We start from the raw sequence: 53,880 nt of genomic DNA on the forward strand, positions 1-53,880 counted from the left end.
AAACGAAAGAACCCGGTCCCGACAATGCGGGACCGGGTTCCTACCGGCGGAGAATGGGGGATTTGAACCCCCGAGGGCGTTAACCCAACACGCGTTCCAGGCGTGCGCCATAGGCCGCTAGGCGAATTCTCCAACTGCTTCTGAATCAAAAGCAGGTACTAGACTACCTGATGTTTTCCGCTTCGCCCAATTGACGGTCCCGGGCCTGATTTCCCGGCTGGCCGGGCCGCTCCCGGAAGCTTGCCACCCGGGGCTTAACCCAGAAATGGACGCCCCCAACGCGCCCATTCCATCGGAACCCCGTTGAGCTGCCGGGTCCGGCTCCGTTCAGCCAGGCCTCGCAGCTCACAATCTTGAGATTGCCCCAATCGGTGTACATACCCATGATCGTGGGTGGCGGCCGGATAAGCAATGGATTTCCCGGCCTTTGCGGTGACGGATGGGGAACTATGGGAGGCATGAGCGAACTGCACGCCCTGGTGTTTTACGTTCCGGTCACGCACACGGAACGGGTCCTGAAGGCAATTGGTGACGCTGGCGCCGGCCGGATCGGAAACTACTCGCACTGCTCCTTCACGTCCCGGGGAACAGGCCGTTTTACTCCAAGGGACGGCGCGAACCCCTACCAGGGACAGCCGGGCATACCGGAGGAAGCTGCCGAGGACCGGGTTGAATGCGTGGTTGAAGGGCCGTTGCTGCAAACCGTAGTGGCTGCCTTGCGGGCCGCGCATCCGTATGAGGAACCGGCCCTGATGAGCTGGGAGGTCAATGGCTGGCGCCCGCCGGAGGCCGATTCGAGTCGTGCCTGAACTTCGGGTAAAGTAACTGGCGGCCCCTCATGTGGCGTCATCCTGTTGAACTCCCCCAGGACCGGAAGGTAGCAAGGGTAAATGGGCTCTGGCGGGTGCATGGGGGGTCTTTACTATTCCCCCACAGGGCGGCAGACTGTCAGCCCGGATTGGTAGGGTTTTCTCTGTGACAGTTACTACCGCCCTGTACCGCAGATACCGTCCAGACTCGTTCGCTGACGTTATCGGGCAGGAGCATGTCACCGAGCCGCTGATGACGGCTTTGCGGAAGAACCGCGTCAATCATGCTTACCTGTTCTCCGGCCCCAGGGGCTGCGGCAAAACCACATCCGCCCGCATTTTGGCCCGTTGCCTGAACTGCGCCAAGGGCCCCACGGACACCCCCTGCGGCACCTGCCCCAGCTGCGTTGAGCTTGCACGCGGCGGGTCCGGGTCGCTGGATGTCATCGAGATTGACGCCGCCAGCCATGGTGGCGTGGATGACGCGCGGGACCTGCGCGAGCGGGCAACGTACGCCCCGGTGCGGGACCGCTACAAAATCTTCATCATCGACGAAGCCCACATGGTCACGTCGGCAGGGTTCAACGCGCTGCTGAAGATCGTTGAAGAGCCACCGGAACACATCAAGTTCATCTTTGCCACCACGGAGCCGGACAAGGTCATCGGTACCATCCGCTCCCGGACGCACCACTACCCGTTCCGGCTGGTGCCGCCGGAGCCGCTGATGGCTTACCTGGAACTCCTGTGCAACCAGGAGAACGTTCCGGTGGCGCCCGGAGTGCTGTCACTGGTGATCCGTGCCGGCGGGGGTTCCGTCCGTGATTCCCTTTCTGTCCTGGACCAGCTGATGGCCGGCGCCGGGCCCAACGGGCTGGACTACGAGCTTGCCGTTGCCCTCCTTGGCTACACCCACGCATCGCTGCTGGATGATGTTGTGGAGGCTGTGGCCGCCTCGGACTCCGCCACCGTTTTCCGCGCCGTTGACCGGGTCATCCAGACCGGCCATGACCCCCGCCGGTTTGTCGAGGACCTGCTGGAGCGCTTCCGCGACCTCATCATCGTCCAGGCCATGCCGGAAAGCGCGCAGACCATTCTTCGCGGCATGCCGGCGGACCAGATCGCGCGGCTGAAGAACCAGGCCCACAACCTGGGCGCCGCCGAGCTGTCCCGCGCCGCGGACGTCACCAACACGGCCTTGACCGAGATGACCGGCGCCACCTCTCCGCGGCTGCACCTGGAGCTCTTGTGTGCCCGCATCCTGCTGCCCAGCTCCGAGCAGAACGAGCGCGGCATGGCGGCGCGGATTGACCGTGTGGAACGCCGGCTCAACTACGCCGGAAACGACGTCGGTGCCCCCGCCGTTGACTCGGGTCACCAGCCTGTCCCAACGGGTCACGTCGTACCCGCTGGGAACACCGCACCAGCCGCCGCACCCGTCCACGCGCCAGCCCCCGTGTCTGTCCCCGGCGCTGTCCGGCTGGAAGCCGCCAGCCCTGCGCCAGCAGTGCAAGAACCGGCACGGACGGAACCCTCGAGTTCCGCGCCTGCCGCGGCCGGACCGGCTGCCGCACATGCTCCACAGGATGCGCGTCCTGCGGGAGCAACGGGTCCGGGCGGCACGCCTGCGGCCGCCGCTGCACCGGCTGACGCTGAGACCCGTGCGCCGCTGACCCCGCCCCGCGTGAGCACCAGCGACTGGCCGGTCGAGGGTTCCGCCGGAACCTCGCCCGCCCCTGCTGGTTCGCGCCCGGCTCCCGCTGACCCGCGCTCCGACGAGCGCAACACACCTGACCCACGGCCCGAGCCCGTCCAGGCCGCTCAGCCGGCTCAGCCCGTCCAACCCGCTCAGCCCGTCCAACCCGCTGAGCCGGTCCAACCCGCTCAGCCGGTTCAGCCGGCCACCGTTCATGCCGGGCACGGGCAACCCGGCCCGCCTTCCGCGGGGCCCGCTGCCTCCGCTCCCCCGGCCGCCATGGGCGACGTGGAAGTGCTGCGCCGCGCGTGGCCGGACGTCCTGCAGACCCTGACGAAAATCAAGCGCAGCACCTGGGCGCTCGTTGAGCCGAACGCCCAAGTGAGCGCGTTCGACGGACACACGCTTACCCTTTCGTTCACCACGTCCGGACTTGCGGGCGCCTTTGGCCGTGCAGACCATTCGGAAAACCTGCGGCAGGCAATCCACAAGACAGTGGGCATTGACTGCCAGATCACCGCAGTTGCCGGCAGCGGCGGCCGGACGAGCTCTGAACCAAACCCAAAAGCACCCGCTAGCCGGCCTGCCCCGGCAACGTCCGCCGATGTTGCCTGGGGACTGGCTCCCGCTGCCGCGGCGCCAGAGGCACCAGCACCATCCGGTGCTGCTACGGCTCCCGGCCAGGGGCAAGCTCCTGGAAGCGTTGGCCAGCCTCGGACCAATACCCCAGGGGACCGCCCTGCAGTGTCGGACTCTGGACTTCACCAAGGGGTGAACGTCCAGGGCGCCTCCGCCACCGGTGACATCGCAGCCCGGACGCCAGCCACCCACCCTGCCCAACCGGCGGCCGCAGCTCCGGCAGCCCCTTCGACTCCGACCCCTTCGATTCCCGCCCCGTCACCCCAACCGGCGCCCGCAGCTCCGGCAGTCCCTTCGACTCCGACCCCGGCCCCTTCAGCCGAACGGTCGGTGGGAAATGCCGCAGCACCTTCGGCCCCCGCCGACCCGTACAGCGGCGCCGCCGGCGACTACTCGTACTCCGACGACGACTGGGGACCGCCCCGGGACGAGGACGCTCCCCCGCTGGATGAAGAGCCTCCCCTGGACTGGGACCCTTCGGCGCGCCCGCAGCCCCGCTCCACCCGGGGCGGTTCGGCGGGCCAGACCAGCGGAGATTCCGGGGCAACTGTTCCACCGGTCGCTTCAGCCGTTGTTCCACCGGGCGCGTCAGCCGTGGGAAACCTGCCGGCCAGCCGACCCGGAGCCCGGCCAGACTCCGGTACCCCCGCAGGCCCCGGAACCATGCCGGCGACGCGCTCCACCGGAGGGGATGCACCGCACGATCCCTGGACCCGCGCTGTGGAGCAGGCACCGGGTGTCTGGGTGGTTGGGGAAGAAAGCAACATCGGCAAACTGGCCGGTGCGGGCGTCCCGGAAAAGGAACCTGCCGCCTCCGTTCCAGCCCACCATTATGAGCCCGCGGCTGCGCAGATTCCCCCGTCCATCCCGGTCACCAGCACTCCGTCAGCAGTAGACGCCGAGTGGGGCCTGGCAGCACCGGCCCCATCGACGCCCCAAGCAGCAGGCCACGGCAGCGAACCCTCCGGGCCTGCCCCGGAACATGCTCGAGAGTTCGCCATGGCCTCAGCCGCTCCCGCGGCAGCGCCAGTTACAGCAGCACGGCAAGTTACCGTTGCCCCGCCTGCACCTGCGGCGCGGCAAGCCCCCGGTGCCGTGGCGGCACCTGCTGTCCCGCAGGCACCCGCCGCCCCTGCCGCGGCCGGCACGCGGCAGAGCCTTTACCAGCGACTGTCCAACAGTCCGGAGGCAGAGGCAGGCCGGGCAAAAGCCCCTGCCCGGGTGGTCCCGGCCGAAGCCACCTATGTCCAGGACATCCCGAGCCCCGACGATGAGACTATTGAGGCATCCGGCGTCTTCGGCCGTGCCGCGGTAGAACGTATCCTCGGCGGGAAGCTGATCGAAGAACGCTCACCCGACGGCAGCCCCGTCCCGCCCCGCTACTGATCCAACCACTATCCACCCCTAGCTAAAGAGGAAAACGTGTACGAAGGTGCTGTCCAAGAGCTGATAGACGAGCTCGGACGCCTTCCCGGCGTGGGCCCCAAATCCGCACAGCGGCTGGCGTTCCACATCCTTGAAGCGGACCCCCAGGACATGAAGCGGCTGGTGGAAGCCATCACCACCGTGAAGGAACGGGTCAAGTTCTGCACCGTCTGCGGCAACGTGACCGAGCAGGAACTTTGCAACATCTGCCGCGACCCCCGGCGCGATCCCGCAGTGATCTGCGTGGTGGAGGAATCCAAGGATGTACTGGCCGTGGAACGTACCCGGTCCTTCCGGGGCAGGTACCACGTACTCGGCGGCGCTATTAATCCCATCGCCGGCATCGGTCCGGAACAGCTGCGGATCCGCGAGCTCCTCACCCGGTTGAACGACGGCGCCATCCAGGAAGTCATCATCGCAACCGATCCCAACCTGGAGGGAGAGGCAACGGCCACCTACCTGGCCAGGATGCTGAAAACCATCGGGATCACCGTGACCCGGCTGGCGTCCGGGCTGCCCGTTGGCGGCGACCTCGAATACGCGGACGAGGTCACGCTGGGCCGTGCCTTCGAGGGCCGCCGCAACGCCCTCACCTGAGCCTGGGTACGAAAATGGCCCGGAGTGGAATCACGCCGCTGGTCACTGATCGGCTCGTCCTGCGGCTGGTCGAGGGCTCGGACGAGTCCGCCATCCACAGTTACCGCAGCAACCCCGCCGCCACCCGGTACCTCTCCCACGAACCGCTCTCAGTCGAGGCCAACCGGGAAAGGCTCACAGAGCTTTTGGCCCTTGCCGAGGCATCCACCAGCACTTGGTTCAACTACTGCTGGGCCATCACACTTCGGCAGTCCGGAGAGGTGATCGGGGATGCGCGCACCTGGAACAGCACAGCGGTCTCAGTTCCGGGTGTACTCGCCCCGGGAGAACATCCGGCCGGACATGCTGCCCTGGCCTACGTGCTGCATCCCGATTACCAGCACCAGGGTTACGGGCGTGAGGCTGCAGCCGCCCTCGTGACATGGCTCTTCACCCGGCGCGGGATCAACGCCGTGGCAGCTGCGGTCCATGAACCAAACAGCCCGTCCATCCGGCTCCTGCGGAGTCTTGGTTTCCAGAGTGACCCGGTTCTTCCTGCTGGCCGGGATCGAGCCGGCAAGGGACTCCCCTTGCTGATGTTCCGGCTGGACCGTCCGGATTCATCCCCCTGAGGCGGACTTGTTCCCGGCGGCCCTGGAACCGCCGGCGAGGAACAGCCCGCCCATGGACATTTGCAATGCGATACCTACCGCTGCCAGCGGCAATTCCATTGCAGTGCGGTCGCGTTCCTGGCCCTCCACGCAGGGGACCTGGGAGCCGTCCGCCGCGTTTTGCGTCTCCCCCGGCAACCACACCAGCGCGTCATCCTCCGAACCGGACCCGGCCGCAAGCAACCCGAAAAGGACCAGCGGATTGCTCGCAGCTATCCAGACGATCCGCTCGGTGTGATCGACCTCGGTAAATCCCCGCAACTCAGGCAGGCATTGCCACGACACCAAGCGGCCGGAGTCGTCGCGTTCGATGTTTACCGCCACAAGGACGCGTTCGGTGGTCCGCACGGTGGGAAGAAGCGCCGCGACGGCAAGGACATTTCCCACCAGGAGCAGGAAGGCCGCACCCCACGCCACAACCCGGCTGGTGGTCTTGCTGAACCACCACAGTGTCCCCGCCCCGACCGCAGCGAAGACCAGGACCTCCAGAAAGACCAGGGCGGCCGCGACTCCGGCGACCGCGGGCGATGACTTCGTTGCGTAAGCAAGGGTAAACAGGAACAGTGCAACCAGCACGGCAAATACCGCACCGCGGCCGCAAGCCACGGCCCAGTTCAGGAACGGTCCGGCAGCTGGATGCTCCCGGATTGCCTCCGCCATGCCCGGCCGGCGAGCCCAGGTAAGGGCCAGCACGCAGGAAGCCACAACCAGTATGGCCGCCGTGAGAATGCAGCCACCTCGGGCCGCATCAGTCGGAACGGCGCCGCCGTTCACCACCATCAGCACTAACAGCGCAGTACCCAGCGAGGCCAGGAGCATCGCGGCCGACTGCAACCAGAACCGCCCCGACCTGACAGACCGGGCGATCTCCCCCAAGGCATGGCCCAGGAGTACCCTGGCAGCACCCGGTCCCGGGGGCAGATCGCCGTCGTCCCCGGCAGCCTCAGGGTTCAGCCTGCCCGCCCCAATGACCTCGTACACAGGTTCTTCGACGCGCGGGCCGTCGTCCTGCCGTTCGTCACCAACCACAGTTCAGCCCCACCTCCAACAACAGGCCCGGCCCGGCAGCCACGGGCTAATCCCATGGTGGTCTGCCCGGCCGGGCCTGTCCACATGAGCAGCTAAGCGATGCGGGTTCCCCGCGCCAGCCTGTGGGCGGGCGTGCGCAGCGCACGCCAACCCAGCCACATCAGGAGTGCGGCGACCACCAGCTGCAGGCCCAGTCCCAGGGGCCACAGCGGGGTGGACTGCGCCAGGTACCGCGGCTTGACCTCACCGTTCGCGCACGGGTAGGTCCCCTCCGGACCGGCCATGGCGTAACGTGCTCCCTGGCTGATGTTCTCTATTGCCCCCACGGATGTGTAGTTGCGCTCCTGCGAACGGTCCTTGTAGGGGATCGCGTCGGCCACCACCACGTAGGGATTCATCGCCAGCAACCAGGCCACCCGTTCGGTCCGCATCGCGGGCTGTTCCTGCAGCGGCCCTGAGCAGGTGTACTCCGGCTCGACGGGCCCTTGCTGGACTGCCTCCTGGGAGAGCGGCTCATAGGCGCGGTACTGCGCCTGGTTGGCCATGATGGTGCCCTGGGTCAGCCCGGTTCCCAGGCCAAAGGCGATCAGGGTGCCCACGGCGAGGCCTGCAACCGCCAAGTAGGTGACCACGATTGAAAACAGCGGCCGTCCGGCGAGCGCCGAGATGCCAACACCGATGGCGCAGACAATTCCCACCTCGACGGCAAGCATCAGCAGCGCCACCAGCACATGGCCTGGAGTCATGCCGCCCAGCGCCACCCCGATCACCAGGAAGGGTGTGCTGGCTACAAGGAAGGCCAAGGCTGCTGCCCATGCCGCCACGAATTTGCCCCACAGGATCTGGCCGGGCTGCAGCAGCGTCACCTGGAGGATGGCCAGAGTCCCGCCGGCCCTGTCACCGTTAACGGCGTTGGCGGACAGCGCCGGGGCTACCAGCAGCGCAAAGAGCAGGACAAAGGCCAGGACCACCTCGAAGATCATGGACCCCGGACCGGTGTCCGGCGGTGCCACGTAGCCGGGGTAACCGCGCTGCGCCTCCTGGGTGGCATTCCAGCTGGCCCAGGTCAGCCAGGTCACCAGGCCGGTGAGGACAAACCAAATGGCCAGCATGATGTACCAGCCGCGGGAGCGCAACCGCTGCTTGAGCTCAAGCACCACCACATCCCGGATGCCGGGCAGGTAGCCGCCCGTTGTCCTGCCGCCGGTGTCCTGCCGGTCCTTTGTTGCGTTGCTCATTGCAGCTCCCCCTCAAGGCTCATGTAGGTCTCTTCAAGGGCGCCCGTTGCCGGGGCAAAGGAAGTTACCCCGACGCCGGCAAGCACCAGATCGCGCAGCAGCCGCTCGGCGTCGCTATCACCGCCCAGCATCAGGCTGACCGCGGGACGGCGTCCGTCCTCCCGGCGGAACGCCAGGCCCAGCTCCCCAAGTTTGGCGGTGAGCACCTCCGTGTCGGAAGCAGTGATGGCATACCGGCGTCCTGACGCCGCAGCCTCCTCAGTGGTTTGTTGCCTGACGGTACGGCCCTTGTTAACGAACACCGCGCCGTCGGCAATTTCATCAAGTTCGCTGAGCACGTGGGACGAAACCACCACTGCCTTGCCCTCAGCCGCCAGTTGCCGCAGCATCAGCCGAAGCTCCACCCGGGAACCGGGGTCCAGGCCGGACGCAGGTTCGTCGAGCAAAAGGACGGAAGGGTCATGGATCAGGGCCCGCGCAAGGCTGAGCCGCTGCTGCTGCCCGCGCGAGAGCACCCGCGCCGGCTGATCTGCAAGGTCATCAAGCCGGACCCGTTCCAGCAGCCCAGCAACCCGCCGCCCGATACCCTCGGCCGGAAGCCGGTAAAAGCGTGCCATCTGGGTGAGGATTTCACGGGCGGTCAGCGACTCCCACACGCCCAGGGTGTCCGGCATCCAGCCCACCCGGCTGCGTACTTCCGCCCGGTCGCGGCGCGGATCGAGGCCGCCCACACTGATGCTGCCTTCATCGGGCGCCAGCAACGATGCCAGCATGAGCAACAGCGTGGTTTTGCCGGCCCCGTTCGGCCCGATCAGCGCGGTCACCTTGCCCGCCGGGGCATGGAAGTCCATATGTTCGACGGCGTGGACCGCGCCGAAGCTGCGGCTCACCGCACGCGCCGTGATGCCGCCGTCGGGCTCCTGCCCTGCCGTGCTGTCCGGTAATTCAGAAATCATTGCCATATTGTGCGCACCTGTCCCCCCACAGTTTTTGATGCATGCTGACACTTTTGAGCGTACGCCCGCGGACGGTGCCGGCACGCCTGCGAAGGGCCAGGATTCGGTCACAATTCAACCTCTGGCCGCGGGCGGCGATAAACTGGTGCGAAGAAGTCGCGCCAATCATGGCGTTAGTTCCCCCGGGTCAGGGCCAACACAGCGTTACTGCTGCCTGGCCGGACTCCAATCGATCCAGTGAAGGTTCGCGCATGAGTACGCCCACTACCGAAGTGCACAACGCAACGCAGCCGCAGGAGCTGCCCGCCGGCGGCGCCGTGACCAAACAGCTCATCGTGCAGAAGTTTGGCGGCTCCTCCGTGGCGGATGCCGATGGCATCAAGCGGGTGGCAAAGCGCGTGGTGGACGCCCAGATTGCCGGCAATGAAGTGGTCGTAGTGGTCTCGGCCATGGGCGATACTACTGACGAACTCCTGGACCTTGCCGCCCAGGTAACGGACTCCGCCCCCGCCCGCGAAATGGACATGCTGCTGTCCGCCGGCGAGCGCATCTCCATGGCACTGCTCGCCATGGCCATTAACAAACTCGGCGCCTCGGCCCAGTCCTTCACCGGATCCCAGGCCGGCATGATCACCGACGGCATCCACGGCAAGGCCCGGATCATCGACGTCGACCCCCACCGCATCCGTACCGCGCTGGACAAGGGAAACATCGCCATCGTTGCCGGGTTCCAGGGCATGAGCCGCGCCACGAACGAGATCACCACGCTTGGCCGCGGCGGCTCGGACACTACTGCGGTGGCCCTGGCAGCGGCTCTTGAGGCCGACGTCTGCGAAATCTATACGGACGTGGACGGTATCTACACGGCCGACCCGCGCGTGGTTCCCTCCGCGCAGAAGATCGACAGGATTTCCAGCGAGGAAATGCTTGAACTCGCAGCCTCCGGGGCCAAGATCCTGCACCTTCGCTGCGTCGAGTACGCGCGCAGGTTCGGCGTGCCGCTGCACGTCCGCTCGTCATTCAGCCAGCACGAAGGCACCTGGGTCATCCCCAGCGCCGAAGACAAGATCACCACACAAGAGGGAGTTGCCTTGGAGCAGCCAATCATCTCCGGCGTCGCGCACGACCGTTCCGAAGCCAAGGTCACCGTTGTTGGTGTTCCGGATATCCCCGGCAAGGCTGCCGCCATCTTCCAGGTCATCGCCGACGCCCACTCGAACATCGACATGATTGTGCAGAACGTGTCCACGCACGGCACCGGCCGGACGGATATTTCGTTCACGCTGCCCATCGTGGAAGGCGCCGACGCACTGGCGGCCCTGCACGCAGCGCAGGACCAGATCGGCTTCGAAACCATCGAATACAACGAGCAGATCGGCAAGCTGTCCCTGATCGGCGCTGGCATGCGCTCTCACCCGGGCGTGTCCGCCACATTCTTCAAGGCACTCTCGGACGCGGGCATCAACATCAATATGATCTCCACCTCGGAGATCCGCATCTCCGTGGTCACCCACGCTGACCTCCTGGACGAGGCCGTGCGGGTCATCCACCGGGCCTTCGAACTGGACAGCGAGAACGAAGCCACGGTGTACGGCGGCACGGGCCGCTAGCCACTCCCTGCACCAGAGGAACCTGCAAACAAAAATGCGCTGGTGGCGGACTCAGTCCGTCACCAGCGCATTTTTAGTCTGACCGCAGCAGCGCTGCCGGGTCAGGCCTCCTTATCGAGGTCTTCGCGGCGTACCGCGTAGTGGTGACCTGACGTATCGGTTTCCACCACAAAGTGCGTCAGTTCCTCCTCCGAGGCCTGTTCGAACTCGTCATGCCTGTGCACCACGGGCGAACCGGAGTCCAACCGGGCGGCGGGGCCAAAGAAGAAGCGGAGCCTGTCCGTCAGGCTCATGAACCCATCGACGAAATGTGCCACTGTTTTCCACCCCCTTCCCGCGTGCCGGGGAAAGAGCATTCCAAGGAGAAATCCTGGCGGTGCCAGTGCCCTTATTTTACGCCCGGCACCTCGAAAAGGACCTCAGCGAAGCGACTGGTCCCCGGGATTCCGGGGCACCACATAGGTGCTGCCGTCGGCACGCGTGACCGTCTCCCACTGCAGGGTCTCGGCCTCGCGCTGGGCCAGGAGCCGCCGGTTTTCTTCCGTCATGTCGTGGACCAGGGACGACCGGTTGGCGGGACCAAAGACGGCCCGCAGCTTGCCGGTTGCCCGCATGAAGCGCTGCGAAGCGTTTCCCTTGCTTCCCGAGCTTGCCTTACCCATGAACCAATCCCTTCCACTATCCTCGTACTGATCACAGTGTACGCTAATGATTAGTGCACTAACAATTGGAGGCCTGATGAATCCTGCAGCCAGAACCGCCACTGAAGCCGGCACTGCGACCCGCGCCGGGACAGCCGGCGCGGACACCCCGCAGGAGGATGACCTGCTGCTGGAGCACCAGCTGTGCTTCGCCCTGACGGTTGCCGCGCGCAGTGTGGTGGGAGCCTACAAGCCGGTGCTGGAGAGAATGAATCTCACCCACCCTCAGTACCTGGTGATGCTCTGCCTTTGGGAAGCCAGTCCCCGGACCGTGCGGAACATCAGTGATGCGCTCGCGCAGGAACCGGCCACCATCTCGCCCCTCCTGCGGCGCCTTGAGGCATCCGGCCTGATTTCCCGACGGCGGGTGGATGGCAACGAGCGGGCCCTCGCCGTTGACCTGACCCCGGCAGGTGCAGCGCTGCGGCAGGAGGCGCTCAATGTTCCCGGAACGATGATGGAGCGCCTGGGCCTGACGCGGGACCAGGTGGGCGAGCTGCACGCGTCCATGATGGGACTCATTGCGGCAACCTCCCAGGCCCCGCGGTCTTAGCCGGGCGCAAGGGATACGGCAGTAGAATGGCACCATGACGGACAGGCCCCGGTGCAGACAGCACGTGCCTTCAGGCACGGGTCAAACAGCGGCGCTGATACTGGCGGCGCTCCTGCTGTTGCCTGCCTGCTCCCCCGGCCAGGGCGGCGGCACTCCGTCCGGTGGTACCCCGGCGGGCCCCACAGTTTCCGCTTCATCTGCTTCGCCCACCCCCACCGGCAGCAAGGCCCCGGACGACGAATCAACCGTCCCGGCTCCCGCACCGGAGCCACCCGCAGGGCCATCGTCCGGTCCGGGACAGGGTAATGCCGAGCTGGCGATCACCCTCAAACCATCAGCCGGCGAACCGGAAGTCCACTACACACTGGTCTGCGTCAACGGCGTACCCGACGCAGAAAGCAAGCACCCCACCGCCGATGCCGCCTGCGCGGCACTGAAAAACAACGCGGGTCTGCTGGCCTCCCCGGCCCTCCGGACTGACCAGGCGTGCACTGAGCAGTACGGCGGCCCCCAGGAAGCCACTGTCACCGGCGTGGTGGACGGCGTACCTGTCGACGACGCCTTCAAACGCACCAACGGTTGCGAGATCAGCTCCTGGAATGCCGCAAAGGACGTCATCGGTGCCACTGGTGGAGCAGCTTAGCGTCCTGGCGGCGGACGAGTGGCGGGCAAGGGAGGAAGCCCACCAGCAGCGCGTCAGCCGCTACGCGGACCCCTACCTTGCCCGGCGTTCCGCCGGGCAAAAGCATCCGGTGGAAGATTTTCTTTTCACCTACTACACCCAGAAACCAGGCCAGCTCCGGCGCTGGCACCCGGGTGCCGGCGTCGTCCTCACGGGTGGTGAGGCGGCCGCCCGCAGCGGCTGGAAACACTACCGGACGCTCGACGACGGCGAACTCGCCGCCCTGGGGCTGCCGGCAGAAAGTACCGCGGTCACCATGGACCTGGACAGCTTTCTTGCCGACCGCAAGGACGCCGTCTCCTTTGCCGGCATCATTCTCCGCGGCACGGCTGCGCGGCCGGCCCAGTTTGGCTGCTTCGGCCTGCACGAGTGGGCCATGGTCTACCACCAGGACCGGTTTGACCTCCGCCACGAGTACCTCCAGCTGCGCCTTGGTCCAGCGGGGACGGACAAGGTGGTGGAGGACAACAGGATACGCTGCACCCACTTTGACGCCTTCCGCTTCTACACACCGGACGCCATCCCGCTCAACGAACTGGCCCCCAGCCGGGAGTCACAGCGGCACCTGGAGCAGCCGGGGTGCCTGCACGCCAACATGGACCTGTACAAATGGGCCTACAAGCTGCTGCCGGCCCTGCCCAGTGAACTCGTGATGGACTGCTTTGAACTGTCCTGGCGCATCCGGGCCATGGACATGCAGGCTTCCCCTTACGACCTCGCCGAGTGGGGTTACCCGGCCATTCCCATTGAAACCCCGCAAGGCAAGGCCGCCTACGTGGAACACCAGCGTTCGTTCGCCGCCGAGGCAGCCGGGCTTCGGGAAATGCTTGCCCTCAAGCTTGCCGTACTCTCCGGGAGCCGTGCGGCATGATCGACCTGACCATCAGGCTGCGGGAGGACCCCGAAGCAGCCGAATACCTCTTCAGGCTGGTGGCCGATGACGACGGCCCTTCCGCTGAAAGCACCCTGCCGGACCCGGAAGCTGCACTGAGCGCAGTGCGGAAGCACGGGGAGGACGTTTTCTTCCCGAAACCCGGGCCACCCAAACTGTGCACCCAGCAGTACGGCGGGCCGCAGGTTGCCGTGGTGACGGGGACGTTCCGGGGCCGCACTGTGGAGTCGGTTTTCACGCGGACCGACGGCTGCGAAATCGCCCGCTGGAGGGCAATGGCACCGCTGCTGGGCAGCGCGGGTGGCGCCTGGGGCAACACCTAGGCCTACAAGCAAAAAGCAGGGTCCCGGGTGGTTCAACCACCCGGGACCCTGTTTTGTCAGACGGCCGGCTGCTAGGCGGCAGGCACGCCGTTCGCGAAGGTTACCTGCGGAGCTCCGGCCGGGGCAGCGGAGGCTGCGCCCACCTGTACGTTGACCCAGGTCCTGATGCCGTTATCGCCCAGGCTCAGGCGCGACAGGTAGGTCCCTTCGGACAGGCCTGTCCAGGACAGGGTGGCCGAGGTGGCAGTGCCGTTGGGAGCCACGATCGGATTCGGGTCCACCGTCAGATTGCCGGCATCCCCAGCGAAGGAAACCGCCTGGACCGATGCGCTGGCCGGTCCGTTGTCCGGAGTTGAATAAAGGTTGGCCACGATGTAGTAGGTGCCGGCCCGTGGTGCCTCCAGATCCAGGAATTCGCTGGCAGAAGCGGTGGCCACCTGGGTGGCGGTCAGCCCTCCCAGTGCATTCGGCGCGAATACCACCATGTCCCAGTCGACGTCGTTGGATTGGGCCTGGACGCCCAGCCGGGCGAAGGACGCCCCTTCCGGCACCGTCACCTGGACCAGCGCGTTGTGCTCATCGTTGGCGGGTGCGTACGCGCCGGGGGTCTTGGAGACGGCCGTCCGGCTCAGCGGAGCGAGGCCTTCCACCCTTACCTTGATGGGGGTATCCGACCCGGAGACCAGCTCCATGGTTCCGCTGCCCGTTCCCGTGGGTGAACTGAAGGAGAACGACGGCGCGATCTGCGCGTCTACCGGCCTGACGGCGATCGGCGAACTCACCGTGCGCGGGCCTTTCCAGGTGAGGCTTCCGGTGCTGAACTTGCCCATCGGGGCACTCACGTTCCTGATGGTCAAGGTAACTTCACGTGACTGGCCCGCCTTGGCGAAGTTGAGCGCCTTGGGCTCGACGTCGACATTGAAACCAGGAAGGTTGACCTCGGGCCGGTACATGCCGGGGACCAGGGCGGTCAGCTGGCGCTTAACCTGGACTTCGCCCACCAGGCTGCCGAGCGCGATGGACGGCAGGTTCAGGTCCCGGGCGGCGATGGTGCCGGCTTGTGGCGCCCCGGTATCCACCCCTTGGCCGTTAAGGAAGGCCAGCCAGTCCTTGATGCCGGATTCGTACACCAGGCCGGGATCCAGGACACGGGTTGAGTCGATGTGCCCGGCCCCGCCCTGGAATGGATCCGTGTTGGGTGAGCCGTCGGCGTTGACCAGCGGGTAGGCGGTGGTCATCATGGCCGATTTGACCACGGATGGGGTCCACAGAGGCTGTTTGCCCAGTACCAGTGCGCCGAAACCGGCGATGTGCGGTGCTGCCATGGAGGTGCCGGACATAAAGCCGAACTGCGCGCCGTGGTTGCCGATGGTGGAGACGCCGGCCAGGACATTGACGCCCGGGGCCGCGATGTCCGGCTTCAGCAGGTCACCGCCGGAAGCAAGGCTGGGCCCGCGGGACGAGAAGCCGCCGATCTGCGGCGCGGGGGCCGGCGGTTCACCGGTCAGGTCTCCCTTGACCAGGCTGACAGTCAGTGCGGGATTGGCCTCCAGCTTGGACTTCAGTTCCAAGCTCTTCGGGGCGTTCACATGGACGGTGGGCAGCACGTGGTTGTCCGCGTCCTCGGAACTGCTGGTGAGGTTCACCAGGATCATTCCGACGCCGCCCTTGTCCTTGACCTCCTGGCTCTTGGCCGTCCTGTCCACGACGCCGCGGTCGCAAACAACCACTTTGCCCGCCACCTTGGCAGCATCAAGCGAGCCGGGACCGCAGAGGTTTGGATTGGCGGCACCTGCTGCTGCCGCGGCGGCCGCGACAACAACCGGTTTGTCTGCCACTTCAGATTTCATGATCGACGCTCCCCGGTAGAGCGAACCGTCCGAGACCTTGACGGTTCCCAGCAGCTCACTGGGGAAGGTGGAGGCAGCCACCGTGGTCAGCCATGGGGCTGCGTGGTTGACGGTGGACACAGTGGGCCCGGAGTTGCCGGCGGAGGCAGAGACAAACACGCCGGCGGAGGCAGCATTCAGGAAGGCCAGCGCCACAGGATCGGTGGTGCTGTTGTTGTTTCCTGAGATGGAGTAGTTCAGGACATCCACGCCGTCCTTGACCGCCGCATCCACTGCCTCCACCGCAGCGGAGGAGTAGCAGCCGCCGGTATCCGGGTTGGTGTCCTCCCAGCAGATTTTGTAGACGGAGACCTTTGCAGCGGGGGCGACGCCGGAGCTCTTGCCGAAGCTGGTGCCGTCGATGACCTGCTCCACGTTCGCGTTGCCGGCTGCTGTTGTGGCGGTGTGCGTGCCATGGCTGCCGACGTCCACCGGCGAAATAAGTTCCTGCGGGGCCCGGTTCGCCTGTGGCACGTACTGCAGGAAGGAATCGGCGAAGTACCTGGCGCCGATGACCTTGGAGTTGCACAAGGAACCGTCGAAGGACGCGCCCGTTCCCTGGCCTTTCTGGCATTCACCCTCGAAGGTGGAGCCGTCGGCCTTGAGCATGGCGATCTTCCCCTCCGGCGTGCGGTAGGGGGCGCCCACCTGCGCCGGGCCGCTCAGCGGCTGCACGGGTTCGCCCTGGAGGAAGGGGTTGTCGGGAGCGTAGCCGGAGTCGATGACACCCACCACAACGCCCTTGCCGGCGTTGGCTTCGCCGCCGAACTGAGTGGCCCACATGCCGTCCGGCCCGGTCAGCTTGAGGAAATCCGACGTGGTGTAATCCGGGGCATTTTCCGCGTCCGGCATCACTGCCAGGACCTTGTTGTTCCTGGACAACTCCATGGCCTGAGCCGCAGTCAGCTGGGCGCTGAAGCCGTTGAGGGCAGCGGTGAACTGCTTTTGCGGCGTAACCCCCTGGCTGGCGGCGATGTCCTGCTGCTCCTTGCGGAGGTGCGCATCGTAGGCCTTGTAGTTGGCGCTTCCCGTATCCAGCTTGCGGCCGTTCTGCGGTTTGGTGGGCGCGAGTCCCGGCGTTTCGCCCTCATACGCGGCGGCTGCCGCGCCCGCGAGCACAACGATATAGCGGCCGTCCGTAAACTCGGCCGGCGCTGCATTTTTTGCAGCAACCGCCAGGTCCTGGCCTACGGGCGCCGCGATAGCGGGGCTTCCGGCCATCGGGGTGAGGAGAAGCGGCAATCCCACGGCCAATGCCGCAGCCTTCCGGAATCCCCCGCCCCGCAAGGAGCTCTTTCCAGTAGATCTCACGTGCAACCCTTTCACGAGGAACCGGCCCAGCCGTGGTTGGGGGGCCGGAAACGACAGGCTCGGCACACGAAGTTACAGGTTTTGTCATTCCGTGACACCGGCTGACTCAAAGGCTACAGACTGATAGCCGAATATGACATAGGACACAAAGCGAATTTTGTTCCTGTCACTGCCGTCCCCCAACAGGGCGGAGGGAACGAAGAAGTGGCGCCCGGGCGGTTACTCCGGAAACGTCACGCAGGGTGCGGACCGGCTATTCCCGGGGCGTCCTGACGACGTCGCTGATCCACTGCCTGGTCTTTTCATCCATCGGGCCGGCAACCCGGTTCTCCCGGGCGAACCGGTCGGCCTTGATCTTCTGCAGGACCATTCGTCCGAGGCCGGCAAACACTGCGGCGGCCATCACCGGCAACAGCACGGATCTCGATTTCTCAGCCATTCCGCAATCCTAGTGACACCACCAGAACAACTCCAGAACCCAGGCAAAAGCGCCCCGGCCCACTCCTCAAAATGCCCTCACCTCACCTGGCTTCAAGCCGGAATGAGGGCGGGAACAGGCCGAATACAGGGTGTGGCGCTCCGGCCGGTAGAATGGACTAGCAAGCTCGCGGAGCGCCCGTCCACCATGTCTTTCAATGTGTCCCCCAACACCTCGGTACGGCGTGAGACGGCACCAGTGAGCTGCGCCCTTACCCAAGCTCACGCACAGGAGTTACCGGATGCCCCGGATCGTTGTTGACGTCATGCCCAAGCCCGAGATTCTGGACCCGCAGGGGAAGGCTATCGTCGGCGCCCTGCCCCGGCTGGGCTTCACCAGCTTCAGCTCTGTCCGCCAGGGCAAGCGTTTCGAACTGACTGTCGACGGCGAGGTGACCGAGGACATCCTGGCCCAGGCACGCGATGCCGCAGAGACCCTCCTGTCCAACCCCGTGATCGAAGACGTCGTCAACGTCGAGGTCGTCGAGGCCTGACATGACTGAACTTCCCCTGATCGGCGAGGCAATCGCCGTCGCCGCGGAACCGCGCCTCGCCGGTGCCCGCATCGGCGTCGTCACCTTCCCGGGCACCCTCGATGACCGCGACGCCGCCCGTGCCGTCCGCCTCGCCGGCGGCACCGCCGTCGAACTCTGGCACGCGGACACGGAACTCGGCGACGTGGACGCCGTTGTTATTCCCGGCGGTTTCTCCTACGGTGACTACCTGCGCGCCGGAGCCATCGCCCGCTTCGCACCGCTGATGTCCAAAATCATTGACGCAGCCAACAGCGACGCCAAGCTGCCCGTGCTCGGCATCTGCAACGGCTTCCAGATCCTCACCGAGTCGCACCTGCTGCCCGGTTCAATGATCAAGAACGACCACCTGAAATTCATGTGCCGCGACCAGGTGCTGCGCGTCGAGAACAGCAACACCGCCTGGACGCTGGACTACCAGGCGGGCCAGGAAATCACTGTGCCGCTGAAGAACCAGGACGGCCAGTACATCGCCGACGAGAAGACCCTTGACGCGCTCGAGGCCGAGGGCCGCGTGGTGTTCCGCTACGTCGGGTTCAACCCGAACGGCTCGCGCAGGGACATCGCCGGCATCTCCAACGCCGCGGGCAACGTGGTGGGCCTGATGCCGCACCCCGAGCATGCCGTGGAAGCCGGATTCGGCCCGGAGTCGCTGGACGGCATCGGCGGGTCCGATACCGACGGGCTGGGCTTCTTCACCTCCGTTTTGACCAAGATTGTGGGAGGCGACAAGTGAGCATCGAAACCACCAAGAAGTTCAATATCGACACTGTCGAGAACGCCGCGAAGACCCCGGACACCGAGCTGCCCTGGGCCGAGCTGGGCCTGAAGCAGAACGAGTTCGACGAGATCGTCAAGGTCCTGGGCCGCCGCCCCACCGGCGCCGAGCTCGCCATGTACTCCGTGATGTGGAGCGAGCACTGCTCCTACAAGTCCTCCAAGAACCACCTGCGCCAGTTCGGCGAAAAGGTGACCCCGGAGATGAAGAAGGACATGCTGGTGGGCATCGGCGAAAACGCCGGCGTGACCAACCTCGGGGACGGCTGGGCCGTGACTTTCAAGATCGAGTCGCACAACTCGCCGTCGTTCGTTGAGCCCTACCAGGGTGCCGCGACCGGCATCGGCGGCATTGTCCGCGACATCATCTCCATGGGCGCCCGCCCTGTTGCCGTGATGGACCCGCTGCGCTTCGGCGCGATCGACCACCCGGACACCGCCCGCGTGATGCACGGTGCCGTGGCCGGCATCGGCGGCTACGGCAACTCGCTGGGCCTGCCGAACATCGGCGGCGAAATGGTCTTCGACTCGGTGTACCAGGGCAACCCGCTGGTCAACGCCCTCGCAGTTGGCGTCATGCGCCACGAGGACATCCGCCTCGCCAACGCCTCCGGCAAGGGCAACAAGGTGGTCCTGTTCGGTGCGCGCACCGGCGGTGACGGCATCGGCGGCGCCTCCGTGCTCGCCTCGGAGTCCTTCGACGACACGAAGCCCTCCAAACGTCCCGCGGTGCAGGTGGGCGACCCCTTCGCCGAAAAGGTCCTCATCGAGTGCTGCCTGGAGCTGTTCAAGGGCTCCCTGGTGGAAGGCATCCAGGACCTCGGCGCCGCCGGCATCTCCTGCGCCACCTCCGAACTGGCTTCCAACGGCGACGGCGGCATGCAGGTTGAGCTGACCTCCGTGCTGCTGCGCGACCCCACGCTGACCCCGGGCGAGATCCTGATGTCCGAGTCGCAGGAACGCATGATGGCCGTTGTCACTCCGGAGAACGTTGCGGCGTTCGAAGCCGTGATGGACAAGTGGGCTGTTGAATATGCCTGGCTGGGCGAGGTGACCGATACCGGCCGCCTCATCATCACCTGGGAAGGCGAGGTGATTGTCGACGTCGATCCCCGCACCGTGGCGCACGACGGTCCGGTCTACGACCGTCCGTTCGCCCGTCCCGAGTGGCAGGACGCCGTGCAGGCAGACACCTTCACCGGCTCCGTTCAGGACGCCGGCCGGCCCTCCGCCCCGGCTGAGCTCGCTGCCGCTGTGACTGAACTCGTGGCATCGCCGAACATGTGCTCCAAGTCCTGGATCACCAACCAGTACGACCGGTACGTGGGCGGCAACACCTCCATGGCGTTCCCCGACGACGCCGGCGTGGTCCGCGTGGACGAGGAAACGGGCCTGGGCGTTGCCCTGGCCACCGACGCCAACGGCCGTTACACCTACCTCGATCCGTACCACGGCGCGCAGCTGGCACTGGCCGAGGCCTACCGGAACGTTGCCACCTCCGGCGCCGTTCCCATGGCTGTCAGCGACTGCCTGAACTTCGGCTCCCCCGAGGACCCGGACGTGATGTGGCAGCTGGCCGAGGCCATCCGCGGCCTGTCCGACGCCTGCCAGGTGCTCGGCGTCCCGGTCACCGGCGGCAACGTCTCGCTCTACAACCAGACCGGCACCACGCCGATCCACCCCTCCCCCGTGGTGGCAGTGCTGGGCAAGCTCGACGACGTCGCCCGGCGCACGCCGTCGGGCTGGCGTGAGGACGGCCAGGCAATTTACCTGCTGGGCACCACGGCTGCCGAGCTGGACGGCTCCGAGTGGGCCAACATGCGCGGCCACCTGGGCGGCCAGCCGCCGAAGGTGGACCTCGACGCCGAACGTGCCCTGGGCGAGATCCTGATCAACGCGTCCCGTGACGGCATGATCGACTCCGCCCACGACCTCTCCGAAGGCGGCCTCGCGGCTGCCCTGGTGGAGTCCTCGCTGCGCTACGGCGTCGGTGCCCGGGTTGCACTGCAGGATGTCCTGGACCGGGACGGCGTGGACCTGTTCACGGCGCTCTTCTCGGAATCCCAGGGCCGCGCCGTTGTGGGCGTTCCCCGTTCCGAAGAAGTCCGCTTCACGGATATGTGCACCGCACGCGGCTTCGCCCACACCCGTATCGGTGTGGTGGACGCGGCCAGCGGAACCCTGGACATCAACGGAGTGGAGAGCCTGTCCCTGGACGCCCTCCGCGAAGCCCACGAGGGGACCCTGCCGAAGTACTTCGGCTGATCCCACCCTCCCGGCTTATGGAAATCCGCGCCCCTCTTAGGGACGCGGATTTCCCCCTTTAACAAACAGGGGTGGCAATCCCCTAATGGCCCCCATCGACAGTCCCGACCACCGGGCGTAGTTTTTGCGTACATCTTCAGCGAGGCGGCCTCCAAGAGGCGCGGCAGGCCCGAGGAGGCTGACATGCGCAAAATTCGGCGCATCCTGCTGTTTTCCCTTTTGTTCTTCCTGGTCATGGCCGGCGCCCAGCCGGCAACTGCCGGATACTATCCCAGGAGCATGGCTGCCCTCGGCGACTCCATCACGCAGGCCACCAATGTGTGCTGCGTTCCGGGCGACTACCCGGCGCAGTCCTGGTCCACCGGGGACGGCGGGGCTGATGGCATCAGGACCCACTACGAGCGGCTCCTTCGACTGCAGCCTGCACTCCGCGGCAACGCTTTCAATAATTCTGTCAGCGGTGCAAGAGTATCCGACCTTCCCCGCCAGGCTGCCGTTGCCGCCAGTCAGCACGCGGGGTACGTCACCATCCTGATGGGCGCCAACGATCTCTGCACGCCCTCCCTGCAAACCATGACGCCGGTGGCTGACTTCCGGGCGAAGGTGTACGAATCTTTGGCCGTCCTCAACCAGATGCGGCCCCGCCCACAGGTGTTCATCAGCAGCATCCCGAACATCTACCAGCTATGGAGCGTCCTGCACACTGATCCAGCCGCCCAACAAGTCTGGTCCTCCTTCGCGATCTGCCAGTCGATGCTGTCCCCCGCCAACACGGACGCGATGCGGCAGGAGGTGGCCCAACGTGAAGTGGCCTTCAACGCCATCCTGGCCAGGGCCTGCGACCACTTTGGCCGCATCTGCCGGCACGATGACGGGGCCGTCTACAACCATTCCTTCACGGCGGCCGACGTGGGCACGCTGGACTACTTCCACCCCAGTGCCCGAGGCCAGGCGAAGCTGGCAGACATCACCTGGAGAGCCGCCTGGTAGGTTCGACAGGCCGGATCCGACAGGCTCAACCACCGTCAGTCCTCGCTGTGCAGCTCCCGCTGCCGCGCGCTGAGCAGTTCGATTTCGGGCCGCGCAGCCACGAGGCGTTCGACAGCGGCCAGCACCTCCACGAGGTGGGCGCGGTCCGCTGCCACCAGGCCGACGCCCAGCCGGGTGCGCCGGTACTGGTCGTGATCGCCTACCTCGGCGACGGAGACGTCGAACCGGCGCTTGACCTCGGCAATCAATGGCCTGACAACGGACCGCTTTTCCTTGAGGCTCTGAACGTCACCGAGCAGGATGTCGAATTCGATCCAGCCGATCCACATCAGATGGTGAGCTCCCCCATGCGGTCCCAGGCGTCGCCGTCGAGCTGGCGGCTGATGATCCGGGGCGTTTCGGCGAGTGCCTGGGGCATGTCCGCCATGGCCTGCTTGAAGTGTTCGCTGTTGACGTGGTCGCCGGCGGCATCGTCCTTGAAGGCTTCCACCAGGACGTACTCATTCGGGTCATCAAGGCTGCGGGACCAGTCAAACCAGAGGTTCCCCGGCTCCTGCCGCGTAGCTTCAGTGAAGCCGGCCACCAGGCCGGGCCAGCGCTCGGACCATTCCGGCTTGACCTTGAACTTGACGACGATAAAAATCACGGGCGTAGTCCTTCCGCGGCGAGTTGGCGTGCCCCTTCAATGTACCGGGAAGTAACGTGCCGCTGCGCCGCCCGGGTCACCAGTCCGCCGGCCGCGTAAAACCAGTTGCCCGGCTTGCTGAAGGCGCGGATCCGCACGTGGACATCGGCGTCGCTGTTGATCTCCACTTCGAAGGATTCCTCACCGCGGGCCGGGTGGCCCGGCAGGGCTCCGTACCCAAATCCCGCTGACTGCGGCACATCTTCCGGCAGCGGCTCATGGACCCACACCACCTCGCAGGGTGCATTCAAGCGAAAGGGCCCGACGCCGAAGCCGCTCACCACCCGCGCTCCCGGCGCCACCCCTGGCGAATCCGTACGCACCCGGAGGCCGGCCCGACGCTGCAGCTCCCAGGAAAGGATGCCGGCGGCCACCCGCCTGTACACAACAAAGCCGGTACCCAGCTGCACCTCTTCCAGGATGCCGGCGTACCCCTCCGGCGTAAGCCCGTGTTCGGTGCCCCCGATTCCGGGGTAACCAAGGTGGTGCACCCTGCCCTGGGGCGACCTGTTGGCCTTCACTGCTTGCCGCCCCGGGAGCCGGCCAGGCGCGCCCAGCCAAGCTGTTCCTGCTGCTTCCTGGTCAGGCCTGCCACCACAAGATCGTAGGAATCCTCCACCATGTCCCGGATCATGTCGTCCGGCAGGGTCCCGTCCAGGCGGACGCCGTTCCAGTGTGTCTTGTTCATGTGCCAAGCGCCGGCAATTTCCGGGTGCGCGGCGCGCAGCTGTACAGCGAGGGTCGGCTCGCATTTGAGGTTGACGTACAAGTCCCGGGGATCCATGCTGCTCAGCGCGAAGAGCTTGGCCTCATGCCTCGCTCCCCCGGCAATGTTGGCGCGGACCTTAAATACGGCGGTCTCCGGACCGAACGGATAATCCTCGTAGGCGCCGGGAAACGAGAGGCAGATATTCCTCAATGCAGCAGGGTCCATGCAGGAAGCCTATAAAGCCGGCTGCCGCGGTGCTAGTCTGCGAGGATGTCACACGATCAGGGGCCCATTCCTGTTCTGGATCTGGGCACGGCACGGCAGGACGACGGTTCATTCAGCCCCGACTTCATCGAGCAGCTGCGCCACGCGACGCACCATGTGGGTTTCTTCCAAATCACCGGCTACGGCGCCTCCCCCGGCCAGCCTGAACGGCTGCTGGACCTGATCAGGCGGTTCTTTGCACTGCCGCTGGAAGAGAGGATGAAGCTGGACAACCGGCTTTCCCCCCATTTCCGCGGCTACACGCGGATGGGCACCGAGGTGACCCAGGGACGTGCGGATGCGCGGGAACAGATCGACTATTCGCCCGAACGCGAGCCGGTCACGGACTATCCTGAGGACCAGCCGTATTGGCTGCTCCAGGGCCCGAATTTATGGCCGGAGGACTCCTTCCCGGAGCTCAAACCGGCCGCCATGGAGTGGGCGGAACTGATGTCGCGGGTGGGAATGGAACTGCTCCGGGCCATCGCGGTCGCACTGAAACTGCCGGAAGACTACTTCGACGAGCCTTTCCAGGGTTCCCCCGCCTGGATGGGAAAACTGGTTCATTACGTGGGCGGCGTGGTGGAAGCGGCCGGCGACCAGGGCGTGGGCTCGCATGCGGACTACGGGTTCGTCACCCTCCTGCTGCAGGACGACATCGGCGGGCTGGAGGTTCTTCCGCCCGGCGCAACTGACTGGGCGCCCGTAGAGCCCATCCCCGGAGCCCTGGTGGTGAACCTGGGCGAGATGCTCGAAGTCGCTACCGAAGGCTACCTGGTGGCCACCATTCACCGGGTCCAGGCGCCTCCTCCGGGCGTGGACAGGTATTCGGTCCCGTTCTTCTGGTCGCCCCGGCTCGACGCGGTCATCGACCCCGTCCCGCTGCCGCCCGAACTCAAGGCCGACGCGCGGGGCATCTCGGATGACCCCGCCAATCCGCTGTTGGCCTCCTACGGGATGAATATGCTCAAGGGGAGGATGCGGGCCCACCCGGACGTGACGGAGCGCCATTATCCGGAGCTCCTGACGCGCTAAATCTGCGGGAACGTCAGAGGTTGTATTTCCAGGCCTGCTGGGCGGGGCAGGAATCCATCACAACGTCCAGCCCGGCGGCCTTGGCCCGTTCCGCCGCGGCCTCATCGATGACGCCCAGCTGAAGCCACACCGCTTTCGCCCCCACCGCGATGGCCTGGTCCACCACGTCCCCCACCTTTTGCGAGTTCACAAAGCAGTCCACGACGTCGATGGGATGCTTTTCGGGAGGAATGTCACCAAGGCTGCGGAAGCCCGTTTCCCCGTGCACAGGTTCGCCCGGAAGGTTGATGGGGATGATCTCCATCCCCATCCGGTCCCGGATAAAAAGCGAGGTGTCGTAGGCTGCACGCCACTCGTTCGTGGTGAGGCCAACGATGGCCCAGCGGCCTTTGGTCCGCATCAGGCGTTCAACAACGGCAGGATCGTTTTTGTGGCCCATGGGATTAGCCTACGTTGCCCGCCTGCTACCGGTTGAACTTCTGCAGCCAGCTGTTGCCGGGGACAGCCGCCGGGGCACTTCCGGTGGCGTCCGCCGTCGATTGCAGCGTTTCACCGGCCACGCCTGCAAGGACACCGGGAACGGTACCAACCACCGTGCTTGGCGCATCGAAACCACCGGGGGTGCCCTGTCCGGCGGCATGCTCCGGCTGCCCCGCAGCGCCCTCCTTTGCGGGGGCGGCAGCCCCGGCGTCGGCCTTTCCGGCACCCTCTGCGATACTCTGCCCCATGCGGACATGTCCGTTTGCCTTTCCGCCGGCACCGGGCACAGCCAGGATTTCCGCGGGCTCCGGGTTACTGCGGGAGACTGCGGGGTTGTCCGCCGCGCCGGCACTGGCGGGCGGGCTGCCGGCTGCTTCGCGGACGTCCGGTCCGGAATCTGCAGGCTGACCTGCTTCCCCTGGGTTGCCGGGCACGGCTTCCGGCCTGCCGGGCATGGCTTCCGGCCGCACCGAACCGGCGGCCTGCGGCACGGGAAGGCTCCAGCCGGGCGCCCAGTTGCTGAGCAGATGCTGGATGGAAAGACTCCCAGGCTGTCCGGGAGGAGGCGAGCTGGCAGCGACTCCGCCCGCGCCCATTCCCATCCCGGCGATCAGGGCGATGCCCACCACCGTTGGGCGGCGGGCGCGCAGCCAGCGGCGACGGGCCAGCTCGTCGCCGGCAGATCCTCCGCCGTCTTCTGCCAGCAGCGCGGCAAGGTCGCCGGATGGAGCCGGTGCGGGCAGCGATGCCAGGGCTCCCAGCGACAGGAGGGCGGAACGAAGCCTGTCCTCCTGCCCCAATCCGGCATCGAGAAGCATCTCGTCCACGAGGTCCGGCAACACGTTGGCGTGCGGTGTCATGGCCCCAGATACTCCTTCACGGCCGAAAGTTCGCGGAGCTTGCCCAGTGCCCGCCGTTGGAGCTGCTTCACCGCCCCCGGGCTTTTGCCCAGGGTCTGCGCTGCCTGCTCCACTGTGAGTCCCGCCACGAGACGCAAGGACAGAACCTCGCGCTGGTCCCCGGGCAACCCGTCCAGCAGGGCCAGGACCTCTTGCGGGGAAATGCGTTCGAGCGCTTCGGCTTCGGCAGAGGAGTCTTCCCGCAAGTCCAGCCCGGGCTCGAAGGGCAGCCTGGCGGGCATCCGGCTTTGGCGGCGGTGGTCGTCAACCATCCGGGCATGGGCCACCGAGAAGATCAAGGTACGGAGCCCGGCGGAACCGCCGTGGATGGAGCCAAGGCGCGGCAGGACGGCCAGGAACACTTCCTGCATGGCCGCCTCCGGATCCTCGACGCCCCGGGCAGTGAGATAGCCGAGGACTTGTGACGCATACGTGCGGTAGACAGCGCTGAATCCGGATGATCCGGCGTCCTGGTCCCCTGGGGCCAGGTCAGTCAGTGCGTCAGTCACGGACGTAGTGCTTTCAGTCAAAGAGAGGTGGCGTGAAGGATCAGGCTCCACTGCTTGGAATGCCTTTTCCCCGGATCACTTTACCCCTCGGTAACCACCGTCCGGGTGCGCCACGCGTTGTTGCGGCAGCAGGTGCCTTCCGGACCAAAAATGAAAGAGCCGGCCTGGAACGTGATGGGGGACAAGTTCCAGACCGGCGCTACATAGGGGTAATCGCTTGGGGCACGCCAAGGGTTACGCCCGGAGGCAGAAAACTTTAAGGAATTTTCCCGCCCGCTTCAGCGGGCGGCTGCGGTGATCCAGCGGGGCCGGCTTACCTGCCGGCGTGGGCCTGTGGCCAGGCTGAAAGTGTGGGCGTTCGCGGCTGCCCGCCGGTCGTCGCAGTCATCCTGGACGGCTGAGGCGGCCTGAACGGTTGCAGCGGCCTGAACGGTTGCGGCGGCCGACGACTGAACTGCAGCAGGGGCCTGGCGTGCCACAGCGCCGGCGGGGCAGAGATCCGTTACCAGTCCTGTGCCTGCGCATTCCCTGACGGCGGCGATGCCGGCTGCGAGGGAGGACTTGCTGTCGAAGGGGCCGGAAACGGCCATGATGGTGCCGTCCGGAGCAAGGAGGCGGAACCTGAAAAAGGAATCGTGGTCAACAAACGCTTCGAACTTTCCGGCCATAACTAATCCTTCCGTTCTGCGGGTCCTTGTCCGGAGGCGCCGTTGCCACCGGCCGGTCCGGGCGCATCACTGCCCGTTATTCCCGCGGGTCTGGTCGAACGATTGGTGATCTGGTCACCGGGTGTACCTAAGAGTCTCGCCCGTAGGCCAGCGGCGCCGCAAGACCTGGGGCGTTAACCCTGTGTAAATTGCTGTCATTTTCCTGCCCAACGCAAGCGGCGGGCCACCTTTGAAGGTGGCCCGCCGTCGTCGTCCCCCACCCGCTCCCTAGCCGGCGTGGGCCCATGTCAGTCGTTGATGAGGTCGTTCACCACGATGGTCTGGTCCCTGTCCGGGCCGACGCCGATGGCGGAAAACCGCGTACCGGACAGCTTTTCGAGGGCCAGTACGTAGTTGCGGGCATTCTCCGGCAGGTCCGCCAGTGTGCGAGCCCCGGTAATGTCCTCGGTCCAGCCCTCGAAGTACTCGAAGATGGGTACGGCGTGGTGGAACTCGGTCTGCGTCATGGGCATCTCGTCGTGGCGGACGCCGTCCACGTCGTAGGCCACGCAAACGGGGATCTGCTCGATGCCGGTGAGCACGTCCAGCTTGGTGACGAAGTAGTCCGTGAAGCCGTTGACGCGGGAGGCGTGGCGGGCCAGGACGGCGTCGTACCAGCCGCAGCGGCGCGGCCGGCCGGTGTTGACGCCGAATTCGCCGCCGGTCTTTTGCAGGTACACGCCCATCTCGTCGAACAGTTCGGTGGGGAACGGCCCGGCGCCAACGCGCGTGGTGTACGCCTTGATGATGCCGATGGAGCGGGAGATGCGGGTGGGACCGATGCCCGAGCCCACCGAGGCGCCGCCGGCGGTGGGGTTGGAAGAGGTGACGAAGGGGTAGGTGCCGTGGTCAACGTCCAGGAAGGTGGCCTGGCCGCCTTCCATCAGCACTACCTTGCCCTCGTCCAGCGCGGTGTTCAGGACCAGCGTGCTGTCGATGACCAGCGGGCGGAGCCGTTCGGCGAAGGACAGGAAGTACTCCACGATCTCGTCCACCACCACGCCGCGCCGGTTGTAAATCTTGACCAGGAGTTCGTTCTTCTGACGCAGCGATCCTTCCACCTTCTGGCGCAGGATCGATTCGTCAAAGACGTCCTGGACGCGGATGCCCAGGCGGGCCACCTTGTCCATGTAGGCGGGGCCAATGCCGCGGCCGGTGGTCCCGATGGCGCGGCTGCCGAGGTAGCGTTCCGTCACCTTGTCCAGCACCTGGTGGTACGGGGCCACGAGGTGGGCGTTGGCGGAGACACGGAGCTTGGAGGTGTCGGCGCCGCGCGCCTGGAGGCCCTCAATTTCCTGGAAGAGTGCCTCAAGGTTAACCACGCAGCCGTTGCCGATGATGGGGACGGCGTTGGGGCTGAGGATGCCGGCCGGAAGCAGCTTGAGTTCGTATTTTTCACCGCCTACGACGACGGTGTGCCCGGCGTTGTTGCCGCCGTTCGGTTTGACGACATAGTCAACGCGGCCGCCCAGAAGGTCGGTAGCCTTGCCTTTTCCTTCGTCGCCCCACTGGGCTCCTACGATCACAATTGCTGGCATGGGATCCTCCCCCATTCGTTCGGGCTGCCCGGCCCGGCCACAGCGTGGCAGGCCTGTACAGCGCCGTTCATGAGAATGCCCCGAATCGACCGGCCTTCACCGGTCCGCGGGGCGGCACAGCGAAGCAAGAGTTCCGGGGCTCTTACCACCCAAGTTTAGCCGATAGGCGACTTTATCCACCCGCCGTGCCGCCGCGGTCCTTCTTGCTGAGTAAAAGGACTCCGCAAGGGACCGCAGCGGCCTTCGGCAGCTGCTACTCGCCGTCGGCCTCCTCGCCCGGGCGGGAGGTCTGGGTGGCGAGGCTGTCCCAGAAGGAGGTGTCGGCGTCGGCAATGGACCCGTCAGCGATGGCAGCAGCCGTGGCAGTGAGAGTGGTGACCGTCTGCTTGATCAGGTACCCGTTGCTGCGGAGCCCCAGGGCGTAGCCGTCCAGGTAGTGGTCCGACATGCCGCGCATCTCGAACAGCAGGGTTGCGATGCCATATTCGACGGCGATGCCGTTGCGGCTGATGGTTTCGGCGCTGCCGCCCACGTACTTGCCAAGGTGGCCCCAGCCAGTGGAATCGACGTTGTTGAACACCACGGCGCCAAGCTGCTTGGACTTCTGTACAACTGCAGGATCGGCGTTGGGCGTGGTGGGGTAAAGGATGGAGCCGGAGACAAGCTCGCCGTCACGCTCGCTGCGGGTGCCCTGGTGGTGGAGGTCGATCATGTAGTCGACCCCGTACTTGCGCATCACATTGTTGTGCAGCGCCTGGGTTTCGGGCTGGACCTTGTCCACGTGGTCCCGGTTGAGGTCCACTTCTTCGGCGTTGTAGCGGGTCATGTTGCGGTCACCCTTGGCCTGGTAGCCGTCAAGGGAGAAGTTGACGTCACCCATGGCACCGTCTGCGTTCAGCATGGGAACGATGAGGATGTTGACTCCATCCAGGATGTCCCCTGACTTTGCGGTGCCAAGGTGCTTGACAAATTCCAGGGCGCCTTCGGTGGTGAGCTGCTCATTGCCGTGCTGCTGTGTCAGGTAGAGGATGGTGGGCTTGGCCGGATCCGAGATGTACTTGACCAGGTGGATGTCCCGGCCCTTGACCGTCTGGCCGATGACTTCAAGTTCCATGGCCTGCTGGCGGTCGTCCTGGTCTTTGAGGAATGACACCATCTGGTCGTACGTGGCCAGCTTAGAGGTGGTGATCTGGCCGTTCCCGTCGTAGTTGGGCCCTTCGCCTACGGCCATCGCCGGTGCCGGAACGGTCGCTGCTGCCAGGGCCAGGGCTCCGGTTGCGGCGAGGGTCCTGAAAGTTGCCAGGGTTTTTCTCACGGTGCGTTACCTCTTTCGAGTGCATTGGGTGCGTGCAGGCCGCCATGTCCCCCATTGCGGCCTGTGACAAGAGCCAACCAAGCTGGACGAAAGCTGTCAATGGATATAACAGATCCCGGCATGCAGTTATTACGATCCGGAACGTGCGCCATCGCACGCCCGATACTTGCCCCCGGAAGCGCCGGCCCCGCGTTTCGCTTCCCTGGGCTTGCTAAACTGGTCAAGGCCGACCCGGAATCGGCCCACCCCATTTCAACCACCTCGGATGTATTGCGCCATCGTGCGCCCATTTTCGCGGTGGCAGCAACACCAATCCCCGCAGGAGACCCAGCCCTACATGACCGCACTGGCACCCGAATCCTTCCATGAGCAGCTTCTGAGCCGCCGCTACGAACCCAATGTTGCCGCCGTCAACGAGCTGTGCGATTCCCTGCAGGAGGCAAAGCCCGGCACGGTAGTGCCCTACGTTGATCCCATGCACGACGTGGATGAGTGCAGGATCATCAGCCTGTATTCGAATATCGGCGAGGCCGACAAGTCCGGCTTCATCACGCCCGGCGACGCCGACGCCGCCACCCGGATGCTCGGTATCCAGTGGAAACTGGGCCTCCGCCCGGAGTACGTGATGCCCTGGAACGTCCACCCCTGGCACACCCCCGGTGAGCCGAACGGGAAATTCACCCCGGACCAGGTATCCGCCGGCCTGAAGCCGCTGCTCAAGTTCCTGGCCGTGGTTCCCCGCGCTTCGGTGATCGTGGCGCACGGCACCGAAGCCAACCGCCTGGCCAACCTGCTGCTGAAGACCGAAGTTCCGCTGCTCTGGCGCCGCGGCCTGAAGACTTACAAGGTACGCTCCCTCAGCGGCCGCGCCTTCGCCGGTTCGCCCGCACGCCAGGAGGAATACCTCGAGGCCATGCGCGTGGCCTACGCCGATGCAATGGCGCGCACGGGACTCCAGAAGTCCTGACTGTAACGACGACGGCCGGTCACCTTTTCGAAAAGGTGACCGGCCGTCGTCGTACTTAAACAAACGCGGGGTCACATCCGGCCCATCTTTCCGATGGAATTGGGCCGGATGTGACCCCGCGCTGCTGTCTACTTCGCTTCGATGGCTGCCTTCGCTGCCGGATCGGAGTCGTTCAGGAACTTCTCAATCCGCTCCGGCTCTTCTGCCTCGCCGATGGCAGCCGACGCCCGGCCCAGCGAATACAGTGCCCGCAGGAAGCCGCGGTTGGGCTCGTGCTCCCAGGGGATCGGGCCCACGCCGCGCCAGCCGTTGCGGCGCAGCGAGTCCAACCCACGGTGGTAGCCCACGCGCGAGTAGGCGTAGGAGTCGATGGTGCGCCCCTCATCCCAGGCCTCTTCCGCAAGCAGGGCCCACAGCAGCGAGGACGTGGGGTGCTTGGCCACGAGGTCCAGGGGCTCCTGGCCGGCGTCCAGCTGCTGGTTGACCTCGGTCTCGGCAGGCAGGAGCGTGGGCTCGGGGCCCATGAGGTTCCGGCGGAACTCGTCGGACATTCCTAGAAGGTCTTTCCGGCTGAACCGAGCTGCTTGGTGGCCTCGACCACGCGGGCTGCGAGGCCGGCTTCAGCAGATGCACCCCAGACGCGCGGGTCGTAAGTCTTCTTGTTGCCTACTTCGCCGTCAACCTTCAGGACGCCGTCGTAGTTGCGGAACATGTGGTCCGCCACCGGACGCGTGTAGGCGTACTGGGTGTCGGTGTCGATGTTCATCTTGATGGTGCCGTAGGAGACGGCGTCCGCGATTTCCTGGTCCGAGGAGCCGGAGCCGCCGTGGAACACAAGGTCGAACGGGCTGTCCTTGCCGATCTTGGCGCCCACCTGGGCCTGGATGTCCTTGAGGATCTCCGGGCGGAGCTTCACGCCACCGGGCTTGTACACGCCGTGGACGTTTCCAAAGGTCAGCGCCGTGATGTAGCGGCCGTTCTCGCCGGCGCCGAGTGCCTCGATGGTAGCGAGGGCGTCCTCAACCGTGGTGTACAGCTTTTCGTTGATCTCGTTCTCAACGCCGTCCTCTTCGCCACCCACGGTGCCGATTTCGACCTCAAGGATGATCTTGGCGGCAGCGGTGCGCTCCAGCAGCTCGCGGGCGATGCGGAGGTTCTCCTGCAGGGTTTCTGCGGAGCCGTCCCACATGTGGGAGTTGAACAGCGGGTTGCGCCCGGCCTTGACCTCAGCCTCGGAGGCTGCCAGCAGCGGCAGGACGAAGCTGTCCAGCTTGTCCTTGGGGCAGTGGTCCGTGTGCAGGGCGATGTTCACGTTGTAGTTCTTGGCCACTTCGCGGGCGAACGCGGCGAAGCCCAGGGAACCAGCCACCATGTCCTTGGTGGAGGCGCCGGACCAGTACGCCGCACCGCCGGTGGAGACCTGGACGATGCCGTCGGACTCAGCTTCGGCGAAGCCGCGCAGGGCTGCGTTCAGCGTCTGCGAGGACGTCACGTTCACGGCCGGGAATGCGAAGCCGCCCGCCTTTGCGCGGTCGATCATCTCGGAGTAGATCTCTGGGGTTGCAATGGGCATGCTGACTCCTATGCTGAGGTTCGTCTGTGGGCTGGTAACCCTGGAGTACCGCTTACGGCTAGCACCATCCTAGTCAGTTCCGCGCGGAGAGTGCTCCGGGTTACGCCCCACCCGCACCCTCGCCTCGCACGCTCGGCCAGGGAACCCTGCGGGCGTGGGCCCACCACCCGCACCCTCGCCTCGCACGCTCGGCCAGGGAACCCTGCGGGCGTGGGCCCACCACCCGCACCCGCACGCGCCGGCGAAGCTACACGTGCTGGTTGAAGACGTGGCGGCGCACCCAGGCGTGCATGGCGATCGCGGCGGCGGAGGCTGCATTGATGGACCGGGTGGAGCCGAACTGCTCGATGGACAGGGTGGCGACGGCGGCCTCATGCACCTCGGGGGTCAGGCCCGGGCCCTCCTGCCCGAAGACCAGCACGCAGTCCTTGGGCAGTTCGTAGGTTTCCAGCGGCACGGAGTCGGGGAAGATGTCGATTCCGATGATCGCCAGCCCCTCCCCCTGCGCCCAGGCGACGAAATCTTCAACAGTGGGATGGTGGCGGACGTGCTGGTAGCGGTCGGTGACCATGGCACCGCGCCGGTTCCACCGCCGTCGGCCGATGATGTGCACTTCCTTCGCGAGGAAGGCGTTGGCCGTGCGCACCACCGTGCCGATGTTGAGGTCGTGCTGCCAGTTTTCAATAGCCACGTGGAAGTTGTGGCGCCGCGAGTCCAGCTCAGCGACGATCGCGTCGTGCTTCCAGTACCGGTACTTGTCCAGCACGTTCCGCCGGTCGCCGTCAGCGAGGAGGTCAGGGTCCCAGTGGTCGCCTTCGGGCAGTTCGCCTTCCCAGGGCCCGACGCCGACCTCCGCCTTTTCGGGCGCGGTTTCGTCCGGCTCGGGGTGGGGTTCGGACGTCATACCGGGCGTTTGGTTCACCCCTCAACACTAGACTGGACCTTTCGGGCTTTCATCACGGGCGAAGAGGTAGGCATGGCAGAAGCGGACAAGGTTGCAGGCAATCAGGCGGTGTACCGCAGCGGCCAGGAGATCGAGTGCTGGCTGACGGACATGGACGGGGTCCTGGTCCACGAGAACCAGGCAGTGCCGGGCGCCGCTGAACTCATCCAGCGGTGGGTGGACACGTCCAAGCGCTTCCTGGTGCTCACCAACAACTCCATTTTCACGCCGCGCGACCTGGCGGCGAGGCTGAAGGCTTCCGGGCTCGAGGTTCCGGAAGAGAACATCTGGACCTCCGCCTTGGCCACCGCCCAGTTCCTGAAGGACCAGGTGCAGGGGTCCGGATCGGGCAACCGCGCTTACACCATCGGCGAGGCAGGGCTGACGACGGCGCTGCACGAGGCTGGTTTCATCCTCACCGACCAGGATCCCGACTTTGTGGTTCTCGGCGAGACGCGCACATATTCCTTCGAGGCCATCACCACGGCCATCCGCCTGATCCTGGCCGGGGCACGGTTTATCGCCACGAACCCGGATGCCACCGGCCCCTCCAAGGATGGGCCCATGCCGGCCACCGGAGCGATAGCAGCACTCATCACCAAGGCCACCGACCGGGAACCCTACATCGTGGGTAAGCCCAACCCGATGATGTTCCGCTCGGCAATGAACCAGATCGATGCACACTCGGAGACCACCGCCATGATCGGTGACCGGATGGACACGGACATCATCGCCGGCATGGAAGCGGGGCTGCACACTGTCCTGGTCCTGAGCGGCATCACCCAGCGCGAAGAGATCGGTTCGTACCCGTTCCGGCCCAACCAGGTGCTGAACTCCGTGGCGGACCTGAAGAACCAGATCTAGCTAGAAGACCGTCACCCGGGATCCGCCGCGGGGCAACGGGAAGTTCTCGTCCAGGAGCTGTTGCAGGATGGGCCGGTAGACAGTCGGGTTCCAGCCCGGGCTGGCGTGCGCCGGAAGAGCACCCTCGGTCTGCAGATCGCTGGAGACCATGTTCGCCTTGAACGCTACCGCCCAGGCCTCAGCCGCCGTCTGGTAACGGACGGTGCGGTCCCGGGGATTGCCGATGTAGGCCATTTTGGCGCTGCCCAACCTGTCCACGAACCGCGTGCCCTCGAAGTGGTAGATGTACGCGGACTCGGACTGGATGAGCAGGTTGGACGGGGCGATCGGGGACAGCTGTTCGAGCGTCTGGTCAAGAATCTGGCGCCAGGTCCTTTCGTCCTTGTGGATGACCCGCTCCCCCAGTTCGTATCCGCCGCGCAGGGTGGACGGGAACCGGATGCCGCGCTCGTAAAGGAACACCACGCCGTCGAACCAGCTTTGGTCCAGCACGTCATGCTTGCTGTAGGGGCTGGAATCCAGCACGATGAACTCCACCTGCACCCCGTGGATTTCAAGCAGCCGGGCGGCCACCTGCGTCGCCACCATCCCGCCGAAGCTGTGGCCGTAGAAGAACAGTTTGGTGAGCTTTTGCGCTCGGACGTATTCGATGATGGAGATGACCAGCCCATCGACGTCCAGCCCCTGGTTTGAATAGCCGACGGCGGCAAGCCGGGCACACTTGTTCAGCGCGCCGCGGAGGGAGTTCAGGATCCACTGTGCCTCCTCCCAGCTGGTTTTGTACCCGGGGAAAAGGAACCAGCTGGCGTCCGGGTAGTAGGCGTCGGCGAAATCGTCCGGCATAGTGAGGATCCTGTTGGACCGGCGCTGCGACTGCACCTCGCGGGTGAGCAGCATGTCTGCGGCGAGCACGCCGGAGGCTCCGGCGCCGGTTAGGAAAGCCCGCCGCGAAAACTGTTTGAGGGCAGCGGCTTCCGCCAGCAGCCGGGCTCCGGAAGCCCCCCGCCTGTCCTGCGGACTCGTGTCCCCCTCATACGGCACACCCCTACCGTAGGCACAAGGGAAGACGCCGCCGCAAGCAGGCGGCGGTAACCATTCAGTGACGCCTGGTCAGTCAGTAGGGGTGTTCAGCTGGCGGCCTGGCCTTCCGTTGCGGGAAAAGGGCTGAAGGTGTCCTGCTGGCGCCGGGTGATCTCCCGGCCGATGTCCTCGTACCGGCCCAGCAGGTCCGAGCCGGCGAACGCCCCCGGGTTGTCCAACAGGGTGAAGAGTGTGTCGCTGGCCAGCAACAGTTCCTCATCCGAATACTCCTGCAGCGCCCGGCCGCCCCACGCCCCGAGGCCTGCGAGTTCCAGGGACTGCCCCTCATCGAGGCCCGGCATGGCTGCCGCCGATTCGATGGCATCAAGTTCAACAAAGGAATTAGCTTCTGCAAAGGAGAGAACCGAAAGGGCGTCCGTAACCGTCAGCAGTTCTTCATCCGGGGACCCGTCGTCGGAAGGCGAAAGGTCCAGCGATACGCCGGCGCCGTGGATTCCCATCAGGGTGCTGGCATCGATGGCGTTGAGGTCCTGGCGAAGGCCTGCCAGGGCGGAGGACTCTACGAGCACAGCCCGTGACAGCTCAACGCGGATGTGGGAACGGATGCCCATGCTCCGGATACGCCGGACGATCTGGACGAGACCGGGGCGGGAATCCTGGTTGAGAATTCCCTGGACGTCGATGCGGACAACGTCGGCAGGGACATCAAGGTTAACGAGGGCGTTCAGTGCGCGGTCCATAGGTACTCCAAAAAAGGGTGTCTATGGCCGACGGCTCAACCTCCGCAAGCCTAACCTCCCGCAGAGTCCCGCACAAGCGGTGCCCTACGCTGTCTGGTCCGCCTGCAGCTGCCCGGGCTCCTGGAAATGGGTGCGGGTTCCAGTTCCGCCGACGGAATCCACGAGGGACTTGGCGATCTCCCGCAGCTTGGTGTTGCTGTTGCTGGCAGCCTCAGTAAGGATACTGACCGCAGCCTCCTGGCTGCACCGGTTCTGGGCCATGACGATGCCGATGGCAATGTCGATGATGGTCCGGGATTGCAGGGTGGCCCGGAGATTGGCCGCGCTGTCGGAGTGAAGCGAGAACCGTACGGCCAGCCGGAGCGCCTGGGAAATCTCCCGGGTGAAGCCCCGCGCCTTGGCGGTGGCCTGGTCATCGAACTTGCGCGGGACGTCGGAATAAAGGTTCAAAGCCGCCTTGGCCTCGCCCTGGAGGTGGAACGGCAGGGAGAGCACTGACCGCAGCCCGTGCGAGGCTACTGCGGACGCATAGCCCGGTCCCCACCGGTTCTCTTCGAACAGGTCAGGAACATGGACTTCGCGTTCCTCTTTTGCGGCAGTAAGGCAGGGTCCCTGCGACAGCGAGTACTGGATTTCGTCCACTTCCCGGGCAGAATCACTGCTCCAGCCGATGGTGGCAGCCTTCCGGTCGCGCAGCAGGGTGATGCCACAGAGGGCATCGTCACCGCCGCCGGCCACCTGGTGTGCCGAGAACCGGGCGAGTTCGTTCAGGAAGGCCTCGAAGTCGGCGCTCTCGAGGATAAGGTTCTGGACCTGCTCGGTGGCGCTCAGGGGCTGTTCAAGGGGGAGCATTATGCACGTTCTCCGTACGGGAATGAGGGGATAACGCAAATGATAGAGGACACCCAGCCTAGATCCAACAATGCTGCCCGGGCAGTAGGGGTGCCGGACAGCATTGTGGTAGCGCTACGAAAGGCCCAGCTCGTCCTTGCCGAACGCAAACAGGTAGGGCACGCCCGTCTCGGCCTCGATCTTTTCCTTGGCGCCGGTGTCCCGGTCCACGATGACGGCAACCGCCACCACATTGCCCCCGGCCTTCCGGACGCCCTCCACTGCAGTCAGTGCTGACCCGCCGGTGGTAGAGGTGTCCTCCAGAACCAGCACCTTGCGGCCCTCCACCGAGGGGCCCTCCACCTGTCGGCCCATGCCGTAGGACTTCTGGGCTTTGCGGACCACAAAGGCGTCGACGGTACGGCCGGCGTCGCGGGCGGCATGCATCACTGCCGTACCCACGGGGTCGGCTCCCATGGTGAGCCCGCCGGCGCACTCAAAGTCGATGCCGGCGTCGTCCGCCAGGGCCAGCATGACCTGGCCCACCAGCTTCGAGGCCTCGTGGTGCAGGGTGATGCGGCGCAGGTCGATGTAGTAATCGGCTTCCGCTCCGCTGGAGAGGATCACCTTGCCGCGGACCACGGCAAGTTCCTTGATCAGTTCCAGCAGGCGGGCACGGGCGGCTGCAGCGTCTACTGCAGTGTCACTGGGGGAAGTCATGGTCTCCAGTTTAGTGTGGCCTGCCGGTGTGGATGCTTGAGCGCCGTTGACACTGCTGGCTAGGCTTGACCACATGCGCGAACTCCAGGCCAGGATCATTGAAGAAATGGGCGTACAGCCCCGGATCGACCCCGCCGGGGAGGTGCGCAAACGCGTCACTTTCCTGAAGGATTACCTCAAAGCCACCCATACCAAGGGTTTCGTCCTGGGCATTTCGGGCGGCCTGGACTCCTCGCTGGCCGGAAAACTGGCCCAGCTCGCCGTCGAAGAACTCGAGGCAGAGGGCGTGGACGCGAACTTCGTGGCCGTGCGCCTGCCGTACGGCGTCCAGCATGACGAGGAAGACGCCCAGGCTGCACTTGACTTCATCCAGCCCAAGACGGAGTGGACGTTCAACATCTCAGCTGCCGTGGACGGCTTCGAGGACGAGTTCGAAAAGACCGTGGGCTCTGAGATCTCCGACTTCCACAAGGGGAACACAAAGGCCCGCACCCGCATGATTGCCCAGTATGCGCTGGCCGGAGAACACAACTACCTGGTGATCGGCACAGACCACGGCGCGGAGTCTGTCACCGGCTTCTTCACCAAATATGGCGACGGCGGCGCAGACATCCTGCCGCTGTTCGGCCTGAACAAGCGGCAGAACCGTGCCTTGCTGGCCGAGCTTGGCGCCCCTGCCCGAGTGTGGGAAAAGGTGCCCACCGCTGACCTGCTGGATGACAGGCCCGGCCGCACCGACGAGGATGAGCTGGGCCTCAGCTACGACCAGATCGACGACTACCTGGAAGGCCGGGACGTTCCCGAATCGGTGGCCGAATCGATCGAAACGAAGTACCTGCGCACGCGGCACAAGCGCACCGTTCCCGTCACCATTTTTGACACCTGGTGGAAGGGTGAGGGCCCGGAGGAGCCCCGCGCCGGGCTGTAGACCAGCGGAATCACGACGGCGGGCCGTCCCAAAAAGGCGGCCCGCCGTCGTCGTCCCCGGACACAGCCGGGGAGACTCAGCGGGCCCGGCCGCCTGCCGCCTCCGCCCCCAGCTGCTGGGTGAGGCGGTGCGCCTCAGCCATCAGCAGATTGCCCAGCTCTTCCTGCCGTTCCGCCCGGAAACGCGGCTCGATGCCGGTCAGTGACAGCGCCCACGCCGGCCTGCCGGACTGATCGAACACGGCGGCGCCCATCCCCCAGCTGCCCTCGAGCACCAGCCCGGGGTTCACCGAATAACCCTTCAGCCTGGTCTGCGCGAGGTTGGCCCGGACAAGATCCTCCGGATGCCCTGCCGCGAACGCCCCGGCGTGCCCGGCCCAGTCACGCAGCAACTCCTCCTGTTCGGCCTCGGGCAGGAAAGCCAGGATCGCGGTGCCCGCCGAGGCGACCCCCAAAGGGAACCGGACGCCCTCGTGCAGCACAAAAGACCGCACCGGGAAGCTCCCCTCCTCCCGCCGCAGGCACACCGTTTCCGAACCACGGCGGATGGAGAAGAAGGCGCTCTCGCCGGTTGCCTCGGCAAGCCGGCGGAGGCTGGGCCGCGCAATGTCCGCCAGGGGGAAGCGGGCCGACGCCACCGACCCCATCAGGAAAATCTCCGGGCCCAGCACCCAGTTACCGCTGCCGGGATCGTGGTCCAGCAGGCCTTCGGAGGCCAGTGAGGACAACAGCCGGTGGACGGTGGGCCGGGTGAGGCCGGATTCGTTCACCAGGGCGGACAGGGGCATGCCGTCCGCGCTGCGCCCGACGAGCCGGAGCAGCCCTGCGATGCGGCTGACCACCTGGGCGCCCGGTATTGGGGAATTATTCACTTTCCTCCTCGTTTATCCACAATATGGACACCTATTACTCTACCGTCCACACTGTAAGAACGGCTCTTTCCGGTGCCGCTGCGTGTCTTGACAGCCCTCACAACCCGGCCGTAGGGTCCATAACCAGACCCATCGTCCACAAAGTGGACAATATCTGCGGGAACTCAACGAGGAGGCGCCATGTCCAAACTCCAGCCAGCTGCCGCCGTCGCCCTTGAAGGGGCGTTGCGGGATGGAATGACCCTTGCCGTGGGCGGGTTCGGCCTGAGCGGCATCCCGGCGGACCTCATTGAAGCTGTCCGGGACTCGGGTGTGAAGGACCTGACGGTGGTCTCGAACAATATGGGGGTGGACGGCAAGGGCCTCGGCATCCTGATCGAGGCGGGCCAGGTCCGGAAAGTCATTGCCAGCTACGTCGGTGAGAACAAGCTGTTCGCGGAGCAGTACCTCGCAGGAAAGCTGGAAGTCGAATTCACCCCGCAGGGTACGCTCGCCGAGCGCCTGCGGGCCGGCGGTGCCGGTATTCCCGCGTTTTACACCAAAACCGGTGTGGGCACCCTGGTTGCCGAAGGCAAGCCGCACGAGGTGTTCGACGGCGAAACGTACGTCCAGGAGCGCGCCATCCTTGCCGACGTCGCGCTGGTCCATGCCCACACCGCGGACACGGACGGAAACCTCATCTACCGCTACACCGCCCGGAACTTCAACCCGGTGGTGGCCACGGCAGGGCTCCTGACCATCGCCGAGGCTGAGGTGATTGTGGCACCGGGAGAACTGGATCCCAACCACATCGTCACTCCTGGCGTCTTCGTCCAGCGCCTGGTCCAGGCCACGGACCGGGTCAAGGACATCGAGCAGCGGACCGTGCGGCAGCGCCCTGTTTCCGCAGAAGCAGAAGCCCTGGCCGTCTGACCACCGAATACCCAGCGAAAAGGAGTACCCCATGGCCTGGACCAGGGATGAAATGGCCGCCATCGCGGCCGAGGAACTGAACGACGGCGACTACGTCAACCTGGGCATCGGCATTCCAACGCTGGTGGCCAACAACCTCCCCGACGGCGTCCGCGTTGTCCTGCAGAGCGAAAACGGGCTGCTGGGCATGGGGCCGTTCCCGTACGAGGGCGAGGAGGACGCCGACCTCATCAACGCCGGCAAGCAGACCGTCACGGTGCTGCAGGGCGGCAGCATCTTCGATTCCGCCACCTCTTTCGGAATGATCCGCGGCGGCCACGTCAAAGTGGCCATCCTGGGAGCCATGCAGGTTTCCGGCAGCGGCGACCTCGCCAACTGGACCATCCCCGGCAAGATGGTCAAAGGCATGGGCGGCGCCATGGACCTCGTGGCCGGAACACCCCGCGTGGTGGTCCTGACCGAACACAACGCCAAGGACGGCAGCGCCAAAATTGTCCGCGACTGCACCTTGCCTTTGACTGGCCTCGGAGTGGTGGACCGGATCATCAGCGACCTTGCGGTCTTTGACCTCATAAAGCGCGACGGCGGGGAGCGGCAGCTCACCCTGACCCGGCTGGCGCCCGGGGTCACCGTTGAGGAAATCCGGGAGAAGACGGAGGCGGAGTTCACTGTTGCCCTGGACGGATCCGCCGTCGGGGAATCCGGCGTCGGGGAATCCGCCCTGGAAGGAGCTACGGCATGAGCCTGCAGGAACAGTTCGGCAAGGATGTCCTGCTCACCGGCTGGGGACACAGCCGGTTCGGGAAGCTGACGGACGAGACCTTGGAGTCGCTGATAGTCCAGGTTGCCACCGAAGCCATCAGCAACGCCGGCATCGAGCCCGGCCAGATCGACGAGATTTTCCTGGGCCAGTTCAACTCCGGCATGATGCCGCTGGCGTTCCCGTCATCGCTGGCGCTGCAGGTTTCCCCCGATCTGGCCAATGTTCCGGCCACCCGGGTGGAGAACGCCTGTGCTTCGGGATCCGCCGCCTTCCAGCAGGGCACCAAGTCCCTGCTGGCCGGAACTGCGAAAACGGTGCTGGTGATCGGCGCGGAAAAGATGACCCATGCAGGAGCCGATGTTGTAGGCGCCGGCCTGCTGGGCGCCGACTACGACATGGCCGGCAAAGCATCCACCACCGGCTTCACCGGGCTGTTCGCCGAGGTGGCCAAGCACTACGAGAAGCGGTACGGCAGCGTTTCCGACGTCCTGGGCTCCATCGCCGCCAAAAACCACCGCAACGGCGTGGACAACCCCTACGCGCAGCTCCGCAAGGACCTCGGCGAGGAGTTCTGCCGCACGGTCTCGGACAAGAACCCCATGGTCGCCGACCCCCTGCGCCGCACGGACTGCTCTCCTGTGTCCGACGGCGCGGCCGCCGTCGTGCTGTCCACGTCCGCGACCGGCGGCGCGACTGCCCCGGTCAGGCTCGCCGGCTTTGGCCATGCCAACGACTTCTTCCCGGCCGCGCGGCGGGATCCGGTGGCCTTCAACGCCACCCGGGTGTCCTGGCAGCGGGCGCTGGCCATGGCAGGCGTCGGACTCGACGAGCTGGACTTCGCCGAAGTGCACGACTGTTTCACCATCGCCGAGCTGCTCATGTACGAGGCCATGGGCCTGACGGAGCCGGGCCAGGGCGCCCGCGCCATCGAGGAAGGCTGGGTGCACAAGGACGGCAAGCTGCCGATCAACGTCTCGGGCGGGCTCAAGGCCAAGGGCCACCCGGTGGGCGCCACCGGCGTCTCCCAGCACGTCATCGCCGCCATGCAGCTCACCGGCACCGCCGGGGACATGCAGCTGGCCGGCCCGCGCCGGGCCGCCGTCCAGAACATGGGCGGCGTGGGCATCGCCAACTACGTCAGCGTCCTCGAGGCCCTGTAGGGCCGCCGGGTTTCCCCACCTTTCGGGCACGACGACGGCGCGTCGCACCAAAAGTGCGGCGCGCCGTCGTCATTTCCGGCAAAAGGTGGGGAATCTCAGCGGGGCGGCAGCTGGAGGCCAGCCGTGGCTCGGATCAGGGCGGCAATCTCCGCGAACCCCAGCCGTTCGGCGTTCTGCAGGGCCGTCCGTCCCTCGGGGTCCCGGATGTTGGGGTCGGCGCCGGCGTCGAGGAGCAGCCGGACCACCTCCTGCTGCCTGGGCCCGCCGTTGTTCAGCAGGATGGCTTCCTGCATGGCGGTCCAGCCCAGGTTGTTGACATGGTTCACCGGGACCCCGGCAGCGATCAGGATCTGCACCGTTTCCACGTGGCCGTGTTCGCTGGCCGGGATCAGGGCTGTGCCGCCGTAGCGGTTGGTGCTTCTGACGTCTGCCCCCGCGGCCAGCGTCAACCGAAGCACCTCGTTGAACCCTTCGGCGCCCGCATAAAGGAACGCCGAATCCTGGATCGCGTCCTTGGTGTTGACGTTCCCGCCGCGCCCGACCAGCTCAGCGACGAGCGGCACGTTGTTGGCCTTGGCGGCGGTAATCAGTTCCTGGTCGAGCTGCGCCTGTTCTTCCGCGGAGAGGACTGGAGGGGCGGTTGACGGGTCAGGCGGCGGTGCGGTTGCCGGGGTTGGCTCCGCTTCCGTGCTGACGGCCGACGGCGGAGCTGACTGCGGCGGCTGCGTTTCCCCAGGTGCCAGCTGGCACGCGGCCAGGAAGACCGCCATGCCCCCTGCGGCAAGAAGTGCTGCCCCGCTGCGGCTCCACGTCATACGTGCAGCCTACTTTGCAGTCCCGGCAGCAGCGATGGCGTCAGCACCGGCGGTGGCGCAGGCTTCATCCAGGGCCCCGTCAGGAGCGCCGCCGACGCCGATCCCCGCCACGGACACACCGTTCACCTTCAGCGGGACGCCGCCTGCCAGGAAGAGGGTGCCGGGGAGGTCGGCGATGCTGGGGCCGTTTCCGTTGATCCGTTTGGCCAGTTCGCTGGTGGGGGCTCCAAAGGCAGCGGCAGTGTAGGCCTTCTGCTTTGCGGCCTCGATGGTGTGCTCGGCGGCGTTGTCGCCCCGCAGGAGCGCCTGCATGGTGCCGAAACGGTCCACCAGTGCCACAGTGACAAAGGGCAGCTTGTCCGCCTGGCACCTGGCCAGTGCGGCGGAGACTGCCTGTGCCGAGGCGCCCACGGAGATGCGGTTCTGCTGGACCACGTTCTCCGGCACGGGCTGGATGTCTGCGGCAGGGACGGCGCTCGGGGTGGAACTGGTGCCGGCATTGGCGGTGACAGTCGCGGCGGCGGTCAGGGCAAGGGCGCCGGCAGCGGCCACGGCGAATACTTTCGAGGACTTCTTCATGCTGATTCCTTTGGTTCTAAGCCCCAGCGGCGGTTCCGGGCCGGGTACCTTCCCATCCTGTCCAACGTCCGGGCGCCTGCCATCGGGCCTTTGGCGGGCGCCTCCTGCTCCGAAAGGCCAGCCGTATCAGCCAAAAGGCTGAGAGACGGAGCAGGGCCGCGGGCCATAGCATGGTGGCTAGCAACCCTCCTCCCGAACCGGACTTTCCATGCCTCCCCGAGCCACCACCAGCCACGCCGCCCCAGCCCCGGACCAGCGTGGTGCCGGGCCTGCCGGGACTGGCTCCTCAAACAACACCTTCCCGCGCCACCCCCGCCTCGGCAGGATCGACACCGCGGTACACCTTGGCTTCGGCGTCCTCCTGGTGGCATCGCTGGTCCGCTACGTGATGCGCCACAGCCCCGCAGACAACATCCTGGTTTTGTGCCTGGCCGCCGGCGCCTGCCTGCTGTATGTCGCCGTCGCCGTCCAGGCGGGGCGCGGCAGTCCGGGTGCTCCTTGGATGGCCGCCCTGGTAGGCGTATGGGCCGTCCTGGTCATCGCTGCTCCCAGCTTTGCCTGGTGCTCGTTCGCGCTCTTCTTCCTGTGCCGCAGCGTCTTCACTGGAGCTGCAGCTTACGTGGCGGCAGGTGTAACAGCAGGGGCTACCGCCGCCGGCCTGTTCAAGCTGAGTGAGGGCACCGACCTCGCCATGCTCCTGGGGCCGGTCGCCGTGGGTGTGATGCTGACCTTGGTTTATGACCGGATCCAGCACGACGCCGAGGAGCAGCGCCGCCTGCACGCGGAAGTTTCGCTCGCACAGGGACAGCTCGCGGCCAGCGAGCGCCGGGCCGGAACCATCGCCGAACGTGAACGCGTATCCCGGGAAATCCACGACACCGTCACCCAGGGGCTGGCCAGCAGCCTCCTCCTGCTGGAAGCGGCCGGCAGGGCGTGGCCGCGCGATGCAGCGAGGGCGGACCTTGCCCAGGCCACCGCGCTGCTGAGGGGCAACCTGTCCGAGACCCGGAACCTGGTCCATGAGCTCGCCTCCCCCGGGCTGGACGCTTCCCCATTGCCAGACGCCCTCCTGGTCGCAGCCAGGCAATACGTCCCGGCGGCCCGGCTCCTGGTCACCGGCGAACCACGGCCCGTGCCGGCTGACGTCCGGCACGCACTCCTGCGGGTGGTCCAGAGTGCGGCCTCGAACATCAAGCTGCACGCTGCCGCATCCACGGCCACTGTGACGCTCGGCTTCCTGCCGGACGCTGTCACGTTGGATGTATACGACGACGGCGCCGGCTTTGATCCGGCGGCCGCAGCACCGCCGTCGGACGCCGGAGGGTACGGCCTGCGCGCCATGCGGCAACGCGTGGAACAGCTGGGCGGCGTCTTCTCCGTGGAAAGCGCACCCGGCGAAGGAACCGTCGTCGCGGCCCAGCTGCCCGCTGCGGCAGAGCCGAAGAGCCCGGGAGGGGCCCTATGAGTGCCATCACTGTGTTATTGGTGGACGACCACCTCGTGGTGCGAAGCGGGCTGCGGGCCCTGCTCGGCACCCAGGCGGATATCGAAGTGGTGGCCGAGGCGGCGTCCGGCGAAGAAGCGCTGGAGCTGCTGGCGAAGCACCCGGTGTCCGTAGTGGTGATGGACCTCGCCATGGGTCCCGGGATGGACGGAATCGAAGCCATCCGAACGGTTCGGGAGCGCAACAAAAGGCAGGCCATCCTCGTGTTCACCACTTACGACTCCGACGCCGATATTGTCCGGGCAGTGGATGCCGGCGCCATGGGATACCTGCTGAAGGACGCCGCACCTGACGAAATTTTCGCGGCCATCCGCGGCGCCGTGCAGGGCAAAAGCGTGATGAGTGCGCCCGTGGCGTCCCGGCTTTTCCAGCAGCTGCGCAACCCGGACGAGATCCTGACGCCGCGCGAGGCCGAACTCCTCAGCCTCCTGACCGAGGGCCTCAGCAACCGCGAACTGGGGCAACGCCTCTTCATCTCCGAGGCGACGGTAAAGACCCACCTTGCGCACATTTATGCCAAGCTCGGGGTAGACACCAGGGCCGCTGCCATTGCCACCGCGATCCGCCGTGAGGGCATGCGCTGACGACACTTAAAATCCCGTTACCCTTGCAAGGTTGGCGCCAGCCCCGTACGTTGGGGACTGCGGGGGACGTTCTCCGCGCACTTCGGGCCGGTGGCCCGGGGGAGAATCAGAGTCACACGAAGGAATGCAGCCATGGCAACAGGCACAGTTAAATGGTTCAACGCCGAAAAGGGTTTTGGCTTCATTGCCCCCGATGACGGGTCCGCTGACGTTTTCGCCCACTACTCAGCAATCGCCAGCAGCGGATACCGCTCACTCGATGAGAACCAGAAGGTTGAATTCGATGTGACCCAGGGTCCCAAGGGCCCGCAGGCAGAGAACATCCGCCCGCTCTAAGGCTTCGGCTTTGCTCCTGCACCAGCAGGAGGAACCCGCCAGGCAGCGGCCTCCCCAACACATGTTGGGGAGGCCGCTGTTTTTGTTCGCGTCTCCCCCCGTCCGACGCTCTCTCACTTAACGCGCCCTTCCTCCCGACGCTCTCTCACTTAACGCGCCCTTCCTCCCGACGCTCTCTCACTTAACGCGCCTTTCCTCCCGACGCTCTCTCACTTAACGCGCCTTTCCTCCCGACGCTCTCTCACTTTGGGCGGGCGACGGCGGTGCTGCCGCAGTCACGGCGCCGGAGGTCTCCTCCGGGACCCGGGGAGTGATAGAGCGTTCCCCAAAAACCGACGTTAAGTGAGAGAGGGTTCCCCAAAACACCGCGTTAAGTGAGAGAGGGTTTGCGGGGGACTGCCGCCGTGCCAGGTTTGGGATAATTGGGTTATGACCGGACAGCACCCGGACAACGTTCCCGGCAACAACGCAGGCAAGGACCCATGGGAGGAGTTTGACCAGCTCCCGCCCGCCGCGCCGGACCGTGTCCCGGGGCATCCCGGCGGGGAACCGATGGGCTTCGGTTTCCGCACCGGAGTCCGCAGCGCCCGCGTCGCCGTCGGATTTGCCGTCTACACCCTTGTCCTCGGAACCATCCTCGCGCTGGCAGGATGCATTGTGTTTATCGCCGAGGAACAATGGCTGCTCGTGGCCCTGATGCTCCTCATCGAAGCGGTCTTTGTTTATGCGTTCACCCGACTCGTTGCGCAGGCCCGCCGGCGTTTTCCACGCAACCGTCCGCGGCCCGGTTCCCCTCGCCGCCCGTTCCCGGAAGAACCCGCTTGACCTTGACGCTGCGTCAACGCCTACGCTCGGAGCATGGAAGCAACCGGAACTACCGCAGGCATTGACTGGTCCATCCAGGATGTCGCCAGGATGGCCGGCACCACCAGCCGGACGCTGCGCCACTACGACGACATCGGGCTGCTGAAGCCCAGCCGCGTTGGCAGCAATGGATACCGCTACTACAACGGCGCAGCGCTCCTGCGGCTGCAGCGGATCCTCCTGCTCCGGGAACTTGGCCTGGGCCTGCCGGCCATTGCCGAGGTGTTCCAGCACGAGACAGACACCGTCAATGCGCTAGGCCGCCACCTGGACTGGCTCCGGCAGGAGCAGGAGCGGCTGGCGCGGCAGGTCCTGTCTGTACAGCAAACAATTGAAACAGTGAAAGGAGGAGGCGAACTCATGGCCGAGAAAATGTTTGACGGCTTCGACCACACCCAGTACAAGGACGAGGTGGAGGAGCGCTGGGGCAAGGACGCCTACGCGAAGGGGGACGCCTGGTGGCGTGGCATGGGAACCCCTGAAAAGCAGGAGTGGAAGTCCCGGGCCGAAAAGCTGGGCAGGGATTGGATGGCCGCCGCGGAATCGGGACTGGGCGCGGATAGCCCCGAGGCGCAGGACCTGGCACGGCGGCACGTTGAGTGGCTGACCGCCATCCCCGGCACTCCGGCCTCGGAGCCCGGCGGAGACGTCAAAGGCTACGTGGTGGGCCTGGGCGAGATGTATGTTGCCGATCCACGTTTCGCCGCCAACTACGGTGGCGGGAAGGGCGCCGGCTTTGTAAGGGACGCCTTGCGTGCCTACGCCGACAGGAACCTCTAGTAAGGCCTAAAGCACGACGACGGAGGCTGGCTTGCGAGGCAGTACGCCCGGCAGCAGTCAGCCCAGCCGCTTCCGCACGGCGAGCAACGCGGCGGTGCCGATCCGCCGCTGCGCCGTCCGCCGCCGGCCGTGCCATCCGCCCCCGGTGGAAGTCTTCCGGATGCCCTGCGAGGCCTGGTGCAGGTTTCCCGAGGTGACGGGGGCGGACTGCCGCCGGGACAGCTGGCTCGTGTCCACTTGGCGCGCGGTAGCAGCTTCGACGGCGCCAGGGGCCAACTTGTGCTGCAGCACCAGGAGGCGCCCGGCCAGTCCACCTGCGACGGTTTCCCGTCGAGGGTGGTCCACGAGCCCCACGATGGCTTTCGCGACCCGCTCAGCGGTGTAGACGGGAGGCATCGCCTTGGGCCGCCGGCCGGTGTAGTTGGCCGCGTTTTCGTAGAAAGGCGTGTCAATGGTGGCAGGCAGAACGGTGCAGACCTTCACCCCGTCAACGCGTTCGCGGGCCAATTCGGAGCGCAGGCTGATGCTCAGGGAACGCACGGCGGCTTTGGATATGGAATAGGCGGCGGAGTACGGCAACGGGATTTCCGCCACGATGGATGCCACGTTGATCAGGACACCGGTTCCCTGCGCGCGAAGACGGGGCAGTGCGGCCCGTGCACCGTTCACGTACCCCAGGATGTTGATGTCGAGGACCCGCTGGAAATCCCTGGGCGGAATCTCGGTCAGCAGGCCGAAGGCACCCACTGCGGCGTTGTTGACCCACACATCCAGGCGCCCGAACTCCTGTACCGCCCGGGCTGCCAGTTCCTCCATGCCGCCCACGTCGGTCACATCCGTGGGAACGGCGATGGCTTTCGCGCCGCGTTTCCTGCAGGCCCCGGCAACGTCTTCCAGGGATTCCGCTCCACGGGCGGCCAGGACCAGCCGGGCCCCTTTCGCAGCGAAACGAAGGGCCGTGGCCCGCCCGATCCCGCTGGAGGCGCCGGTGATCACCACAACCGGATTCTTGACACGCATTCGGCATCCCTTTCTGTCCACGGACGGCCCTGGCATAAAACTAAGCAGGCTTAGTGTTTGATGCTACCGATCACGACGCGGCGCGACAACGGCCGCGCCCAGCCGGGCAGGCTTCCTAATGAAAGGCGGATTTGCCGGTGACGGCCCTGCCCACAATGAGCGAGTTGATCTCGTAGCTGCCCTCGTAGGTGTAGAGAATTTCGGCGTCGCCGAACAGCTTGCCCATTTCGTAGTCGCTGCTGATACCGTTGCCGCCCAACAGCGAGCGGCCCATTGCCACCGTGGCCCTGGCCAGACGGGTGACAGTGGCCTTCGCCATGGCAGCCTGCACCATCTCCAGTTTTCCCTCCTGCTGGACGCGTGCCAGCTGCGCCATCAGCGCCAACGAGGCCGAAGCGTTGCCCAACATGTCGGCGAGCTGCTGCTGGACCAGCTGGAAGCCGGCCAGTTCCCTGCCGAACTGCCGGCGGCTGAGGGCGTAGGCGCGGGCAACGTCGAAGGCCGCCAGCTGGATTCCCGCGCCCTGCCAGCCAACCCACGCGCGGGAGTCCCGCAGGAGCTCGTTGGTCCTGGAAAAGCTCGTGGCGCCGGGCAGCAGGTTATCCGCCGGGATCCGCACGTCCGCCAGGACAATGTCCGCGTTCTGCATGATCCGCAGGCCGATCTTGTTGGAGATCTTGGTGGCCGTATAGCCCGGCCTGTCGGTCTCCACGATGAAGCCCTTGATCTCACCGTCCGCCTCGTCCCGGGCCCAGACCAAGGCGAAATCGGCGATGGTGGCAGCACCGATCCAGCGTTTGGCGCCGTTGAGGACCCAGTCGCCGCCCTCCAGCCTGGCCGAGGTTTCCAGCCCGCCTGCGATGTCCGAGCCATGGTCCGGCTCCGTCAGAGCAAAGGCCCCGAGGTGTTTGAAGGATTTCAGTCCAGGCAGCCACCGGGCCTTCTGCTCATCGGAACCCAGCTCGCTGACCATCCCAAGAATGAGCTCATTATGGATCCCTGCGAGCGCCGACAGGGACACGTCGGCCCGCGCAAGTTCCACGTACATCAGGCCTTTGAACAGCGCGGAACTGCCATCCAGTTGAAGAGCGCCGAGGCCACGCTTACCCAGGTCCGCCAGCAGCCCAAAAGGGAACTCCTCGCGGTTCCAATACTCGATGGAAGCCTGCCGGACCGAGGACTGGAGGAACGCGCGGATTTCGAAGTACCTGTCCCGCTCCTCGGGCGCCAGGAGATCAACGATGTACATCAGGTCCGCATCAGGAAAAGGCGGTGCTCCGTGGTGTCCTGCGGGCTGCACGGGCATTCGTCCCCTCGCTCTGCCAGACTGCTTTACGAAACCATTGGATGTCCTAGTATATTGCACAGGCCCACCCAACACGTGAGGCGCATCACACGGCGAAAGGCTGGCTATTGGGCACTCCACTCCCCCGTGACCCCATTGCTGACGCCCGCCGGAACTGGGAGGAGCATGGCTGGGCGGACGTGGCCGCTCCCATGGCCGCCATCACCGCCGTTATGCGGACCCAGCAGATTCTGCTCGCCCGGATCGAACTGGTGCTGAAGCCGTTCGGGTTGACCTTCGCACGCTACGAACTGCTCGCCCTGCTGAGCTTCGCCAGGAACGGGTCCCTTCCCATGAAGAAAGCGAGCACGCTCCTCCAGGTCCACCCCACCTCCATCACCAACGCGGTTGACCGGCTGCAGGACGCCGGGCTGGTGCGCCGCTCTCCCCATCCAACCGATGGGCGCACCACGCTGGTTGAGCTCACTCCTGACGGCCGCACCATGGCCAAACGTTCGACGGCTGCACTCAACGCCGAGGTTTTCGGCGCCTCCGGCTTCGGGCCGGAGGACGTTGATCAGCTGATCCGGATACTGGGAGACTTCCGCCGGAATGCCGGCGATTTCACCGACCCCTGAACGGGCCGGCAGTAGGCAACGTCAGGCACGAGGCAGGCGAAGGCCAGCCGGATGCCGGGTCAGGCAGGAGACAGTGCCAGGCAGAGCACAGTGCCAGGCAGAGAGAGCAGGGTCAGCGCGGTGCTTTGGCGCGTTTAATCCGCCGGGCAACCAGCAGGATCACGGTGACGCCCACCGCGGCATACAAGGCGTAGTTCAGGAAGCGGGAGTACTCCTCGATCAACCGGTACTGCGTGCCCAGCAGGTACCCGAGCCCCAGCAGCAACCCGTTCCAGAGCGCACTGCCGGCAAGCGTGTAGATGGTGAACATGCCCAGCGGCATGGCTGCAGCGCCGGCCGGAAGAGAAATGAGGCTCCGCACCCCGGGCAGCAGCCTCCCGAAAAAGATGGACGATCGCCCATGGCGGCGGAACCAGCCGGCCGCATGTTCAAAGTCCTCCCTGTCCACCAACGGAAGCTTGGACAACCCGCGGATGGACCGCTCCAGGCCAAGCTTGGCCCCGAGCCAGTACAGGAACAGGGCACCAAGGTAGGAACCCAGCGTGCTGGTCACAAAAACCAGAACCAGGTTCAGGGAGCCCTGCCTGGCAAGATAGCCGGCCAGCGGCAGGATCACTTCACTGGGGATGGGCGGCACCACTGTTTCCGCCAGGGTGAACAGCCCCACGCCCCATTCCCCAAGCTGCTCGATACCGCGCGCGGCCACGCCCACCAACCCGGTCAGGTTATCCGCCGAGCCGCCCGCGTCCGCTGCCGTCCCCCACATAAAACTCCCTGTCCACGCCGCCGCCATGCTGTCTTCCCGGTTCTGTCTACCTTACGCACCTGTGTAGAAGCTGGGCCCGGAACGGCGGCCGGGACACCGCATTGCCGGCCCAGTCCAGGTAAGGGCCCGGTTCTGAGATCAGGCAGGCTTGGCCCGGACATGCATCCGCTCCCCCTGGGTGCCAAAGAGGCTCAGGAACTCCACCGGGTTGCCGTCGGCGCGGCCAAACCAATGCGGGACCCTGGTATCGAATTCCGCGGCTTCCCCCGCAGAAAGCACCAGGTCCTGGCCGCCAAGGACCATCCGCAGCTTTCCGTTAAGCACATACAGCCACTCGTATCCTTCGTGCACCTGGGGGTTGGGTTCCTCCAGCCGCCCGGCCGGCAGGATGTGCTTGTAGGCCTGGATGCCGCCCGGTTTTTTGGTCAGCGGAATGATGGTCATTCCCCGCACCTGCAGGGGCCGCAGGTGCACCCGGGGATCTCCCGTGGCCGGAGCGCCCACCAGTTCATCCAGCGGAACCTGGTATGCCTTGGCCAGCGGCAGCAGCAGCTCGAGGTTTGGCCGGCGCTGGCCGGACTCCAGCCTGGACAGCGTGCTCACGGATATGCCAGTGGTTTCGGACAATGCGGTGAGCGTGATGCCGGCCGCCTGCCGAAGCACCCGCAATCTCGGACCCACCGCTGCCAGCACATCGTCAATCGGTTCCTCCATGCCCTCCATCTTGCCATTCCGGCAAAATACTTTGCCAGTACGAACAGAGGCCGGACACCATGGGAACCATGACAAACCACAACTTCTCAATGGCCGACGTCCTGATCATCGGCGGCGGCGCAGCCGGCCTCAGCGCGGCACAAATGCTTGGCCGGTCCCGCCGGTCAGTCATCGTGATAGACAGCGGGGACCCGCGCAATTCCCCTGCCGAAGGCGTGCACGGATTCCTGTCCAGGGACGGCATCAAACCCAGCGAACTTCTGGCCATCGGCCGGTCGGAGGCCGAGCGCTACGGAGCGCGGGTGGTCCCGGGCACGGTGGCAGCCAGCCGGGGCGGCCTGGCGGAGGGCTTCGAAGTAACGCTCGACGACGGCACGCAACTGCGCGGACGCCGCGTCCTTGTTGCCACCGGGCTGAGGGACGAACTCCCGGATATCCCTGGCCTCCGGGAGCGCTGGGGCAAGGAAATACTGCACTGCCCGTTCTGCCACGGCTGGGAAGTCCAGGACCAGGCGATCGCCATCCTGGGTAACGGTCCCTGGTCAGTGCACCAGGCCCTGCTCTTCCGGCAATGGAGCAGCCACATCACTCTGTTCCTGAACAATCTGGTTGTCCCATCGGAGGCGGAGGCTGAACAACTGGCGGCCCGCGGGATCAAGGTGGTTGCGGGGCAGGTGGAATCCGTGCGGGTGGCAGATGACCGCGTGCGGGGCATCGCACTGGCCGGCGGTCCGGAGTTTACAGTGGAAGCTGTGGTGGCGGGGCCAACGGCACATGCCCGGCTGGAGGGCCTCGCCGGCCTCGGCCTGGCGGCGTCAGCGCACCCGTCGGGAGCGGGAACGTACCTGGCCACCGATGCGGACGGCGCCACGTCCGTCCCCGGCGTCTGGGCAGCGGGCAATGTGGCCGACCTCAAAGCACAGGTCCTGGCGTCCGCAGCAACTGCCGCCTGGACCGCCGTCATCATCAACAACCACCTGATGGCGGAGGAGATGGCAGCAGATCTGTCCGCGTACCGGCAGTCGTTGGCGCTTAGCGGTGCCGGAATTCAGGCTGGCGCTTCTCAGTGAAGGCCGCCATGCCTTCCTTTTGGTCCTCCGTGGCGAAGAGCGAATGGAAGAGCCGGCGCTCGAACACCACTCCCTGCGCGAGGCCGGTTTCGAAGGCGGCGTTCACGGCCTCTTTTGCCACCATGGCCACTGGTTTGGACTTGGAGGCGATCACTTCCGCAGCCTTGATGGCTTCGTCCACCACATCCTCAGCCGGAACCACGCGGGACACCAGGCCGCACCGGTCCGCTTCCTCCGCGCCGATGAACCTGCCCGTGAGGATGAGGTCCATCGCCTTGGCCTTGCCAATGGCCCGGGTGAGCCGCTGCGATCCGCCCATGCCGGGCAGCACCCCCAGGTTAATCTCGGGCTGGCCGAACTTGGCATTGTCCCCGGCAATGATGAGATCGCACATCATCGCCAGTTCGCATCCGCCGCCCAGCGCGAACCCGG

59 protein-coding genes, 1 tRNA gene and 1 other RNA gene (1 of these 61 running past the window's edge) are annotated in these 53,880 nt (G+C 65.8%); 28 read left to right on the top strand and 33 right to left on the bottom strand.

Going from position 1 to position 53,880, the window contains the following annotated elements; genetic code table 11:
* Positions 1-47: 47 nt before the first annotated feature.
* Positions 48-132: transfer RNA gene (locus AC3A4Z_RS11545), tRNA-Ser, on the bottom strand.
* 326 nt (positions 133-458) lie between these two features.
* Between AC3A4Z_RS11545 and AC3A4Z_RS11550 the strand changes: the two genes are divergently transcribed.
* The 5 genes from AC3A4Z_RS11550 to AC3A4Z_RS11570 all read left to right on the top strand — a co-directional run bounded on the left by AC3A4Z_RS11550 (position 459) and on the right by AC3A4Z_RS11570 (position 5,774).
* Entirely contained in the window at positions 459-809 is a 351-nt protein-coding gene (locus AC3A4Z_RS11550; RefSeq protein WP_493972518.1) for a hypothetical protein, read from the top strand.
* A gap of 18 nt (positions 810-827) precedes the next feature.
* Positions 828-924: signal recognition particle sRNA small type (ffs, locus tag AC3A4Z_RS11555), an RNA gene on the top strand.
* 51 nt (positions 925-975) lie between these two features.
* Positions 976-4,527: a DNA polymerase III subunit gamma and tau gene (locus AC3A4Z_RS11560; protein ID WP_498711666.1), complete on the top strand. Its 3,552-nt coding sequence runs from the start codon at positions 976-978 to the stop codon at positions 4,525-4,527.
* 36 nt (positions 4,528-4,563) lie between these two features.
* Positions 4,564-5,163: a recombination mediator RecR gene (recR, locus tag AC3A4Z_RS11565; RefSeq protein WP_050056466.1), complete on the top strand. Its 600-nt coding sequence runs from the start codon at positions 4,564-4,566 to the stop codon at positions 5,161-5,163.
* A 14-nt stretch (positions 5,164-5,177) separates the two neighbouring features.
* Positions 5,178-5,774, top strand: a complete 597-nt coding sequence (locus AC3A4Z_RS11570; RefSeq protein ID WP_498711667.1) for a GNAT family N-acetyltransferase — start codon at positions 5,178-5,180, stop codon at positions 5,772-5,774.
* Here the strand turns inward: AC3A4Z_RS11570 and AC3A4Z_RS11575 are convergent.
* From AC3A4Z_RS11575 to AC3A4Z_RS11585, 3 genes are all read right to left on the bottom strand, one after another.
* Entirely contained in the window at positions 5,763-6,842 is a 1,080-nt protein-coding gene (locus tag AC3A4Z_RS11575) for a hypothetical protein (protein WP_498711668.1), read from the bottom strand. The two genes, AC3A4Z_RS11570 and AC3A4Z_RS11575, sit on opposite strands and share 12 nt — an antisense overlap.
* Before the next feature lie 92 nt (positions 6,843-6,934).
* Positions 6,935-8,080 (bottom strand): ABC transporter permease, encoded by a 1,146-nt coding sequence (locus AC3A4Z_RS11580; protein ID WP_498711669.1) that lies wholly within the window; start codon positions 8,078-8,080, stop codon positions 6,935-6,937.
* Positions 8,077-9,042 carry an ABC transporter ATP-binding protein gene (locus tag AC3A4Z_RS11585; protein WP_498711670.1) on the bottom strand — a complete coding sequence of 322 codons (966 nt, stop codon included), beginning with the start codon at positions 9,040-9,042 and terminating at the stop codon, positions 8,077-8,079. The genes AC3A4Z_RS11580 and AC3A4Z_RS11585 overlap by 4 nt, the downstream gene beginning before the upstream one ends.
* Before the next feature lie 245 nt (positions 9,043-9,287).
* On the opposite strand from AC3A4Z_RS11585, the gene AC3A4Z_RS11590 reads away from it, so the two are divergent.
* Positions 9,288-10,646 (top strand): aspartate kinase, encoded by a 1,359-nt coding sequence (locus AC3A4Z_RS11590; RefSeq protein WP_050056471.1) that lies wholly within the window; start codon positions 9,288-9,290, stop codon positions 10,644-10,646.
* A gap of 101 nt (positions 10,647-10,747) precedes the next feature.
* Here the strand turns inward: AC3A4Z_RS11590 and AC3A4Z_RS11595 are convergent, their stop codons facing one another.
* Together AC3A4Z_RS11595 and AC3A4Z_RS11600 are read right to left on the bottom strand one after the other, a co-directional pair.
* On the bottom strand, positions 10,748-10,963 hold the full coding sequence (locus AC3A4Z_RS11595) for a hypothetical protein (RefSeq protein ID WP_498711671.1): 216 nt from the start codon (positions 10,961-10,963) through the stop codon (positions 10,748-10,750).
* A gap of 102 nt (positions 10,964-11,065) precedes the next feature.
* Positions 11,066-11,308 carry a hypothetical protein gene (locus AC3A4Z_RS11600; protein WP_493972524.1) on the bottom strand — a complete coding sequence of 81 codons (243 nt, stop codon included), beginning with the start codon at positions 11,306-11,308 and terminating at the stop codon, positions 11,066-11,068.
* Positions 11,309-11,384: 76 nt separating this feature from the next.
* Here AC3A4Z_RS11600 and AC3A4Z_RS11605 point away from each other — a divergent pair, with 76 nt between their 5' ends.
* From AC3A4Z_RS11605 to AC3A4Z_RS11620, 4 genes are read left to right on the top strand one after another with little or no spacing between them, the layout of a single operon-like run.
* Positions 11,385-11,900, top strand: a complete 516-nt coding sequence (locus AC3A4Z_RS11605) for a MarR family winged helix-turn-helix transcriptional regulator (protein WP_498711672.1) — start codon at positions 11,385-11,387, stop codon at positions 11,898-11,900.
* A 34-nt stretch (positions 11,901-11,934) separates the two neighbouring features.
* Entirely contained in the window at positions 11,935-12,543 is a 609-nt protein-coding gene (locus tag AC3A4Z_RS11610; RefSeq protein ID WP_498711673.1) for an SSI family serine proteinase inhibitor, read from the top strand.
* On the top strand, positions 12,500-13,453 hold the full coding sequence (locus AC3A4Z_RS11615) for a 3-methyladenine DNA glycosylase (RefSeq protein WP_498711674.1): 954 nt from the start codon (positions 12,500-12,502) through the stop codon (positions 13,451-13,453). The genes AC3A4Z_RS11610 and AC3A4Z_RS11615 overlap by 44 nt, the downstream gene beginning before the upstream one ends.
* Positions 13,450-13,797 (top strand): subtilase-type protease inhibitor, encoded by a 348-nt coding sequence (locus AC3A4Z_RS11620; RefSeq protein WP_493972528.1) that lies wholly within the window; start codon positions 13,450-13,452, stop codon positions 13,795-13,797. The genes AC3A4Z_RS11615 and AC3A4Z_RS11620 overlap by 4 nt, the downstream gene beginning before the upstream one ends.
* Before the next feature lie 71 nt (positions 13,798-13,868).
* Here the strand turns inward: AC3A4Z_RS11620 and AC3A4Z_RS11625 are convergent, their stop codons facing one another.
* Both AC3A4Z_RS11625 and AC3A4Z_RS11630 read right to left on the bottom strand, forming a co-directional pair.
* Positions 13,869-16,973 (bottom strand): S8 family serine peptidase, encoded by a 3,105-nt coding sequence (locus tag AC3A4Z_RS11625; RefSeq protein ID WP_498711838.1) that lies wholly within the window; start codon positions 16,971-16,973, stop codon positions 13,869-13,871.
* 277 nt (positions 16,974-17,250) lie between these two features.
* Entirely contained in the window at positions 17,251-17,436 is a 186-nt protein-coding gene (locus AC3A4Z_RS11630; RefSeq protein ID WP_050056478.1) for a hypothetical protein, read from the bottom strand.
* Between the two features lie 280 nt (positions 17,437-17,716).
* Between AC3A4Z_RS11630 and purS the strand changes: the two genes are divergently transcribed.
* The 4 genes from purS to AC3A4Z_RS11650 all read left to right on the top strand — a co-directional run bounded on the left by purS (position 17,717) and on the right by AC3A4Z_RS11650 (position 22,039).
* Entirely contained in the window at positions 17,717-17,968 is a 252-nt protein-coding gene (gene purS / locus AC3A4Z_RS11635; protein ID WP_003798434.1) for a phosphoribosylformylglycinamidine synthase subunit PurS, read from the top strand.
* Position 17,969: 1 nt separating this feature from the next.
* Complete coding sequence (gene purQ, locus AC3A4Z_RS11640; protein WP_493972529.1) at positions 17,970-18,743, top strand: phosphoribosylformylglycinamidine synthase subunit PurQ; 774 nt, start codon at positions 17,970-17,972, stop codon at positions 18,741-18,743.
* Positions 18,740-21,049, top strand: coding sequence for a phosphoribosylformylglycinamidine synthase subunit PurL (gene purL / locus AC3A4Z_RS11645; RefSeq protein WP_498711675.1), 2,310 nt, complete (start codon positions 18,740-18,742; stop codon positions 21,047-21,049). Before purQ ends, purL begins: the two co-directional genes overlap by 4 nt.
* Positions 21,050-21,232: 183 nt before the next feature.
* The gene (locus tag AC3A4Z_RS11650) at positions 21,233-22,039 is read left to right on the top strand and encodes a GDSL-type esterase/lipase family protein (protein WP_498711676.1); all 807 of its coding nucleotides are present in this window, start codon (positions 21,233-21,235) and stop codon (positions 22,037-22,039) included.
* 35 nt (positions 22,040-22,074) lie between these two features.
* Here AC3A4Z_RS11650 and AC3A4Z_RS11655 read toward each other — a convergent pair whose 3' ends face one another.
* From AC3A4Z_RS11655 to AC3A4Z_RS11670, 4 genes are read right to left on the bottom strand one after another with little or no spacing between them, the layout of a single operon-like run.
* On the bottom strand, positions 22,075-22,368 hold the full coding sequence (locus AC3A4Z_RS11655) for a DUF503 domain-containing protein (RefSeq protein WP_050056483.1): 294 nt from the start codon (positions 22,366-22,368) through the stop codon (positions 22,075-22,077).
* Positions 22,368-22,685, bottom strand: coding sequence for a putative quinol monooxygenase (locus tag AC3A4Z_RS11660; protein ID WP_498711677.1), 318 nt, complete (start codon positions 22,683-22,685; stop codon positions 22,368-22,370). The genes AC3A4Z_RS11655 and AC3A4Z_RS11660 overlap by 1 nt, the downstream gene beginning before the upstream one ends.
* A complete protein-coding gene (locus tag AC3A4Z_RS11665) occupies positions 22,682-23,245 on the bottom strand; it encodes a DUF1990 domain-containing protein (protein ID WP_498711678.1) in 564 nt (187 codons plus the stop codon). Before AC3A4Z_RS11665 ends, AC3A4Z_RS11660 begins: the two co-directional genes overlap by 4 nt.
* Positions 23,242-23,658 carry an MmcQ/YjbR family DNA-binding protein gene (locus tag AC3A4Z_RS11670; protein WP_498711679.1) on the bottom strand — a complete coding sequence of 139 codons (417 nt, stop codon included), beginning with the start codon at positions 23,656-23,658 and terminating at the stop codon, positions 23,242-23,244. The genes AC3A4Z_RS11665 and AC3A4Z_RS11670 overlap by 4 nt, the downstream gene beginning before the upstream one ends.
* 45 nt (positions 23,659-23,703) lie before the next feature.
* On the opposite strand from AC3A4Z_RS11670, the gene AC3A4Z_RS11675 reads away from it, so the two are divergent.
* On the top strand, positions 23,704-24,732 hold the full coding sequence (locus AC3A4Z_RS11675) for an isopenicillin N synthase family dioxygenase (RefSeq protein WP_498711680.1): 1,029 nt from the start codon (positions 23,704-23,706) through the stop codon (positions 24,730-24,732).
* Between the two features lie 13 nt (positions 24,733-24,745).
* Here AC3A4Z_RS11675 and AC3A4Z_RS11680 read toward each other — a convergent pair whose 3' ends face one another.
* From AC3A4Z_RS11680 to AC3A4Z_RS11705, 6 genes are all read right to left on the bottom strand, one after another.
* Positions 24,746-25,171 carry a CoA-binding protein gene (locus AC3A4Z_RS11680; RefSeq protein ID WP_498711681.1) on the bottom strand — a complete coding sequence of 142 codons (426 nt, stop codon included), beginning with the start codon at positions 25,169-25,171 and terminating at the stop codon, positions 24,746-24,748.
* A gap of 25 nt (positions 25,172-25,196) precedes the next feature.
* Positions 25,197-26,072, bottom strand: coding sequence for a hypothetical protein (locus tag AC3A4Z_RS11685; RefSeq protein ID WP_498711682.1), 876 nt, complete (start codon positions 26,070-26,072; stop codon positions 25,197-25,199).
* Positions 26,069-26,620, bottom strand: a complete 552-nt coding sequence (locus tag AC3A4Z_RS11690) for an RNA polymerase sigma factor (RefSeq protein ID WP_498711683.1) — start codon at positions 26,618-26,620, stop codon at positions 26,069-26,071. The genes AC3A4Z_RS11685 and AC3A4Z_RS11690 overlap by 4 nt, the downstream gene beginning before the upstream one ends.
* A gap of 278 nt (positions 26,621-26,898) precedes the next feature.
* Positions 26,899-27,288, bottom strand: coding sequence for a YegP family protein (locus AC3A4Z_RS11695; protein WP_498711684.1), 390 nt, complete (start codon positions 27,286-27,288; stop codon positions 26,899-26,901).
* A 287-nt stretch (positions 27,289-27,575) separates the two neighbouring features.
* Positions 27,576-28,865 carry an adenylosuccinate synthase gene (locus tag AC3A4Z_RS11700; RefSeq protein ID WP_050056492.1) on the bottom strand — a complete coding sequence of 430 codons (1,290 nt, stop codon included), beginning with the start codon at positions 28,863-28,865 and terminating at the stop codon, positions 27,576-27,578.
* A gap of 253 nt (positions 28,866-29,118) precedes the next feature.
* Entirely contained in the window at positions 29,119-30,180 is a 1,062-nt protein-coding gene (locus tag AC3A4Z_RS11705; protein WP_498711685.1) for a M14 family zinc carboxypeptidase, read from the bottom strand.
* Between the two features lie 337 nt (positions 30,181-30,517).
* On the opposite strand from AC3A4Z_RS11705, the gene AC3A4Z_RS11710 reads away from it, so the two are divergent.
* On the top strand, positions 30,518-31,147 hold the full coding sequence (locus AC3A4Z_RS11710; RefSeq protein WP_498711686.1) for a uracil-DNA glycosylase family protein: 630 nt from the start codon (positions 30,518-30,520) through the stop codon (positions 31,145-31,147).
* A gap of 128 nt (positions 31,148-31,275) precedes the next feature.
* On the opposite strand, the gene AC3A4Z_RS11715 is transcribed toward AC3A4Z_RS11710, so the two are convergent.
* The 3 genes from AC3A4Z_RS11715 to AC3A4Z_RS11725 all read right to left on the bottom strand — a co-directional run bounded on the left by AC3A4Z_RS11715 (position 31,276) and on the right by AC3A4Z_RS11725 (position 33,624).
* A complete protein-coding gene (locus tag AC3A4Z_RS11715) occupies positions 31,276-31,698 on the bottom strand; it encodes a DUF3151 domain-containing protein (protein ID WP_498711687.1) in 423 nt (140 codons plus the stop codon).
* A 2-nt stretch (positions 31,699-31,700) separates the two neighbouring features.
* Positions 31,701-32,720, bottom strand: a complete 1,020-nt coding sequence (gene fbaA / locus AC3A4Z_RS11720) for a class II fructose-bisphosphate aldolase (RefSeq protein WP_498711688.1) — start codon at positions 32,718-32,720, stop codon at positions 31,701-31,703.
* 247 nt (positions 32,721-32,967) lie between these two features.
* Positions 32,968-33,624 carry a TrmH family RNA methyltransferase gene (locus AC3A4Z_RS11725; protein WP_498711689.1) on the bottom strand — a complete coding sequence of 219 codons (657 nt, stop codon included), beginning with the start codon at positions 33,622-33,624 and terminating at the stop codon, positions 32,968-32,970.
* A gap of 72 nt (positions 33,625-33,696) precedes the next feature.
* Here AC3A4Z_RS11725 and AC3A4Z_RS11730 point away from each other — a divergent pair, with 72 nt between their 5' ends.
* Positions 33,697-34,527 carry an HAD-IIA family hydrolase gene (locus AC3A4Z_RS11730; protein WP_498711690.1) on the top strand — a complete coding sequence of 277 codons (831 nt, stop codon included), beginning with the start codon at positions 33,697-33,699 and terminating at the stop codon, positions 34,525-34,527.
* On the opposite strand, the gene AC3A4Z_RS11735 is transcribed toward AC3A4Z_RS11730, so the two are convergent.
* The 4 genes from AC3A4Z_RS11735 to pyrE all read right to left on the bottom strand — a co-directional run bounded on the left by AC3A4Z_RS11735 (position 34,528) and on the right by pyrE (position 37,859).
* Positions 34,528-35,568 carry an alpha/beta hydrolase gene (locus tag AC3A4Z_RS11735; RefSeq protein ID WP_498711691.1) on the bottom strand — a complete coding sequence of 347 codons (1,041 nt, stop codon included), beginning with the start codon at positions 35,566-35,568 and terminating at the stop codon, positions 34,528-34,530.
* Positions 35,569-35,654: 86 nt separating this feature from the next.
* Positions 35,655-36,308 carry a hypothetical protein gene (locus AC3A4Z_RS11740; RefSeq protein WP_498711692.1) on the bottom strand — a complete coding sequence of 218 codons (654 nt, stop codon included), beginning with the start codon at positions 36,306-36,308 and terminating at the stop codon, positions 35,655-35,657.
* Positions 36,309-36,392: 84 nt separating this feature from the next.
* On the bottom strand, positions 36,393-37,160 hold the full coding sequence (locus AC3A4Z_RS11745) for a GAF and ANTAR domain-containing protein (RefSeq protein ID WP_498711693.1): 768 nt from the start codon (positions 37,158-37,160) through the stop codon (positions 36,393-36,395).
* 114 nt (positions 37,161-37,274) lie between these two features.
* Positions 37,275-37,859 carry an orotate phosphoribosyltransferase gene (gene pyrE / locus AC3A4Z_RS11750; protein WP_498711694.1) on the bottom strand — a complete coding sequence of 195 codons (585 nt, stop codon included), beginning with the start codon at positions 37,857-37,859 and terminating at the stop codon, positions 37,275-37,277.
* Positions 37,860-37,932: 73 nt separating this feature from the next.
* Here pyrE and nadE point away from each other — a divergent pair, with 73 nt between their 5' ends.
* Complete coding sequence (gene nadE, locus AC3A4Z_RS11755; RefSeq protein ID WP_498711695.1) at positions 37,933-38,787, top strand: NAD(+) synthase; 855 nt, start codon at positions 37,933-37,935, stop codon at positions 38,785-38,787.
* A 76-nt stretch (positions 38,788-38,863) separates the two neighbouring features.
* On the opposite strand, the gene AC3A4Z_RS11760 is transcribed toward nadE, so the two are convergent.
* On the bottom strand, positions 38,864-39,658 hold the full coding sequence (locus AC3A4Z_RS11760) for an IclR family transcriptional regulator (RefSeq protein WP_498711696.1): 795 nt from the start codon (positions 39,656-39,658) through the stop codon (positions 38,864-38,866).
* A gap of 180 nt (positions 39,659-39,838) precedes the next feature.
* On the opposite strand from AC3A4Z_RS11760, the gene AC3A4Z_RS11765 reads away from it, so the two are divergent.
* Genes AC3A4Z_RS11765 through AC3A4Z_RS11775 form a run of 3 tightly spaced genes read left to right on the top strand, consistent with a single transcriptional unit; the run spans position 39,839 to position 42,493 of the window.
* Positions 39,839-40,570: a CoA transferase subunit A gene (locus AC3A4Z_RS11765; protein ID WP_498711697.1), complete on the top strand. Its 732-nt coding sequence runs from the start codon at positions 39,839-39,841 to the stop codon at positions 40,568-40,570.
* 31 nt (positions 40,571-40,601) lie between these two features.
* Positions 40,602-41,312, top strand: coding sequence for a 3-oxoacid CoA-transferase subunit B (locus AC3A4Z_RS11770; RefSeq protein ID WP_498711698.1), 711 nt, complete (start codon positions 40,602-40,604; stop codon positions 41,310-41,312).
* Entirely contained in the window at positions 41,309-42,493 is a 1,185-nt protein-coding gene (locus tag AC3A4Z_RS11775) for an acetyl-CoA acetyltransferase (RefSeq protein ID WP_498711699.1), read from the top strand. The genes AC3A4Z_RS11770 and AC3A4Z_RS11775 overlap by 4 nt, the downstream gene beginning before the upstream one ends.
* 95 nt (positions 42,494-42,588) lie before the next feature.
* Here the strand turns inward: AC3A4Z_RS11775 and AC3A4Z_RS11780 are convergent, their stop codons facing one another.
* Both AC3A4Z_RS11780 and AC3A4Z_RS11785 read right to left on the bottom strand, forming a co-directional pair.
* Positions 42,589-43,308: an ankyrin repeat domain-containing protein gene (locus AC3A4Z_RS11780; RefSeq protein ID WP_498711700.1), complete on the bottom strand. Its 720-nt coding sequence runs from the start codon at positions 43,306-43,308 to the stop codon at positions 42,589-42,591.
* 9 nt (positions 43,309-43,317) lie between these two features.
* Entirely contained in the window at positions 43,318-43,887 is a 570-nt protein-coding gene (locus tag AC3A4Z_RS11785) for a GlcG/HbpS family heme-binding protein (RefSeq protein WP_498711701.1), read from the bottom strand.
* Positions 43,888-44,095: 208 nt separating this feature from the next.
* On the opposite strand from AC3A4Z_RS11785, the gene AC3A4Z_RS11790 reads away from it, so the two are divergent.
* The 5 genes from AC3A4Z_RS11790 to AC3A4Z_RS11810 all read left to right on the top strand — a co-directional run bounded on the left by AC3A4Z_RS11790 (position 44,096) and on the right by AC3A4Z_RS11810 (position 47,955).
* Positions 44,096-45,352: a sensor histidine kinase gene (locus tag AC3A4Z_RS11790; protein WP_498711702.1), complete on the top strand. Its 1,257-nt coding sequence runs from the start codon at positions 44,096-44,098 to the stop codon at positions 45,350-45,352.
* Positions 45,349-45,975, top strand: coding sequence for a response regulator (locus tag AC3A4Z_RS11795; RefSeq protein WP_498711703.1), 627 nt, complete (start codon positions 45,349-45,351; stop codon positions 45,973-45,975). The genes AC3A4Z_RS11790 and AC3A4Z_RS11795 overlap by 4 nt, the downstream gene beginning before the upstream one ends.
* 132 nt (positions 45,976-46,107) lie before the next feature.
* Entirely contained in the window at positions 46,108-46,311 is a 204-nt protein-coding gene (locus AC3A4Z_RS11800; RefSeq protein ID WP_013599688.1) for a cold-shock protein, read from the top strand.
* 429 nt (positions 46,312-46,740) lie between these two features.
* On the top strand, positions 46,741-47,136 hold the full coding sequence (locus AC3A4Z_RS11805) for a hypothetical protein (RefSeq protein WP_498711704.1): 396 nt from the start codon (positions 46,741-46,743) through the stop codon (positions 47,134-47,136).
* A 33-nt stretch (positions 47,137-47,169) separates the two neighbouring features.
* The gene (locus tag AC3A4Z_RS11810; RefSeq protein WP_498711705.1) at positions 47,170-47,955 is read left to right on the top strand and encodes a MerR family transcriptional regulator; all 786 of its coding nucleotides are present in this window, start codon (positions 47,170-47,172) and stop codon (positions 47,953-47,955) included.
* A 57-nt stretch (positions 47,956-48,012) separates the two neighbouring features.
* Here the strand turns inward: AC3A4Z_RS11810 and AC3A4Z_RS11815 are convergent, their stop codons facing one another.
* Positions 48,013-48,975 (bottom strand): SDR family oxidoreductase, encoded by a 963-nt coding sequence (locus tag AC3A4Z_RS11815; protein ID WP_498711706.1) that lies wholly within the window; start codon positions 48,973-48,975, stop codon positions 48,013-48,015.
* A gap of 115 nt (positions 48,976-49,090) precedes the next feature.
* Positions 49,091-50,281: an acyl-CoA dehydrogenase family protein gene (locus AC3A4Z_RS11820; RefSeq protein WP_498711707.1), complete on the bottom strand. Its 1,191-nt coding sequence runs from the start codon at positions 50,279-50,281 to the stop codon at positions 49,091-49,093.
* 107 nt (positions 50,282-50,388) lie between these two features.
* Here AC3A4Z_RS11820 and AC3A4Z_RS11825 point away from each other — a divergent pair, with 107 nt between their 5' ends.
* Positions 50,389-50,898, top strand: a complete 510-nt coding sequence (locus AC3A4Z_RS11825) for a MarR family winged helix-turn-helix transcriptional regulator (RefSeq protein ID WP_498711708.1) — start codon at positions 50,389-50,391, stop codon at positions 50,896-50,898.
* Positions 50,899-51,010: 112 nt separating this feature from the next.
* Here the strand turns inward: AC3A4Z_RS11825 and AC3A4Z_RS11830 are convergent, their stop codons facing one another.
* Entirely contained in the window at positions 51,011-51,664 is a 654-nt protein-coding gene (locus tag AC3A4Z_RS11830; RefSeq protein ID WP_498711709.1) for a DedA family protein, read from the bottom strand.
* Between the two features lie 138 nt (positions 51,665-51,802).
* Positions 51,803-52,378: a helix-turn-helix domain-containing protein gene (locus AC3A4Z_RS11835; protein WP_498711710.1), complete on the bottom strand. Its 576-nt coding sequence runs from the start codon at positions 52,376-52,378 to the stop codon at positions 51,803-51,805.
* A 68-nt stretch (positions 52,379-52,446) separates the two neighbouring features.
* Here AC3A4Z_RS11835 and AC3A4Z_RS11840 point away from each other — a divergent pair, with 68 nt between their 5' ends.
* Entirely contained in the window at positions 52,447-53,448 is a 1,002-nt protein-coding gene (locus tag AC3A4Z_RS11840) for an NAD(P)/FAD-dependent oxidoreductase (protein ID WP_498711711.1), read from the top strand.
* On the opposite strand, the gene AC3A4Z_RS11845 is transcribed toward AC3A4Z_RS11840, so the two are convergent.
* Positions 53,411-53,880: the 3' portion of an enoyl-CoA hydratase gene (locus AC3A4Z_RS11845; protein ID WP_498711712.1), read on the bottom strand. 307 nt of this gene lie beyond the right edge of the window; only the last 470 of its 777 coding nucleotides appear in the window; the start codon falls outside the window, past its right edge — the gene reads right to left on this strand; its stop codon occupies positions 53,411-53,413. The two genes, AC3A4Z_RS11840 and AC3A4Z_RS11845, sit on opposite strands and share 38 nt — an antisense overlap.

It is taken from the genome of Arthrobacter sp. Soil_C_49 (genome assembly GCF_057656635.1).

Excerpts from the sequence above, each read along its gene's own strand:
- AC3A4Z_RS11550 (WP_493972518.1), top strand. The coding sequence starts at position 459 with ATGAGCGAACTGCACGCCCTGGTGTTTTACGTTCCGGTCACGCACACG.
- AC3A4Z_RS11570 (WP_498711667.1), top strand. The coding sequence starts at position 5,178 with ATGGCCCGGAGTGGAATCACGCCGCTGGTCACTGATCGGCTCGTCCTG.
- AC3A4Z_RS11580 (WP_498711669.1), bottom strand. The coding sequence starts at position 8,080 with ATGAGCAACGCAACAAAGGACCGGCAGGACACCGGCGGCAGGACAACG.
- AC3A4Z_RS11585 (WP_498711670.1), bottom strand. The coding sequence starts at position 9,042 with ATGGCAATGATTTCTGAATTACCGGACAGCACGGCAGGGCAGGAGCCC.
- AC3A4Z_RS11590 (WP_050056471.1), top strand. The coding sequence starts at position 9,288 with ATGAGTACGCCCACTACCGAAGTGCACAACGCAACGCAGCCGCAGGAG.
- AC3A4Z_RS11600 (WP_493972524.1), bottom strand. The coding sequence starts at position 11,308 with ATGGGTAAGGCAAGCTCGGGAAGCAAGGGAAACGCTTCGCAGCGCTTC.
- AC3A4Z_RS11605 (WP_498711672.1), top strand. The coding sequence starts at position 11,385 with ATGAATCCTGCAGCCAGAACCGCCACTGAAGCCGGCACTGCGACCCGC.
- AC3A4Z_RS11610 (WP_498711673.1), top strand. The coding sequence starts at position 11,935 with ATGACGGACAGGCCCCGGTGCAGACAGCACGTGCCTTCAGGCACGGGT.
- AC3A4Z_RS11615 (WP_498711674.1), top strand. The coding sequence starts at position 12,500 with ATGCCGCAAAGGACGTCATCGGTGCCACTGGTGGAGCAGCTTAGCGTC.
- AC3A4Z_RS11620 (WP_493972528.1), top strand. The coding sequence starts at position 13,450 with ATGATCGACCTGACCATCAGGCTGCGGGAGGACCCCGAAGCAGCCGAA.
- AC3A4Z_RS11630 (WP_050056478.1), bottom strand. The coding sequence starts at position 17,436 with ATGGCTGAGAAATCGAGATCCGTGCTGTTGCCGGTGATGGCCGCCGCA.
- purS (WP_003798434.1), top strand. The coding sequence starts at position 17,717 with ATGCCCCGGATCGTTGTTGACGTCATGCCCAAGCCCGAGATTCTGGAC.
- purQ (WP_493972529.1), top strand. The coding sequence starts at position 17,970 with ATGACTGAACTTCCCCTGATCGGCGAGGCAATCGCCGTCGCCGCGGAA.
- AC3A4Z_RS11650 (WP_498711676.1), top strand. The coding sequence starts at position 21,233 with ATGCGCAAAATTCGGCGCATCCTGCTGTTTTCCCTTTTGTTCTTCCTG.
- AC3A4Z_RS11655 (WP_050056483.1), bottom strand. The coding sequence starts at position 22,368 with ATGTGGATCGGCTGGATCGAATTCGACATCCTGCTCGGTGACGTTCAG.
- AC3A4Z_RS11670 (WP_498711679.1), bottom strand. The coding sequence starts at position 23,658 with ATGGACCCTGCTGCATTGAGGAATATCTGCCTCTCGTTTCCCGGCGCC.
- AC3A4Z_RS11675 (WP_498711680.1), top strand. The coding sequence starts at position 23,704 with ATGTCACACGATCAGGGGCCCATTCCTGTTCTGGATCTGGGCACGGCA.
- AC3A4Z_RS11680 (WP_498711681.1), bottom strand. The coding sequence starts at position 25,171 with ATGGGCCACAAAAACGATCCTGCCGTTGTTGAACGCCTGATGCGGACC.
- AC3A4Z_RS11685 (WP_498711682.1), bottom strand. The coding sequence starts at position 26,072 with ATGACACCGCACGCCAACGTGTTGCCGGACCTCGTGGACGAGATGCTT.
- AC3A4Z_RS11695 (WP_498711684.1), bottom strand. The coding sequence starts at position 27,288 with ATGGCCGGAAAGTTCGAAGCGTTTGTTGACCACGATTCCTTTTTCAGG.
- AC3A4Z_RS11700 (WP_050056492.1), bottom strand. The coding sequence starts at position 28,865 with ATGCCAGCAATTGTGATCGTAGGAGCCCAGTGGGGCGACGAAGGAAAA.
- AC3A4Z_RS11710 (WP_498711686.1), top strand. The coding sequence starts at position 30,518 with ATGACCGCACTGGCACCCGAATCCTTCCATGAGCAGCTTCTGAGCCGC.
- AC3A4Z_RS11715 (WP_498711687.1), bottom strand. The coding sequence starts at position 31,698 with ATGTCCGACGAGTTCCGCCGGAACCTCATGGGCCCCGAGCCCACGCTC.
- fbaA (WP_498711688.1), bottom strand. The coding sequence starts at position 32,720 with ATGCCCATTGCAACCCCAGAGATCTACTCCGAGATGATCGACCGCGCA.
- AC3A4Z_RS11725 (WP_498711689.1), bottom strand. The coding sequence starts at position 33,624 with ATGACGTCCGAACCCCACCCCGAGCCGGACGAAACCGCGCCCGAAAAG.
- AC3A4Z_RS11730 (WP_498711690.1), top strand. The coding sequence starts at position 33,697 with ATGGCAGAAGCGGACAAGGTTGCAGGCAATCAGGCGGTGTACCGCAGC.
- AC3A4Z_RS11740 (WP_498711692.1), bottom strand. The coding sequence starts at position 36,308 with ATGGACCGCGCACTGAACGCCCTCGTTAACCTTGATGTCCCTGCCGAC.
- AC3A4Z_RS11745 (WP_498711693.1), bottom strand. The coding sequence starts at position 37,160 with ATGCTCCCCCTTGAACAGCCCCTGAGCGCCACCGAGCAGGTCCAGAAC.
- pyrE (WP_498711694.1), bottom strand. The coding sequence starts at position 37,859 with ATGACTTCCCCCAGTGACACTGCAGTAGACGCTGCAGCCGCCCGTGCC.
- nadE (WP_498711695.1), top strand. The coding sequence starts at position 37,933 with ATGCGCGAACTCCAGGCCAGGATCATTGAAGAAATGGGCGTACAGCCC.
- AC3A4Z_RS11765 (WP_498711697.1), top strand. The coding sequence starts at position 39,839 with ATGTCCAAACTCCAGCCAGCTGCCGCCGTCGCCCTTGAAGGGGCGTTG.
- AC3A4Z_RS11770 (WP_498711698.1), top strand. The coding sequence starts at position 40,602 with ATGGCCTGGACCAGGGATGAAATGGCCGCCATCGCGGCCGAGGAACTG.
- AC3A4Z_RS11775 (WP_498711699.1), top strand. The coding sequence starts at position 41,309 with ATGAGCCTGCAGGAACAGTTCGGCAAGGATGTCCTGCTCACCGGCTGG.
- AC3A4Z_RS11780 (WP_498711700.1), bottom strand. The coding sequence starts at position 43,308 with ATGACGTGGAGCCGCAGCGGGGCAGCACTTCTTGCCGCAGGGGGCATG.
- AC3A4Z_RS11785 (WP_498711701.1), bottom strand. The coding sequence starts at position 43,887 with ATGAAGAAGTCCTCGAAAGTATTCGCCGTGGCCGCTGCCGGCGCCCTT.
- AC3A4Z_RS11790 (WP_498711702.1), top strand. The coding sequence starts at position 44,096 with ATGCCTCCCCGAGCCACCACCAGCCACGCCGCCCCAGCCCCGGACCAG.
- AC3A4Z_RS11795 (WP_498711703.1), top strand. The coding sequence starts at position 45,349 with ATGAGTGCCATCACTGTGTTATTGGTGGACGACCACCTCGTGGTGCGA.
- AC3A4Z_RS11800 (WP_013599688.1), top strand. The coding sequence starts at position 46,108 with ATGGCAACAGGCACAGTTAAATGGTTCAACGCCGAAAAGGGTTTTGGC.
- AC3A4Z_RS11805 (WP_498711704.1), top strand. The coding sequence starts at position 46,741 with ATGACCGGACAGCACCCGGACAACGTTCCCGGCAACAACGCAGGCAAG.
- AC3A4Z_RS11810 (WP_498711705.1), top strand. The coding sequence starts at position 47,170 with ATGGAAGCAACCGGAACTACCGCAGGCATTGACTGGTCCATCCAGGAT.
- AC3A4Z_RS11815 (WP_498711706.1), bottom strand. The coding sequence starts at position 48,975 with ATGCGTGTCAAGAATCCGGTTGTGGTGATCACCGGCGCCTCCAGCGGG.
- AC3A4Z_RS11820 (WP_498711707.1), bottom strand. The coding sequence starts at position 50,281 with ATGCCCGTGCAGCCCGCAGGACACCACGGAGCACCGCCTTTTCCTGAT.
- AC3A4Z_RS11830 (WP_498711709.1), bottom strand. The coding sequence starts at position 51,664 with ATGTGGGGGACGGCAGCGGACGCGGGCGGCTCGGCGGATAACCTGACC.
- AC3A4Z_RS11835 (WP_498711710.1), bottom strand. The coding sequence starts at position 52,378 with ATGGAGGAACCGATTGACGATGTGCTGGCAGCGGTGGGTCCGAGATTG.
- AC3A4Z_RS11840 (WP_498711711.1), top strand. The coding sequence starts at position 52,447 with ATGACAAACCACAACTTCTCAATGGCCGACGTCCTGATCATCGGCGGC.